We start from the raw sequence: 57,487 nt of genomic DNA, 5'->3' as shown, positions 1-57,487 counted from the left end.
GCGTTTCTTTGCCCGTCATATGGGTGGCATGGATCAGGCACCAACTGCTGTCGACCGGTGTATTTTCCAGCAGCCATTCAACCGGGCGCCCCCCGAGCCAATCCTGGATAGCGCGCACTTCAGCGGGTTGCTCGGCTATGTGGATGTGAAGGGGGGCGCCCTCTTGCAGCGAGATCGCCTTGATCAACTCTTCCGGGCAGGTTGCCCGCAGGGAGTGGGGCGCGAGGCCGACAACCGTATCAGCGGGCATGTTGCGTCGGGCGGCTGCGCGTGTGTTCTCCAGTAGGGCTACGAAACTATCCACGGAATTGCCGAACCGAAGCTGCCCGCCGGACAGTGGCTGTTGCCCTGCGCCGCCATAGGAGTAGAGCACCGGCAGATGGGTCAGGCCAATGCCGGTTTCCATGGCTGCCGCAAAGACACGTTGGCTCAACTCGGTAGGGTCCGCATAGCGTGCTCCCCCTGGTCGATGATGCAGGTAGTGGAATTCCCCCACCGAAGTAAAACCGGCCTCCAGCATCTCCATGAAGGTTAGGGCTGCAATCGCCTCGATATGGTCGGGGGTGAGTTTTTCGACAAAGCGATACATCAGATCACGCCAGGTCCAGAAGCTGTCTTTTCCTGGGGCGCGATGTTCGGTCATTCCGGCCATGGCGCGTTGAAAGCTGTGTGAATGCAGGTTTGCCATCCCCGGCAACAGCGTGTCGACCCGGGTATCGCCGTCCTGCGATGTGCTGTCCGGCTGCAGCGCCGCAATGGCGCCGTTCTCAATCCTCAGGCGTAGGTCTTGTACCCATCCGCCAGGAAGGCGGGCCTGCCGCGCAAAAATTGTTTGCATGATATCACCATATGTATAGACATAATATAGGTATGCGCATAGTAATTCGCCATCAAGCTGTTTCTGAGGGGCCAATGAGCGATCCAACCCAATATGTGCTGAGCGGCTGCAATGCCGCGATGATGCAAGGAAGGTCTGACCCATATGGGCTGATCCCGGACGCGACTGTTGCCGTTGAGAACGGACGGATCGCCTGGACCGGATGCGCGGCCGATCTGCCTTCGCATTTCCGCACGTGGGAGACTATTGACCTTGAGGGGCGCCTGCTGACGCCGGGTTTAATCGATTGTCACACACACTTGGTCTTTGGCGGCGACCGCGCGCATGAGTTTGAGCTGCGGTTGAACGGTGCGTCTTATGAAGAGGTTGCAAGGGCCGGGGGCGGGATTGCGTCTACCGTTGCTGCGACCCGCGCCGCCTCGGAAGGGGATCTTATTTCCAGTGCCCTGCCGCGGCTTGATGCTCTCATCCGCGAAGGCATCACCACGGTGGAGATCAAATCCGGCTATGGCCTGGATCGCGATACCGAGTTGACCATGCTGCGTGCGGCCCGGCAATTGGGTCATTTGCGCCCGGTGACCATTACTACCACCTTTCTCGGCGCCCACGCGGTGCCGCCGGAATACGATGGGCGGGCGGAGGCCTACCTGACTGAGATCTGCTTGCCTGCACTACGCGCGGCACATGCCGAGGGATTGGTCGACGCGGTGGATGGGTTCTGCGAAAACATCGCCTTTTCCGCCTCTCAAATCGACGAGGTGTTTCAATGCGCGTCTGAGCTGGGCCTGCCGGTTAAACTCCATGCTGAGCAGCTTAGCCATCAGGGCGGAACCGCCTTGGCTGCCACGCGCCGCGCCCTGTCTGTCGACCACCTGGAATACGCAACCGAAGCAGATGCCTTAGCCATGGCCAAGGCAGGCTCTGTTGCGGTGATCCTGCCGGGAGCTTTCTATACGCTTCGTGAAACCCAGGCGCCGCCGATAGATCTATTCCGCAAGCATGGCGTGCCCATGGCGCTCGCCACCGATTGCAATCCCGGCTCTTCTCCGATGACCTCGCTTTTGATGGCTATGAACATGGGCTGCACGCTGTTCCGCATGACCCCGCAGGAGGCTTTGGCCGGGGTGACCGCCCATGCGGCCCGTGCGCTGGGGCTGCGCGACCGGGGCCGGATCGCATCGGGGCTGCGGGCTGATCTGGCGATCTGGGATGTCACGCGCCCTGCCGAGCTGTCCTATCGCATCGGGTTCAACCCGCTTCACGAAACGATTGTTGAGGGCAAGAGATGCTCCAGATAACACCCGGTGCTGTAACGCTGCACACGCTCGAAACCATCTATCGCGGTACGGATCCCCTGTGCCTTGATCCATCTGCTCGCGCAGGGGTCGAAGAGGCGGCCCATATGGTCGCCGCCGCTGCCGCTGGTGATGAGCCAGTCTACGGCGTCAACACCGGCTTTGGAAAACTCGCCTCCACGCGGATCGCCCCTGCGGATACCGCACAACTGCAGCGCAACCTCATCCTCAGCCATTGCTGCGGGGTGGGAGAGCCGCTTGCGGCAGACAAGGTCCGGCTGATGATGGCGCTCAAACTGGTGTCGCTGGGGCGCGGTGCATCTGGCGTGCGCTGGACCGTCATAGAACAGATCGAGCGCATGCTCGCGCTTGGCGTGACGCCCGTTGTGCCCTCGCAAGGCTCTGTCGGTGCTTCGGGCGATCTGGCGCCGCTTGCTCATATGGCGGCTGTGATGATCGGAGAGGGGGAGGCGATTGTTGCAGGAGTGCGCATGTCCGGCGCCACGGCCCTGAAACAGTCTGGATTAGAGCCTATTGTCCTCGGGCCGAAAGAGGGGCTTGCCCTTATAAACGGAACCCAGTTTTCAACCGCCTGCGCCCTTGCCGGGCTGTTCGATGCCTGGCGGCTTGCCGAAGCCTCCATCGTGGTTGCGGCCCTCACCACGGATGCGATCATGGGCTCTACCGCGCCGCTATTGGCTGAGGTCCACGATCTGCGCGGCCACGCAGGGCAGATCGACGTGGCCGGTGAAATGCGTCACCTGATGCAGGGCAGCGAGATTCGTGACAGCCACCGTGAGGGAGACAGCCGGGTGCAGGATCCCTATTGCATCCGCTGCCAGCCGCAGGTTCTGGGCGCGGCGCTAGACGTTCTGCGCATGGCTGCCCGTACGCTTGAGGTGGAGGCAAACGCCGTCACAGACAATCCGTTGGTGCTGACTGAGGCTGGTCGCATCGTTTCGGGCGGGAATTTCCATGCCGAATATGTGGGATTTGCCGCCGATCAGATTGCGCTGGCCATCGCCGAAATCGGCGCCATCGCGCAGCGCCGCGTTGCACTGATGGTGGACCCGACCTTGTCCCATAACCTGCCGCCCTTCCTGACGCCCGATCCGGGGCTCAATTCTGGCTTCATGATCGCCGAGGTGACGACGGCCGCCCTGATGAGCGAGAACAAACACCTTGCAAACCCGTGTGTGACCGATTCAACGCCCACCTCAGCCAACCAGGAGGATCACGTCTCCATGGCGGCCCATGGCGCGCTGCGGCTGGGGCGAATGGGGAAGAACCTGTCGGTGATCCTCGGGGTCGAATTGCTTTGTGCTGCTCAAGGGGTCGAGGCGCGCGCGCCACTGGCGACCTCCTTGCGTTTGCAGGATGTAATGCGGAGTTTGCGTTCCGAGATCCCTCCGCTTGCCGAGGATCGCTACCTTGCGCCCGAAATCGAAACGGCCAGCGCCATGATCCGCCAAGGCCGCGTCGCGGCAGCGGCGGGCATCGAGGTTGCAAAATGATCGAGGTCACGCGCGGCGCATCGCCCCTTATGCTGGGGCTACCCCATACCGGCACCGATGTCCCGGTCGAGGTCTGGGACAGACTCAACGATACAGGCCGCGCGCTGGCGGATACGGATTGGCATGTGCACGATCTTTACACCGGTCTGGTCGATGGGGTCACCACGGTGCGCACCCCTATCCATCGCTACGTGATCGACGTGAACCGCGATCCCGAAGGGCAGAGCCTTTATCCCGGTCAGAACACGACAACACTTGTGCCGCTGACCGATTTTGACGGGCACCCGATCTGGCAGGAGGGGGCGGAACCGGACGCGGAGGAAATCGCGCGGCTTGGGGATCTTTATCATGCGCCCTATCACGCTGCGTTAGAGGTCGAGCTACGCCGGGTCCGCGATTTGCATGGCTTTGCCATCCTCTATGACTGCCATTCGATCCGTAGCCAGATCCCGTTTCTGTTCGATGGACGGCTGCCGGATTTCAACATTGGCACCAATCGCGGAGTAACCTGCGATCCCGATATCGAGGCGCAGGTGCAGCAGCGGTGCGAGGCTGCCAGGGGCTATTCCTCCATCCTCAATGGCCGCTTCCTTGGTGGCTGGACCACCCGCCACTATGGCCACCCCGCGCAAGGCGTTCACGCGATCCAGATGGAACTGGCGCAGGCCAGCTACTGCGAAGAGGTCCCGCCTTGGACCTATGACCGCATCCGCGCCGACCGGCTGCGCGAACATCTTCGCCACATCCTGACAGATCTTATTTCCTGGAGGCCGACATGACCGATCCCCGCAAGAACAACCGCGACATCTATCCGCCCACGGGACCCGAGATCAGCGCCAAGTCCTGGTTGACCGAGGCGCCCTTGCGGATGCTGATGAACAACCTGCACCCCGATGTGGCCGAGAACCCGCATGAATTGGTGGTCTATGGCGGCATCGGGCGGGCGGCGCGAACCTGGAAGGATTTTGACCTCATCGTCGACAGCCTGCGGAACCTGGAAGACGATCAGACCCTTCTGGTGCAATCGGGCAAACCCGTCGGCATCTTCCAAACCCACAGGGAGGCGCCGCGCGTGTTGATTGCCAATTCGAACCTGGTGCCGCGCTGGGCGACCTGGGACCATTTCAACGAACTCGATCGCAAGGGGCTCATGATGTACGGTCAAATGACCGCCGGGTCCTGGATCTACATCGGCACGCAAGGCATCGTGCAGGGCACCTATGAGACCTTTGCCGAGGCCGGGCGCCAGCACTATGGCGGAGACCTCGGCGGCAAATGGATCCTGACCGGTGGCCTCGGCGGCATGGGCGGCGCGCAGCCGCTTGCGGCGGTGATGGCCGGGGCCTGCTGTCTTGCGGTGGAATGCAACCCGGACAGCATCGATTTCCGCCTGCGCACGCGCTACCTCGATGAGCAGACCGACAGCCTGGACGAGGCGCTGGCGATGATCGCCCGCTGGACCGCTGCGGGAGAGGCGAAATCGGTGGGCCTCTTGGGCAATGCCGCCGAGGTCTTTCCCGAACTGGTGCGGCGTGGCATACGTCCCGATCTGGTCACGGATCAGACTTCGGCCCATGATCCGGTCAATGGCTACCTGCCGCTGGGCTGGACCATGGGGGAGTGGATCGAGAAACGCGAAACCGACCCTAAAGCGGTGGAAAAGGCCGCCCGCGCCAGCATGAAAGTGCAGGTCGAGGCCATGTGCCAGTTCCACGCGATGGGCATTCCCACCGTTGACTATGGCAACAACATCCGCCAGATGGCGTTGGAGGAAGGGCTCACGAACGCCTTCGATTTCCCCGGTTTCGTTCCTGCCTATATCCGCCCGCTGTTCTGCCGGGGCATTGGCCCCTTCCGCTGGTGTGCCCTGTCGGGCGATCCCGAGGATATCCGCAAGACCGACGCCAAGATGAAAGAGCTGTTCCCCGAAAACGAAGGTTTGCACCGCTGGCTGGATATGGCAGAGGAGCGGATCGCGTTTCAGGGTCTGCCCGCACGGATCTGCTGGATTGGGCTAGGCGATCGCCACCGGGCCGGGCTGGCCTTCAACGAGATGGTCCGCAATGGCGAGCTGTCCGCGCCGGTGGTCATTGGCCGCGACCATCTGGACAGTGGCTCTGTCGCCTCTCCCAATCGCGAGACAGAGGCTATGCTGGATGGCTCGGATGCGGTGTCGGATTGGCCGCTCTTGAATGCGCTGCTCAATACAGCCTCGGGTGCGACCTGGGTGTCGCTGCACCATGGAGGCGGGGTTGGTATGGGCTTTTCTCAGCACTCCGGCGTAGTGATCTGCTGTGATGGCAGTGAAGACGCCGACCGCCGCATCGAGCGGGTGCTTTGGAACGATCCGGCCACCGGGGTCATGCGACATGCGGATGCAGGATACGAGATCGCAAAGGACTGTGCGCGTCAGCATCAACTGACCCTTCCGGGGATCCTCTAACGAAAACGCGCCCCGGATTGGGGCGCGTTTCCATGGTTGCCAGTTAAGGCCGGGATCAGTCGCGCAGCAGCTCGTTGATGCCGGTCTTGGAGCGGGTCTGCGCATCCACGCGCTTCACGATCACCGCGCAGTAAAGGTTGATGCCGTTCTTCGACGGCATGGAACCGGAGACCACCACCGAATAGGGCGGCACTTCGCCGTACATGACCTCACCGGTTTCGCGGTCGACGATCTTGGTCGATTTGCCAATGTAAACGCCCATGCCCAGAACCGAGCCTTCGCGCACGATGCAGCCTTCGACCACTTCCGAACGCGCACCAATGAAGCAGTTGTCTTCGATGATGGTGGGGCCGGCCTGCATCGGTTCCAGCACGCCGCCAATGCCGACGCCGCCCGACAGGTGCACGTTCTTGCCGATCTGCGCACAAGAGCCGACGGTGGCCCAGGTATCGACCATGGTGCCTTCATCCACATAGGCGCCGAGGTTCACGAAGGAGGGCATCAGCACCACGCCCGGCGCGATAAAGGCGGATTTGCGCACGACGCAGTTCGGCACGGCCCGGAAACCGGCGGCCTTCCACTGGTTTTCGCCCCAGCCCTTGAACTTGCTGTCGACCTTGTCCCACCAGCCAGAGTCCTGCGGACCACCGGTCTGGATCTCCATGTCCTTGATGCGGAAGCCCAAGAGAACGGCTTTTTTTGCCCATTGGTTCACGTGCCAGTCGCCATTCTCCAGCTTTTCGGCGACGCGCAGGCTGCCGGAATCCAGAGCGTTCAGAGTATCCTCGATCGCTTCCCGCGTTTCGCCCGAAGTTGCGGGGGTGATGGTATCACGCGCCTCCCAGGCGGCTTCGATTGCGGCTTCCAGCTGTGCGTTGGACATGAGTGTATCTCCGGCAAGAATATGGTTTCGCGCCTACATAGCGGCATTTGCGGGCAAGGTCATGTGCCGATTGCGGTGTGTGGCGGCCTTTTGGTGGTCCCCGGACGATCTATCGCACCCGGCGCAGGTGGCGGCGCAGAATCTCGCATCCCGCCGCCGCATCCCGCCGCAGCATGGCCTGAACGATGGCGGCGTGATCCTTATCGGCGCGCGGGCGCCACTGGTGTTTCCAGTTCGCAAACAGATGCCGGGCCGAAGCGATGTGCAGATCGTCGATGGCCGCCAGAAGGCGCGGCATGCCGCATGGCGACAGGATGGTGCGATGAAACTGGCGGTTCAGCCGCTCCCAGGAGGCCATATCGGTTGCCTCATCGCAGGCGATGCGTGCGGCGTCTGCCGCTTTGGTGTCTGTATCGCTCAGCCGGGCAAAAGCGTGTGTGAGCGCCAGCACCTCAAGCGCCACGCGCATCTCTATCACTTCGCGGATCTCGGCCGGGTCAAGGGCGGTCACGCGGGTGCCACGGCGCGGCTGCGAATAGGCAAGACCGTGGGCTTCAAGCCGCAACAGGGCCTCGCGCACGGGCACATGACTGGTTTCGAACTCGCGCGCGATATGGTCCTGGCGCAGCTTTTCGCCCGCAGGCAGCTGCCCGGTGACGATACGCTCGCTGAGCTCCAGATAGATCCTGTCTGCAATCGTGGCGGTCATGACCCTGCGATAGGGTGCCTTTTGTGCTGTCGCAAGCCTTAGCCTTGCGATGCCAGCGGATCTGGGGCGATATTGCCACCACAGACCAACACAGCGACGCGCTCACCGGGTTCGGGCTTGTAGGCGCCAGACATCAGGGCCGCCAGCGTGGTGGCGCCTGCGGGTTCGGTCAGGATGCGCCGCTCGCGCCAGAGCGCTGATTGCGCCGCAGTGATAGCATCGTCCGATACTGTGACGGAGGTCACACCCTTTTCCTTTGCCTGATCAAAGCAGATCGAGCCGATGCGTTTGGCGCCAAGGGCATTGGCGGCAACGCCCGAAACTTCCACATCCACCGGAGCATCTGCTTGCAGCGCCGCATGGAGCGCGCAGGAGGTATGAGGTTCGACCGCAACTATCTTTTTCCTGCCGTCAAACCAGGCGAGCGCACCGGCAATCAGGCCGCCGCCGCCGACCGCGATCACCACGGTATCCGCTTCAAGCCCTTGCTCTTCCCATTCTGAAAAGCAGGTGCCCTGACCGGCGACGGTGCCGGGGGCATCATAGGCGTGGACCTGCATGGCGCCGGTCTCGGCCTCGTAGGCTTGTGCCAGCTCCAGGGCATTGGCATAGGCGCCGGGCACCACCTGCAGATCCGCACCTGCATCTCGGATCAGGGAAATCTTGGCGGGGCCGGCCATCTCGGGCACATAGATCCGCGCCTTGTGGCCCAGCTTGCTGGCCGCATAGGCGACGGCCGCTCCGTGGTTGCCCCCCGAAGCCGCGACGAGGCCCGCCTCGGGTACTTCGCTGCTCAGGAGGGTGTTGAAAGCACCGCGGGCCTTGAAGCTGCCAGTATGCTGCATGTGCTCCAGCTTCATCTCAATCGGGAAGGTCAGCCCAAATCCCTGTGTGAGCAGAACAGGCGTGATCTGCACATGGCCGTTGATACGCTCTGCTGCCTTGGTGATTTCGCCTGTCCAATTCATCCGGTCCGCCTGTTGCTTGCTTGTTCCGGGGGAGACTACGCCACTGCGCAGCGGGCGCAAGAGGCCAGGCGCCGCGTTGGACTGGCGCCTGCCGCATGGTGCGGATAGACAGGGTGGCAAGTGACCAAAATCCGCAGGCAGTCCCCATGAGTGATGATCGCAAAAGCCCCTTTCCCGACGCCCTGTCCGACCGCAGCCGCGCCGAGCATATTCCGCTGACACCGCAAACGCGTTCCCCGTCGTACAAGCTGGCCTTTGCCGATAACGATTTCATGCTGCGGGACGAGCTGCGCCCGGTGCGGTTGCAGTTGGAATTACTGAAACCTCAGCTTTTGCTGGATGAAAAGGGAATCGAAAGCACCATCGTCATGTTTGGTGGTGCGCGCATTCCGAGCCCGGAGAACAGAGACCAGGCGCGTACCCAGACTCTCGCGGATCTGTCGCATTTCTATGACGAGGCGCGCGAGTTCGCGCGGCTAATGACGGTGGAGTCTCTGAAATCTTCTGGTCATCACAACGTGGTGGTGACGGGTGGCGGTCCCGGCGTCATGGAGGCGGGCAACCTTGGCGCCGTGGATGCAGGTGGGCATTCCATCGGATTGGGGATCGTTCTGCCGCACGAACAGGCGCCAAACGAGTACGTGACGCCAGAGCTAAGTTTCAATTTCCACTATTTTGCAGTGCGCAAGATGCACTTCCTGATGCGCGCGCGGGCGATCACCGTGTTCCCGGGCGGTTTTGGGACGCTGGATGAGCTGTTCGAGAGCCTCACCCTCATTCAGACCGGGCGGATGGAGCGGGTGCCCTTCATCCTGTTTGGTCGTGCCTTCTGGGAGAAGATCATCAATTGGGAGGCCCTTGCCGATGCCGGGACCATCTCAGACCGTGATCTTGACCTGTTCCGGTTTGTCGAAACGGCTCAGGAGGCTGCGGACATCATCGAAAACTGGGAGCCGGCGCCAGCGCGAGACACGCTGCCAGACCGCAATCGCTGAACCTCGCCAGATCGCTCGACCTTGAAGTGGGCCGACCGTTTTCAGCAGAACTCTGGCGGCAGCACACCAATGGGGACGTTCTTGGGCAGTCTTGTCAGGACCTGTTCCCCTTCGACGGTCTTGATGCCATAGCCATAGCCGCGCAGGCGGAATTTCCATTCGCGCGGGCTGAGTGCCTTTTCGCGCTCATCGCGGATCATGGTCAGAACCCCGGGTTCGATCTCATTGATGTTGGCCGCTTCGCCGATGCTGTCTGGCATTTCGATTCCTTTCTGGACCTCATTGTCTCTGGATTCGAAACTGTTCTGCCTGAATGGCAAAATTTCACCCGAATAAGGGAAAGATTACGGCAGCGATGCGCAATCATGGCGAAAAGCGGCCACGCCAATATTGTCGGTACCAGGGTACGGCGACCGGAGCCGGGTGTCTGTGCGTCCGGTCAGATGATCAGGACGATAGTCCGGCCTCTGCTTCAATCTGCTTGCGGTTCTTTCTGGCGCGCTCGGTCGCGGACTTGAGCTGACCACAGGCGGCCAGGATATCCTCGCCGCGTGGCGTACGGATGGGCGACGCATAGCCGGCCTGATAGATGATGTTGGCAAAGGCGTGGATGCGGTTGTTCGACGAACGTTTGTAAGGTGCGCCAGGCCATTCGTTGAATGGAATGAGGTTCACCTTGGCCGGAATGCCCTTGATCAGTTCCACCAGCCGGTGGGCATCTTCGTCGCTGTCGTTCACGTCCTTCAGCATCACGTATTCAAAGGTGATACGTTCGGAGTTGGTCAGGCGCGGATAGTCGCGCAGCGCGTTAAGAAGCGCCTCAATGTTCCAGCGTTTGTTGATCGGCACCAGTTTGTTGCGCACCTCGTCCGTGGTAGCATGGAAGGATACCGCCAGAAGACAGCCGATTTCCTCGGCGGTGCGGGCTATTTCCGGCACTACGCCCGACGTGGACAGGGTGATGCGGCGGCGCGAGAGGGAAATCCCCTCGGGATCCATGGCGATTTTCATCGCATCGCGCACGTTGTCAAAGTTATAAAGCGGCTCGCCCATGCCCATCAGAACGATATTGGACAGAAGGCGGGTCTCGTCCTTGGGTTCGCCCGGAACCGGCCATTCCTCCAAATCGTCGCGCGCCATCATCACCTGGCCGACAATTTCGGCGGCTGTCAGGTTGCGTACCAGTTTCTGGGTGCCAGTGTGGCAGAAGGAGCAGGTCAGGGTGCACCCTACCTGGCTGGAGATACAGAGCGTGCCGCGCCCCTCTTCGGGGATGTAGACCACCTCGACCTCATGCCCGCCTGCAATGCGCACCAGATACTTGCGGGTGCCGTCGTTTGAGACCTGCTTGCTCACCACCTCGGGGATGGCGATCTCGAAGCGTTCGGCCAGCTGTGCGCGATAAGCCTTGGCGAGATTTGTCATCTCGGCAAAGTCGCGTTTGCCCCATTGATAGATCCATTGCCAGATCTGTCCGACCCGCATCTTGGCCTGCTTTTCTGGCGTGCCATTTTCGATGAGTACTGCGCGCATCTGCTCGCGGGTGAGGCCCACAAGGTTGATCTTGCCGCCCTCGGGCAGTTTGCGGGGCAGGGTCAGAACGTCTTGGGTGATCGGCGCATTGGCGGACATTGGGCGACTCAAGGTTTATGGGCTGGATGCGGCTCTATATAGGAGTTTGCCCAAAGATCAAAAGATTTCCTGTGAGATCTGTTGCGTTAGAGCGTGCGTGCCGCGAAAAGAAGGCCCCGATACCTTATGAAGGCGGGGCCGATTCTATCGCCTGATTGGGCTGTCCGACTTACTGCGTGCAGCGCTTTTCGGCGTCCTCGAATGCGGCGGTGAAGCCCAACAGCGAGAAGCGATCCTTGGTCTGGGTGCCTCGGGCCGAGCGCGCAGTCAGCACGGCATCGGCGCCCCGTTTCATCGCGGTGATGATCTTGGCGTCATCCGCAGGCGTTGCGGGCCAAGCCCATTCGCCCTCGGTGAAGAGTTCGAACTCAGAGTCGCCAATGACCATGTTCACAGTGGATCCCGGTGCAAAAGGATAGCCGCCGGTAAAGCTGACCTGACCCTTGTCGCTGTCATCGGGGCGGAACAGGACGAAAAGCTGGATGTCACTGCGACGCACTGCAACGACGCGGCCATCGCGTGTGTTGACCGTTTCCTTCGGGGCAGAAACGCCCCAGCATTCCTTGGGGTTGTCGGCCTGGAAGACGCTCCAATCCACGTTTGCGCCAACGCGGTTGTCTGTCGTTGCCTGCTGTGCTTGCGTGGTGGTGGCCATTGCGGCCATACACAGGCCCGCGGCCAAGCGGACGAGTTTCGATGCCATTTGTCCCGACTCCAAGACTGTCATAACCTCAATTTCCGGGGGCAGCTTTGGGTCTGGCAGCGTTAAACCGCCGTCTTTGCCCGCATTCCCCCGCTTGCCATACACAAGCACAGTAACGTAACAAGCACCACGGGCGAAAGTGCGTTTTGGCAGGAATTCGCCAAGAACCGAGGCTTATATCATGACAAATCCCGTTCCCATGGCCGAAGTCTGGCGCGGACCACTGCTGGAAAGCCTGCATCTGGGTCACGCGGTGGTCTGTGATGCGAGTGGCCAGATCGTGCGTAGCTGGGGAGATCCGGATGCGGTGATCTATCCGCGCAGTTCAGCAAAGATGATCCAGGCGTTGCCGCTGATGAGTTCGGGTGCGGCTGCCAAATATGGGCTGACGTCCGAGCAGCTGGCGCTTGCCTGCGCATCGCACAACGGCGCGCATATTCATACGGATCGGGTCAATGCCTGGCTTGCTCAACTTGGACTGTCGGACAGCGATTTCCGCTGTGGCCCGCAGGAGCCTGCCGATATCCCGGCCCGGAACGAGCTGATCAAGACGGATCAGTCTCCGTGTCAGGTGCATAACAACTGTTCGGGTAAGCATGCGGGTTTCCTGACGCTCAGTCAGCATCTGGGAACAGGGCCGGAATATGTCGAAATGGATCATCCCGTGCAGCAAGCCTGTCTTGCGGCTTTCGAAGAGGTAACGGGGATGGACAGTCCCGGCCATGGCATTGACGGTTGCTCGGCGCCGAACTTCGCCACCTCTGTGCATGGGCTGGCGCGGGCGATGGGGTGGTTTGCCTCTGCGCATACCCGCTCCGATCGAGCCTCGGAGGGCGCCGCGCATCTGGTCGCGGCGATGGCCAAGCACCCTGAGCTGGTTGCTGGCGAAACACGCGCCTGTACGAACCTGATGCGCGCCATGGGCGGGCGCGTTGCAATCAAGACCGGCGCCGAGGCGGTGTTTGTGGCGATCCTGCCCGAACAGCAGCTGGGCGTCGCGCTCAAGATCGTGGATGGTGCAACCCGCGCAAGCGAATGCGCCATCGCAACCATTCTTGTCGGTCTTGGCGTATTGGAAGCGGACCATCCCGAGACCCGCAAATACATGAACGCACCGCTCTTGAACCGCCGTAACATTGACTGCGGTGCAATCCGGCCATCTGCAGAACTCAGTTTCTGAAGCGTCAACGCGCAAACAGGGTGCTCACGCTCGGCGTGAGGGGGTGACGGCTTACAGGACCGGTAGCACCCGCAGGCGCGGGAGGCCGCTCCCTGCGTCTCAGCGGTTGCTACACCATGTCGAAAATGAGCTTTGCAGCCAGCGCGACAGAAGTAAGGACCAACAGCGGCTTGATCAGGCGGGCGCCGATTTTTTGCGCCATTATGGCGCCCAGTCTGGCTCCTGCTATCTGTGCCGCACCCATGGCGAGTCCCGTGATCCACCATGGCGTTGCGACGAAGGCAAAGGCGGCCAGTGCACCTGCGTTGGAGGCGAGGTTCAGCAGTTTTGTATGGGCGGTGGCCTTGAGGATTCCGTATCCGGCCAGTGAAACGAAGGCGAGCATGTAGAAACTTCCGGCGCCCGGTCCCAGAAGCCCGTCGTATGCAGCACAGAGCGGCACCATGGTGCCCGCAAAGAGTGCCGGAGACAGGCGACGCGCGCGGTCCAGATCTCCAAGCCCCTTCTTGAAAGCAAAAAACAGTGCAATGCCGATGAGCAAAACCGGCAGGATCATTCGGATCCATTCGACCGGCAGGATCGAGACCAGCAAAGCGCCCATGATAGAGGCGCCAAAGGCGATCAGCGCAGATCCCCACTGGCTGCGCAGGTCCACATGGCCGCCGCGTGCATAGGACAGCGCTGCTGTGGCGGCACCGAACAGTCCTTGAATCTTGTTGGTCGCAAGGGCGGTCACCGGATTGGCGCCCGCAATGAGCAGCACGGGCACGGTAATCAGCCCGCCGCCGCCCGCGATGGCATCAATGAAACCGGCGACAAATCCCGCAGCCATCAGGAGCAGCAGTATGTCCGGGGCAACCTCTGCCACGAGCAGGAATTCTGGCACTGAGGTTAGCCTTTGAAGTCGTCCTGGGCATAGCCCTGAATATAGAGCAGCGCGGTCAGATCGCCGTGGTTGATGCGGATGTCGCACTGGGCAGCGACCGACGGCTTGGCGTGAAGAGCAACGCCTGCGCCCGCACGCTTGAGCATGCCAAGGTCGTTCGCTCCATCGCCGACGGCGATCACATCAGCTTCGGAAATGCCCAGCTGTGCGGTGATCTCCTCCAGCGCGTTGACTTTTGCCTCGCGCCCCAGAATTGGGCGGGCCACGTCTCCGCTCAGCGATTTCCCTGTCGTCAGTAGCGTGTTGGCGCGGTTCTCATCAAAACCCAGTTCGGCGGCGACCTTGGCGGTGAAGGCGGTGAAGCCCCCAGAGACCAGCGCCGCATAGGCGCCGTTTGCCTTCATCGTCGCGACCAATTGCTTGCCGCCTGGCATCAAGGAGATGCGGGTGTTCAGCACCTCTGTGATCATGCTTTCCGGCAGGCCTTTAAGAAGAGCCACGCGTTCGGTGAGGGCGCCTTCAAAGTCCAACTCGCCGTTCATGGCGCGGGCTGTGATGTCCTTGACGCGCTCGCCAACACCTGCGACCTCGGCCAGCTCATCAATGCATTCCTGCTGGATCATGGTCGAGTCCATATCCGCAAGAAGCATTTTCTTTTGGCGAGCTTCGCAGGGTTGGATCACCAGATCGACTGAAATTTCTTGCAGATCTTCCCAGACCGTCCACTGGTTGTCAGGCACTGCTTCAATCGAGAACTCTGCCGCAACATCGGGGGACAGCCAGCGGGCTTCGCCGCCGCCCCATGCATTGCGCAGGGACTCGACCAGCGCCGACTCAAGGCAGCGTGCCGCAGGATTGCAAAGCAGGGTGACGGTGTGCATGGGCAGGCTCCAAGATGCGAGAGGGCGAGTTCGTCGCCTCTCATAGCGGCATGGCGGCAAAGGGACCAGTCCCCGCTGTAGCTGTCATCTTAAAACCGATACATTCAGATCTGACCGTTTTCCGACATCATGACCGCCAGCCAGCGCGTGTTGGGAATCTCTGCGAGGATAATCATGACCATGGCGGTGAGGGGCACGGCCAGGATCGCGCCGGTCATTCCCCAAAGCTCGGTCCAGAGTGCAAGGGCCAGAAGCACCGAAAAGGGGCTGAGGTTGACAGATTGGCCGAGATACTTTGGCTCAATGTAGTAGGCGATGATCATCTGCGGAGTCATCAGCGTTATCAGCGCCAGCGCCGCATGGCCAAAAGATCCGAACTGGATCAGGCTGATGGTGACCGGAAAGAACACCGCTATGATCGAGCCGATGTAAGGAATGTAATTAAGCAGTCCGATCAGGATCGCCCAGAAGGCCGGATGTGCGATCCCCAGCATCAGCAGGATGGCATAGGAGATGAGGCCCAAGACCACGTTCACCAGTGTCTTGGCTGCAAGATACCCGCCGATCTTGTCGTTGATCTTGCGCGCCAGCTCCAGGGTGCGCGCAGCGTCTTCGGGATCATTCATGGCTTTTAGGGTCTTTTCCGGCAGCCGGTCCAGCTCGGTCAGGATAAAAACCGCGTAGAGCGCGGCGCCCACGATCAGGGTGCCGCCATTGCTGATGGTGGCGAGCATGGCGGGCATCAGAGTGGTTGCGTCAATGAGGTCTAGCAGGCTCTCACCAATGTTGGCCCAGCTCGGAACCTCATCCACGCCAAGATAGGTCAACAACTCATGCTGAAGTTTGTCCAGGTTCGCCGCATATTGCGGCAGGGCCGCCGAAATCGCGGTGGCGCTCGCCGTAATGAAAGAGGCCAGCACCATGAAAGTGGCAAGGATTCCCAGAAGAACCAGAAGGCGCCGGATGGTGCGGGGAAGGCTGCCAACAATGGGCACTCGTTCCAGTACCTCAGCGGCGGTGGTCAAAATATAGACTGCTATAATGGCGATGAGGATCGGCAGGAGGATAGTCTGTCCGGCGGTCAACAACCAGCCCACCATCAGCAACAGGGCCAGGGAATAGGTGACGAGGGCCAGTCTGCTCATCTGAATTATCCGATTCGATTCTTGTCCTGAAACAGACAACAGCATTGCTCCCATGGCTGCAATGAAACAGCCGGTTCAGCAAGATTCTATTCACGAAGTTTCCGAAAGGCGTCAGGACAGGTCGCAATTGCGCGCCAGATCGCCGCAATCTGTCGCTTTTCATATTGCGCGACGCGATGGCAGGCCTTAGCTCCGTTGGTGGGACACCCCTCCCCAACGAGGGGCATTTATCTGGAAGGATAGCATAGATGGCTAACCAGCAACCGGCTACGCGGCCGGCCAATCCGCGTTTTTCCTCTGGCCCCTGCGCCAAACCCCCCACATTCGATCTGACCAAACTCGCAGACGCGCCTCTGGGCCGCTCGCACCGCGCCGCTGTCGGTAAGGACAAGCTGAAGGCCGCCATCGAAGGCACCCGCGAGGTTCTGGGGATCCCCGCTGACTACAAGATCGGCATCGTGCCCGCATCGGACACCGGTGCCATGGAAATGGCCATGTGGAGCCTTCTGGGCGCCCGCGGCGTTGAGATGCTGGCTTGGGAAAGCTTTGGCGCGGGCTGGGTCACCGATGTCGTAAAGCAGCTAAAACTGGATGCCGTTTCCAAGACGGCTGAATACGGCGAGATCGTTGATCTGGCTTCGGTCGATTTCAACAATGACGTTGTCTTCACTTGGAACGGAACCACCTCGGGCGTACGCGTCCCGAATGGCGATTGGATCCCGGCAGACCGCGAAGGTCTGACCCTCTGCGATGCCACCTCGGCGGCCTTCGCGCAGGATCTGCCCTGGGACAAGCTGGATGTGACCACCTTCTCCTGGCAAAAAGTGCTGGGCGGTGAAGCGGCTCACGGCATGCTGATCCTCTCGCCGCGCGCGGTGGAGCGTCTGGAAAGCTACACCCCCGCGTGGCCGCTGCCCAAGATCTTCCGTCTGACCAAGGGCGGCAAGCTGATCGACGGCATCTTCTCGGGTGCGACCATCAACACGCCGTCCATGCTGGCGGTTGAGGACTATCTGTTCGCGTTGGACTGGGCGCGCTCGGTAGGGGGCCTTGAAGGTTTGCAGGCCCGCGCCAACGCCAACGCCCAGGCAGTATTTGATTTCTGCGATGCCAACGACTGGATTGCCAACTTGGCGGTGGATGCGGCGACGCGGTCTAACACCTCGGTTTGCCTGAAGTTCACGGACGCGCGCATCAAGGACGGAGCAGCCTTTGCCAAGGCCGTGGCCCAGCGTCTTGAGGCAGAGAACATCGCGCTTGATATCGGTGCCTATCGCGATGCACCTGCCGGTCTGCGGATCTGGTGCGGCGGTACGGTCGAGACCTCGGACATCGAAGCAATGTTGCCGTGGCTCGCGTGGGCCTTTGAAGCCGAGATCGCCGCGCAAGGTTGATTGAGACGTGACCCCGCCCGGCGTGATTGCCGGGCGCCTTCCCCTTTCAAAAATGATGGCCTTTCCGAAGGCCCCCGCACAAAGGACCACCAGACATGGCCCCCAAAGTACTGATTTCAGACAAACTCTCCGAAGCCGCCGTTCAGATCTTTCGTGATCGTGGCATCGACGTCGACTTCCAGCCTGACCTTGGCAAGGACAAGGACAAGCTGGCCGAGGTGATTGGCAACTACGACGGTCTTGCCATCCGCTCTGCCACCAAGGTCACCGAAAAGATCCTAGAGAACGCGACCAACCTCAAGGTGATCGGTCGCGCTGGCATCGGCACCGACAACATCGACAAGGAAGCCGCGTCAAAAAAAGGCGTGATCGTGATGAACACGCCTTTTGGCAACATGATCACTACCGCAGAACACGCCATCGCGATGATGTTCGCCGTTGCTCGTCAGATCCCCGAGGCCTCTGCCTCGACCCATGCGGGCAAGTGGGAAAAATCCAAGTTCATGGGCGTTGAGCTGACCGGCAAGACCCTTGGCGTTATCGGCGCGGGTAACATTGGCGGCATTGTCTGCGACCGTGCCCGTGGCCTGAAGATGAAGGTCGTGGCCTATGACCCCTTCCTGGGTCAAGAAAAGGCCGACAAGATGGGCGTTGAAAAGGTCGAGCTGGACGAGCTTCTGTCCCGCGCCGACTTCATCACCCTGCACGTGCCGCTGACCGATCAGACCAAGAACATCCTGTCGGCAGAAAACCTCGCCAAAACCAAGAAGGGCGTGCGCATCATCAACTGTGCCCGCGGTGGTCTGGTCGATGAAGAGGCACTGGCCGAACTGTTGAAATCCGGCCATGTCGCCGGTGCGGCCTTTGACGTGTTCAAGGAAGAGCCCGCCAAGGAAAATGCGCTCTTTGGCCTGCCCAACGTGGTCTGCACCCCGCATCTGGGCGCCGCCACCACTGAAGCGCAGGAAAACGTTGCCCTGCAGGTGGCCGAGCAGATGGCCAACTACCTGCTGACCGGCGCTGTCGAGAACGCGCTGAACATGCCGTCGGTGACCGCCGAGGAAGCCAAGGTCATGGGCCCCTGGATCAAACTGTCCGAGCATCTGGGCGCCTTCATTGGCCAGATGACCGATGATGAGCCGATCAAGGCGATCAACATCCTCTATGATGGCTGCGCGGCCGAAATGAACCTCGAGGCGCTGAACTGCTCGCTGATCGCGGGGATCATGAAGTCGATCAACCCGGATGTGAACATGGTCTCGGCCCCGATGATCGCCAAGGAGCGCGGCATCAAGGTTTCGACCACCAATCAGGCGCAGTCCGGCGCCTTTGAGGGCTACGTGAAGGTGACCGTGGCGACCCCGACGCGCGAACGCTCCATCGCGGGTACCGTGTTCTCGGACGGCAAGCCGCGTTTCATCCAGATCAAGGGCATCAACATCGACGCTGAAGTGGGCGAGCACATGCTCTACACCACAAACAATGACGTGCCGGGCATCATCGGCACCCTGGGCAAGACCATGGGCGATCACGGCGTCAACATCGCCAACTTTACCCTTGGCCGCGCCGTTGCGGGCGGTGAGGCAATCGCGCTCTTGTATGTGGACGGTCTGGTCCCTGCCGAAGCCCGCGCCAAGCTGGCGGAAACCGGTCTGTTCAACCAGATCAAACCGCTTGAGTTCGACGTGAACTGATCTGCGTGATCAAGCCAAGACACAGAAAGCCGCCCTGGTTTTGGGGCGGCTTTTTACTTCAGGCCGTTTGGCGGCTGCGCAGGACCACCACGAGAAACACCAGCATACCCGCCAGTGTCAGGACCGAGCCGAGCTTGGCCAGTACATCGTCCTGATCCGAAATTGCCATTGCGATGCCGGGTACGATTACGCCCAGACCTGCAGCGGAAAGGCCAAAATGCAGCTTTGGCAGCAGGCCTTTGGCGGCACTTGGTACAAGGTGATAGTAGAAGCCAAATATGGCCATGCTTACCCATCCGATCAGGTTCAAATGCCCATGGGCCGGCGAAAGGCTGTGATCGCCCGATGCAGACATCTGGATCCCCCAGACCATGCCACCAATCGCCGAAATCACGGCAATCAAAAAGAATGCAGACGAAAGTCCCTTCATTGGTCAGTCCCTCTCTTGCTATTTGTCAATATTGGCTACCGTGCCGTTCTCTGACCCGCGTGAACCTAGGTGGAGTGAATGGCAGCTCATGGCACTTTGACTGGATGTCCGGGCTCGATCCAGTTTTTACTGACGCAGGGGCCTCTTGTGATGCGGACAGGCATGGGTCATCTATTCAGCATTGCAGCCAAGGAGATACCCCATGACAGCGCCAATTTACGCCATTGGTGACATCCACGGACAGCGCGAGATGTTGGAAGAGGCGCTGGAGTTGATCGCGGCGGATGGCGGCCCTGACGCGCAGGTGGTGTTCCTGGGCGACTATGTGGATCGTGGGCCGGATTGCCGGGGCGTTCTGGATCTTTTGATCGCGGGCCTGTCGGCAGGCAAGAACTGGACCTGTCTGATGGGCAACCATGACCGGATGTTCTCGATGTTCATGGAAGATTATCCGCGCAATGATGCTCGGCTGCTGGTTGGTTATCACTGGCTACACGAGAAGATCGGCGGGGTGGAGACCTTGGCTTCATATGGGGTCGAGGTAGAGAGCGGCGCGCGTATCTATGAGGTCCACGCCAAGGCCCGCGCCGCTGTGCCGGAACACCACCGAGCGTTTCTGGAAGGCCTGCCCAGTCATCACGAGGAAGAAGGGCTTCTCTTCGTTCACGCAGGGATCAGGCCTGGTCTTGCACTGGCGGAGCAAAGTGAGGACGACAAGATCTGGATCCGACAGGAGTTCCTGAACGACACCCGTCGGCATCCTTGGCTGGTGGTGCATGGCCATACGCATGTTCCGACCGCCGAACATCGCGGCAACCGCGTCAACCTCGATAGTGGCGCAGGCTTTGGCCGCTCGCTCACGGCTGCAGTTTTTGAGGGGGCGAGCTGCTGGCAAGTGACCTCAGATGGGCGCAAAAGGTTAAGGGTTGCCTAACCGAAAGAGTGTGCATTTTACGCACAAATCCACCAGTTTTCTTTCGCATCCCGCGAGAAGGTATGCTAACTTATGAATGTGGCTGGTCGTCATTTTGCCAGTTTTATTCTGTTTTTCTTCTCGGTTCTGGGATGATCGTGTTTCGGCGCCAGCCACGCCAAATACCCGTGTGAATGATGAGTAATGCCGCCCTGACGATGGGCGGCTTTTTCTTTTAATATCAATCCGTTCGTCCTGCTGTTCAACGGGGCATTTATCCATCAGTAAAGCGTGTTCCAATCTAGAATGACCTTACCGCAATGGCCGGATTTCATCGCGGAGAACCCGTCTTGGAATGTTTCTATTCCGAATCGATGCGTGATGACTTCATCGACTTTCAGCCCGTTCTGCAGCATGGCGATCATTTTGTACCAGGTTTCAAATATTTCCCGTCCGTAAACGCCTTTGAGGGTGATCGCCTTGAAGACAATGCGACTCCAATCCACTGGGGATTTTCCCGGAGGAATGCCCAGCAGCGCGATCTTTCCACCCATGACCAGCGCTTCGACCATCTGATCGAGCGCAGCCTGATTGCCGGACATTTCAAGCCCCACATCGAAGCCCTGTGTCATACCAAGCTCTGCGATCACATCCTTCAGGTCTTCTTCGGCCACGTTGACGGCGCGTACATCAGCTACCTTTTCCGCGAGGGCGAGCCGTTCCGGATTCACATCGGTAATTGCGACATGGCGTGCGCCCACGTGACGGGCGACAGCAGCGGCCATGATCCCGATGGGACCGGCGCCTGTGATCAGAACGTCTTCCCCGACCAGATCGAAGCTGAGCGCGGTGTGGACCGCGTTGCCAAGAGGATCCAGAATGGCGCCGATTTCGTCCGGAATTTCATCTGGCAAAGGCACCACGTTGAAAGCGGGCAGGCGCAGATACTGGGCAAAGGCGCCTTGTTCGTTCACGCCTATGCCACGGGTTTCCGGGTCGAGATGGAACTTCCCGGCCCGCCACTGACGTGAATGATGGCCAATGAGATGCCCTTCGCCCGAACAGCGCTGCCCGATCCTGAGATCGGTCACATTGCGGCCCAGTTCGACGATCTCGCCCGCGAATTCATGTCCGGTGATCAGGGGCACAGGCACCGTGCGCTGGGCCCAACCGTCCCAGTTCCAGATATGCAGATCGGTGCCGCAGATACCGGTCATGTTGATCTTGATGAGAACATCATCGGGGCCTATCTCCGGCACCGGAGCCTCAACCATCCACAGACCTTCTTCGGGTTTTGACTTCTCCAGCGCTTTCATGGTGTTCGGACGGCTCATGAGATCACCCCCAGCGATTTGCCTACCTTTCTGAATGCACCGAGTGCCCGTTCCAGGTCGTCCCGCGTCAGCGCTGCGTTCATCTGGGTGCGGATGCGCGCCTGCCCGCGCGGCACGACCGGGAAGAAGAAGCCCGATACATAGACCCCTTCGTCAAAGAGCTGCGCCGCCATGTCTTGCGCCAGCTGCGCCTCGCCCAGCATGATCGGTACGATGGGGTGTTGGCCGGGCAACAGGTCAAAACCCAGATCTTCCAGGCCCTTGCGCCAGAACCGGGTGTTTTCGAACAGCTGCGCGCGCAGGCCCGCGCCCTCTTCGACAAGGCGCAGCGCCTCGATCCCGGCAGCAACGATGGAGGGCGGCAGCGAATTGGAGAACAGATAGGGCCGCGCCCGCTGCCGCAGGAGGTCAATCACTGGCTGCGGCCCGGCGATATAACCGCCGATGGCCCCCCCAAGTGCTTTGCCCAATGTTCCCGTCAGGATGTCAACATCGACGCCGAAATGATCGGGCGTCCCAGCTCCGTTCGGCCCCATGAAACCCGTGGCGTGGCAATCGTCCACCATCACCACCGCATCGTATTTGTCCGCCAGTGCGCGGATCTCGGGCAATTTTGCCAGGTAGCCATCCATCGAGAACACGCCATCGGTGGCGATCATGATATGGCGCGCGCCATCCTCGCGTGCCTGTTTCAGCCAGGCCTCCAGATCGTTCATGTCGCTGTTGAGGTAGCGATAGCGTTTCGCCTTGCACAGGCGCACCCCGTCGATGATCGAGGCATGGTTGAGGCTGTCCGAGATGATCGCATCTTCTGGCCCTAGGAGCGGCTCAAACAGCCCGCCATTGGCATCAAAACAGGCAGCAAAGAGGATGGCATCATCCTTGCCCAGGAACTTCGCCAGCTTCTGCTCCAGCTCGCGGTGGATGTCCTGGGTGCCGCAGATGAAGCGGACCGAGGCCATGCCGAAACCCTTGTCATCCATCACGCCCCGTGCGGCTGCGATCAGATCGGGGTGATCCGCCAGTCCAAGGTAGTTGTTGGCACAAAGGTTGAACACCTCATGACCGCCCACCGTGATTTCGCCCCCCTGCGGGGAGGTGATCATTCGCTCTTTCTTGTAGAGACCGTCTGCTTTGATGCTGTCCAGAGTGTTGGAGATATCGGTCAAAAAGGCGGATGCCATGGGGAGATTCCTTCTACTATCAGATGCAATCTATCATAACGGAGGCATTTCCGAAATAGGGGAATTCACGATGATGGAAGAAAGTCCGTGAAAGTGGATTTTTTGCGGACTGGTGAGCTGTGATGATGGCAGGCTGTTTGAATGCCTGAAACGCCGAGAGAGACCCGACGCCGTTGCCGCGCGGTTTGTCAGAAGAATGGTCCCATGTCAGAAGGTCGAAATCTTCAGCCGTTCTTGACGATCAGGAATACTCGCGCGGCCCGGTCTGGTGCGGTGATCTTGTGAGGAATGTCTGCTGCGTAGCGCGCGGTATCCCCTGCATGCAGGCGCATATGGGCGCTGCCCGAGGAGACGCTAATATCGCCTTCCAACACGGTCACATGTTCTGCCGTACCGCGCCCATGGGGTTGACTGTCCAATGTACCACCTGCGTCGAATTCGATATCATAGACCTCATGCCCGCCTGCGTCCTCGGGCGGGGAGAGGATGCGGATCCGGCAGCCTTGGCCCATGTTGTCGATGGTGGGTACGTCTCCCGCGCGCAGGACTTCGATTCGGTTTTTCTTTTCCCCTGAATCCAAGAGGCCCGCAAAATCCACCTGCAGTGCGCGGGTCAGGTTCCAAAGGGTCGCAATGGTGGGGCTGCTTTCGCCACGCTCGATCTGGCTCACCATGGAGCGCGAAACGCCGGACAGATGCGATACGGCTTCAAGGCTAAGCCCCTTGGCGCGGCGGGCCTCTTTCAGGCGTGAGGGCAGCAGTGTCAGGATATCGTCTGATTTGTCCGGCATAACGGAAGCCTGCGCCTGATCCGTGAAATTGTCAATGACGGTACGTTTGACAAGACAGTCGATGCTGCATCTGCATAATGCGCGCAACTGACTCGTGAGGAGAGAGAAAATGACAGATATCGTGATCCTGGACGGTGCCCGGACGGCCATCGGCACCTTTGGCGGCGCGCTGGCCAATACCGCGCCCATCGATCTGGCCACCGTGGCCTCCAAGGCGGCGATGGAGCGTTCGGGCGTGGCGCCGGAACAGATCGGCCATGTGGTCTTTGGCCATGTGATCAACACCGAGCCGCGCGATATGTACCTGTCCCGCGTGGCAGCGATGCAGGCGGGCGTACCCAATGGCACCCCTGCGATGAACGTGAACCGGCTCTGTGGCTCGGGCGCGCAGGCGATCGTTTCTGGCATCCAGTCGCTGATGCTGGGCGATGCGGATTATGCGCTCACGGGGGGGGCCGAGAATATGTCGCGCAGCCCCTTCATCATGCAGCAGCAGCGCTGGGGCGCGAAGATGGGCGATGTGAAGTCGCTCGACATGATGCTGGGCGCGCTAAACTGCCCCTTTGGCACCGGCCACATGGGTGTGACGGCTGAAAACGTTGCGGATGAACACGACATCACCCGCGAACAGATGGATGAATTCGCGCTCGCCAGCCAGACCCGCGCGGCGGCGGCGATCAAGGCTGGTCATTTCGCCAGCCAGATCACGCCGGTCGAGGTCAAGGTCAAGCGCGATATGGTGCCCTTCGAAGTGGATGAGCACCCCAAGGCGACGTCGCTGGAGGCACTGGCAGGACTGCGCCCGGTGTTCCAGAAAGATGGCCGCGTGACGGCAGGCAACGCCTCGGGCATCAACGATGGCGCGGCGGCGATTGTCATGGCACGGGCCGAGGCAGCTGAAAAAGCGGGCCTCACGCCCAAGGCGCGGGTGGTTGGATACGCCCACGCCGGTGTGCGCCCCGAGGTGATGGGCATCGGCCCGGTCCCCGCGGTGCAGAACCTCTTGAAGAAAACCGGACTCAAGGCCAGCGATTTCGACGTGATTGAATCGAACGAGGCCTTTGCTGCACAGGCGTTGGCGGTGAACAAGGAGCTGGGTCTCGATCCCGCCAAGGTGAACCCGAACGGCGGCGCCATCGCGCTGGGCCACCCGGTGGGCGCAACCGGCGCCATCATTACCATCAAGACTCTGTACGAGCTGGAGCGCACCGGCGGCAAGCTGGGCCTCATCACCATGTGCATCGGCGGCGGTCAGGGCATTGCCCTGGCGATCGAACGCCTCTGATCTGTCAAAACCAGCGCGCGTGGCCCTCCCGCGCGCGCTCGGGATCCGGCGGCTATGCCGCCGGATCCAAGGGGATGGAGGCCTCCGAAATGAGGACAAATCCGCGCGGGAGTTTCCGTTCTCGTTGCAAGGGAGTGTCTGCAAATTATGTTGGTCCGGTCTGAACCTATACCCACAGAAAAAAATCGCTGCATGGAATTGTCTCTGGGGTATGTTCTCAGCCTAAAAAGGGATTTCCGTTTTGAAATTTCTGCTTTACATCGTCCCTACGTTCTTAGTCTCGATGCTTCTATTTTTGGTGTTCGGCTGGTTAGGTCTCTGTGGGATAAGCGATTGCCTGCGTTCGGGACAAGGCAGTTTGACCGATGCAATATTCGGTTCATCTTTAATCGCGGTAGCCTTTGTCCCGCTCACGATAACTTCATCTATTCTCTATCAAAGTCTCCGACGAAAGCCTCTTGGTAGATGGACGGCGATAATTGGCTGGATCGTTCTTGTAGCAATCGGTGCTCTAGGGATATTTCAAGTAGTCGTTGATCCTGGTGATGCGTTGTGGGCAGGCTTCCCGATGATAGTTTTCGCTTGTTTCCTTGCTATGTCGATTTTGAATTTCCCAGCCCCTGAAACCAATTCAAGTCACTAGAATAGCCGAACGATGCCCTTGGTTTGAACGGCAGCTTCGTCCCGCAAAGGGGATCAATGCGGTTTGCGGCACTGCCCGTTTTCAAAACTACTTCGGTTTTTGGCGCGGTGCGCCAGCGCAGGTCGGATTGTCAGGCCAATTCAAAGAAGAAGCGCCAGCAGACCCACACACAGTCCGCCTGCACCGGCTCCGATCATTGCCGGGGCAAGCCATTCCCATGATCCACGCTTCTGCGTCTCGCCGCCTTGCACCTGCGCGATCAGGGCGCGTTCAACCAGCGCGGGCAGGCGGGGGCCGAAGCGGGCCATGACCTGCGCGGTGCTGATCAGGTCCGAGGCCACGGCGCGCGGGCCGATGGACTTCTTGATGTAATCCTCGACCACCGGGCGGGCGGCTTCCCAGATGTTGATATGGGGATCAAGCGAGCGCGCGACGCCTTCGACCACCACCATGGTGCGCTGCAACAGGATCAGCTCGGTCCGGGTTTCCATGCCAAAGCGCTCGGTCACCTCGAACAGATAGTTCAGCAGCCGCCCCATCGAAATGTGGCTGGCGTCCATACCAAAGATCGGCTCCCCCACCGCGCGCAGGGCGCGGGCGAATTCATCCACGTCGCGATTGGCGGGCACATAGCCGGCCTCGAAATGTACCTCGGCCACGCGTTTGTAGTCGCGCTTGATGAAACCGAACAGGATCTCGGCGTAGACCCGGCGGGTGTATTCGTCGATATGGCCCATGATCCCGAAATCATAGGCGATGATGTCGCCGTTGGCGGCGACCTTGAGGTTGCCCTGATGCATGTCGGCGTGGAAGAAACCATCGCGCAGGGCGTGGCGCAGGAAGAGGGTGAGGACCCGTTCGCCCAGCTCCTGACGGTTGTGGCCTGCAGCATCCAGCGCGTCATTGTCGCCCAGCGGCAGCCCATCGGCCCAGCCCAGAGTCATCACCCGGCGCGCAGAGTGGTTCCATTGTATCTGCGGCAGGGTGAAACCTGCGTCCTGACCGGTGTTGGCTGCAAATTCCGAGGCCGCGGCGCTTTCGAGCCGCAGGTCCAGCTCGCCTTTTACCACACCGTCAAAGTGCTCGATCACATCCATCGGTCGCAGGCGCCTTGCACCGGGGGCAAAGAGGTCCACGATGCGCGCGGCGAAATAGAAGGCGTCCACATCCTTGTTGAAGGCGCGCTCAATACCGGGGCGCAGCACCTTTACGGCAACGTATTCGCCGGTATCCGCCAGCCGCGCGCGGTGCACCTGCGCGATTGAGGCAGCGGCGATCGGCTCGCTGAACTCGGAAAACACCTCGTCCAGCGGGCGACCCAACTCCTTTGCCACCTCTGCCATGGCGACTTCGCGTGGGAAGGGGGGCAACTTGTCCTGCAGGACGCGCAGTTGCTGGGCGAGATCCTCACCCACCACATCGGGGCGGGTGGATAGCACTTGGCCGAACTTGATGTAGGCCGGCCCCAGCGCGGTCAGGGCACGGGTCGCGGGCGGCATCTTGGGATCGCCCTTGTATCCCAGCCACTTGAACGGCCAGGCCAGGGTGCGGGCCAGAATCCGCAGGGGTTTGGGGGCCTCAAAGGCGTCCAGCACCACCTTCATGGCGCCGGTACGCTCCAGCGTGGCGCCGGTGCGGATCAGGCGGATGATGTTGTGAGGGCCGCGCATGGCTCAGATCTTCCAGCCGGAGTGAAGCGCGGCAATGCCCATGGACAGGTTGCGGTATTTGGCGTTCGCGAACCCGGCGTCCTTGACCATCTGTAGGAAGGTCTCCTGATCGGGGAATTTGCGGATCGATTCGACCAGATACTGGTAGCTGTCATAGTCATTGGCGATCAGCTTGCCCATACGGGGGATGACGTTGAAGCTGTAGAGGTCATAAAGCTTTTGCATGCCGTCATTCGGGAGCTGCGAGAACTCCAGCACCATCAGACGGCCACCGGGTTTCAGCACTCGGTAAGCTTCCTCCAGCGCTTTTTGGGGGCGGGTGACGTTCCGAATGCCAAAGGAGATCGTGTAGACGTCAAATGTGTTGTCCTTGAAGGGCAGCGCCATGGCATCCCCCGTGACCCAATCCAGGCTGTCGGCCATCTGGGCGGCTTCTGCGCGCATACGACCTTCCTCCAGCATGGGCTGAGTGAGGTCCAGCACGGTGGAATGTCCATGGCCTGCACGTTTCAGGAACCGGAACGAAATGTCACCGGTTCCGCCCGCCACATCCAGGAGCCGCTGACCGGGGCGCGGCGCCAGCCAGTCCATCATCGCATCTTTCCAGATACGGTGGATGCCGACGCTCATCACATCGTTCATCACGTCATACTTCGAGGCGACAGAGTTGAAAACGCCCTGCACGCGGCCCGCTTTTTCGCCTTCGGGGACGGTTTCAAAGCCGAAATGGGTGGTGGTGTCGTTCGTATCGCTCATGCGGCTTGCCGTTTTCCTTGCTTCGCCCCAGTTATAGGGCGCTTGCGGGCGGGCACAATGCGGCCCATGGATCTAACATGCGTCTATAGTGTCAGGAGCGATGTAATGCCAGAATTGCCAGAGGTCGAGACGGTGCGCCGCGGATTGGCGCCTGCGATGGAGGGGGCGGTGATCGCGCGGGCCGCGGTGAACCGCCCGGACCTGCGCTGGCCCTTCCCGGATCGCATGGCCGAACGGCTGACCGGCGCGCGGGTCAATGCCCTCCGGCGGCGGTCAAAGTACATACTGGCGGATCTCGATACGGGTGAGACGCTGCTGGTGCACCTGGGCATGTCGGGCCGCATGACGGTCTCGGGTGATCCCCTTGGGCAGTTCGTGCATGAACATCCACAGGCCCAGAAGCACGACCATGTGGTGCTCGACATGGACAATGGCGCCCGCATCACCTTCAACGATCCGCGCCGGTTCGGGGCGATGGACCTTCTGGAGACGGCGACGGCAGAACAGCACAAGCTGCTGTCGGTGCTGGGGCCGGAGCCACTGGGCAATGACTTTCACGAAGAGCACCTGATCGCGGCCTTCAAGGGGCGCAATACGCCGGTGAAATCTGCATTACTGGATCAGGGAATCATTGCGGGTCTGGGCAATATCTACGTCTGCGAAGCGCTGTTTCGCGCCGGCATCTCGCCCAAAAGAAAGGCAGGGCAGATTGCCGCGCCGCGCGTGGCCGCGCTGGTGCCGATCATTCGCACCGTACTGGAGGATGCCATCCGGGCAGGGGGATCCTCGCTCAAGGATTTTCGCCAAGCCAATGGAGAACTTGGATATTTCCAGCATGCTTTCGATGCCTACGGGCGCGAGGGCCAACCCTGCAGGCGCGAGGGGTGCGGCGGAACCATTGCGAGAATCACCCAATCGGGGCGATCGTCTTTCTACTGTGGCAAGTGCCAAAGATAGCTTGAACGAGATATGTCTCGTGATAATGACTCGGTCCTGAACGGAACAACTGAAAGCGATACCCATGGCCTATGAGACGATCAACGTCGAAGTGAAGGACCACGTTTGCCTCATCAAGCTGAACCGACCCGAAGCGTTGAACGCACTCAACAACGAGCTGCTGACGGAACTCTGCGCCGCCCTCGATGAGGCCGATGCCAGCGACAAGGTGCGCTGCATCGTTCTGACCGGATCCGAGAAAGCATTTGCTGCGGGTGCCGACATCAAGGAAATGTCGCAGATGAGCTTCACCGAGGTGTTCTCGAGCAATCTCTTTGCCTTTGTAAATGATCGCATCGAGGCGATCCGCAAGCCGATCATCGCGGCAGTGTCCGGCTATGCGCTTGGTGGTGGCTGCGAGCTGGCTATGCTCTGTGATTTCATCATTGCGGGCGACAACGCCAAGTTTGGCCAACCCGAGATCAATCTGGGCGTCATTGCCGGGATCGGCGGGACCCAGCGCCTGACGCGTTTTGTTGGCAAATCGAAATCCATGGACATGAACCTCACCGGCCGTTTCATGAATGCCGAGGAGGCCGAGCGTGCTGGATTGGTGTCACGCGTGGTACCTGCAAAGAAGCTGATGGAAGAGGCCATGGGCGCGGCGCAGAAGATCGCCGAGAAATCCCTGCTGACCGCGATGGCCGTCAAGGAAACCGTGAATCGTTCTTACGAGATGCCGCTCAGCGAAGGCATGTTGTTTGAGCGCCGGGTGTTCCATTCGATGTTTGCCACCGAAGACCAGAAGGAAGGCATGGCCGCTTTCCTCGAAAAGCGCGAAGCACAGTTTCGCGACAAGTAATCGTCGCGGGGTCATATCGAAGAGGGAAGGGCAGGCTGAACCTGCCCTTTTTGGTGGCAAAGGGGACGCCTTTTCCATTGGCCTTGCCAAGGAGGACCCATCTCTGTATAGACCGCCGACATACATGCGCGTGCAGCCCGCCTAGGCTAGAATCACACCGGTGATCTGATCCGGGTCCGGCTGGCATTGCGCCTATTGACAACACGAACCCGAGACAAAGGTCACACACCATGGCAAATTCGCCCCAGGCAAAAAAGCGCGCCCGTCAGAACGAGAAACGCTTTGCCGTCAACAAAGCCCGTCGTTCGCGCATCCGTACCTTCCTGCGTAAAGTTGAAGAAGCAATCGCATCCGGCGACAAGGAAGCCGCAACCGCAGCTCTGCGCGCCGCTCAGCCCGAACTGATGCGTGGCGTGACCAAGGGCGTTTATCACAAGAACACCGCTTCGCGCAAAATCTCGCGCCTGGCAGCCCGCGTCAAAGCACTGGGCTGATTCTTCAGTCTATCGGAGATTCCCCGATAGATTCCTCGATCTGGGTTTTCTTCAAAGGCGTCGCGTTTTGCGGCGCCTTTCTTTTGCTCTCAACTTGAGCCGGTGCTGCAAGTGCGAGAGATTCTTTGCGGCCAAAGCGTGAGTCAACATCATAGTTTCGTTGCCGCTTCCCCTCACAAATTGCTACCACTAATGCAGCGATTCACTCGCTGGGGGACAGGCTGCTCGCGCTGATCTTAACGGGCATTGAGATCACGCCGAAGTGTGCGGAGACGTAGGCCAATTGGCTCGCTGCTTCGCTACACATACTGTGCAGGCATCGACTGCACACAGTCCTGTTTTGATATTGGTGCATATCGACTCAACGCATTTTTTGCGGCGGTCGACGGGTTTTGTGTTGTACATGATCCCTGCCGCCCGCTTCGGGTTTTGCGGCCGGTTGTGCTGGCGCGCACCGGTAGCCCTGTGTGTGAACGCGCCTCCAGAAAAGGGGGCTTGATGAAACGATAGGTCGAACAAGGGCCGCTGCTATTGGGGACGCGTGAGGCGCAGCATGACGGAAGAAAAATGGGGACAGCTCAGAAAACGACTGCTCAAGACGGTCGGTCAGAACAACTTCACCACCTGGATCGAGCCGCTTGAATTCGATGCGCTCGAAGAAGGTGTGGCGGTATTCCATGTGCCGACAAACTTCATGGGAAATTATGTCAGCCAGAACTTTGCGGACCTCATTCTGCATGAGTTGACCCTGTCCGGTGAACCCGTGCAGCGTCTGGCTTTCAAGGTGCCTGCAAATTCACCCGTGCGCCCCGTGCGTCAGGTTGAGCATGCGGCTGAGCCATTTGTTGAGCTGTCTTCTGGTGCTCGCGTGGATGATGAGCAGCCCCAAGCCCTGTCCGATGCGGCTGCTGCTGCCGCACCGCGTGACGGGCTCGAGATGATTCCCGCTGCCCCGCTTGATCCGCGTTTTACCTTTGACAGCTTTGTCGTAGGCAAGCCGAACGAGCTGGCCCATGCCGCCGCGCGCCGTGTTGCCGAAGGCGGCCCGGTGACGTTTAATCCGCTGGTCCTTTATGGCGGTGTTGGGCTCGGTAAGACCCACCTGATGCACGCCATCGCCTGGGAGTTGAAAGAGCAGAACCCGCAGCTGAACGTGCTGTATCTCTCGGCTGAGCAGTTCATGTACCGCTTTGTTCAGGCCCTGCGCGAGCGCAAGATGATGGACTTCAAGCACCTGTTCCGTTCAGTCGATGTGCTGATGGTAGACGACGTGCAGTTCATTGCGGGCAAGGACTCCACTCAGGAAGAATTCTTCCATACGTTCAACGCCTTGGTTGATCAGAACAAGCAAATCATCATCTCGGCAGACCGTGCGCCGGGGGAGATCAAGGATCTTGAGGACCGTGTGAAGTCGCGCCTGCAATGTGGTCTCGTTGTCGATCTCCACCCCACCGATTACGAGCTGCGTCTCGGTATCCTGCAGACCAAGGTTCAGATGCACCGCCAAACCTATCCAGAGCTTGAGATCGCCGATGGCGTGCTGGAGTTCCTGGCGCACCGTATCTCGACGAACGTGCGTGTGCTTGAAGGGGCTTTGACGCGCCTCTTCGCCTTTGCCTCGCTCGTGGGGCGCGAGATCGACATGGATCTGACCCAAGATTGTCTGGCGGACGTGCTGCGCGCCTCCGAGCGCAAGATCACCGTCGAGGAAATCCAGCGCAAGGTATCAGAGTATTACAACATCCGCATGTCCGACATCATTGGTCCCAAGCGCTTGCGGTCTTACGCACGTCCGCGTCAGGTGGCGATGTACCTGTGCAAGCAGCTCACCAGCCGCTCCCTGCCGGAAATCGGCCGACGGTTCGGCGGTCGGGACCACACAACCGTAATGCATGGTGTCAAACGGATCGAAGAGCTGAAAACCACCGACGGGCAGATCGCCGAAGACGTGGAGATGCTGCGCCGCTCGCTTGAAGCGTAATCCGGCGCGACCATTGAACCAGCAACGGGCCTCGGGATGACCGGGGCCTTTTTTATCTGTATATCCAGGCATTCCGGGGTGCCCGCAGGCAACTTTGTGCGCTGTTCTGCGGCGCTTGAGCCACAGGTCCCTTGACGCTGCCCGCAAACCCTTGGAGAACTCGATAAAAAGCCTTGTATGGCAGGGGCAACACGCTAGTTTGCTGGTCCCGGCCAGTGCCTGAGGCAAGACAAAAAGGACAAGGGACATGAAGATCAGCATCGAACGTGGCACGCTTCTCAAGGCTGTTGCCCAGGCGCAGTCGGTGGTCGAGCGCCGCAACACCATTCCGATTCTGGCCAACGTTCTGATCGAGGCTGATGGCGACACCGCCCAGTTCCGCGCGACCGACCTTGATATCGAGGTGGTCGACAAGGCCCCCGCTCAGGTTGAACGCGCCGGTGCCACCACTGTCGCCGCCACGACTCTGCATGAAATCGTACGCAAGCTGCCCGATGGCGCGCTGGTCACGCTGACTGCCGATGCCGCAACGGGGCGCCTGACCGTCGAGGCAGGCCGGTCCAACTTCTCGCTGGCGACCCTGCCGCGGGAGGATTTCCCGGTCATGGCCTCCTCCGAGTATCACTCGAATTTCACCGCCAATGCGGCGATGCTGCGACGGCTGTTCGACAAGTCGAAATTCGCTATCTCTACCGAGGAAACGCGATACTATCTCAACGGTGTCTACATGCATGTGGCCGACAGCACTGAGGGTGGCAAGGCCCTGCGCTGCGTGGCGACCGATGGTCACCGCCTGGCGCGGATCGATGCACCGCTGCCGATGGGGGCCGAGGATATGCCCGGCGTTATCGTCCCGCGCAAAACCGTGGGCGAGCTGCGCAAGCTCTTGGACGATGACGAAATGGACATCGCGGTGTCGGTGTCGGAAACCAAGGTGCGCTTTGCCACGCCGAGCATCACCCTGACCTCCAAGGTGATCGACGGCACCTTCCCCGACTACACCCGCGTCATTCCCATGGGCAACACGCGCCGCCTTGAGGTGGATGCCGCCGAATTTGCCAAGGCGGTGGACCGGGTTGCGACAGTGTCCTCGGAACGCTCTCGTGCGGTCAAGCTGCAGCTCGAAGAAGATCGCCTGACCCTGTCGGTCAACGCCCCTGACAGCGGTGCCGCCGAGGAAGAACTGGCCGTGGCCTATAGCGATGAGCGGCTCGAGATTGGTTTCAACGCCAAGTATCTCCTGGAAATCGCCAGCCAGGTGGATCGAGAGAACGCCGTCTTCATGTTCAACTCTTCCGGCGATCCGACCTTGATGCGCGAAGGCAACGACGAAAGCGCGGTCTATGTCGTCATGCCGATGCGCGTCTGACCCATAGCCAACCGGCGCAGTCCACATAAGGAAAGGGGCGCCCTAAGTGCTTGCCCTGACAGAGTTGACCATGTCCCATTTCCGCTCGCATCTGCGGGCGGAAATGCATTTGGACGGGCGGCCCGTGGCGCTGTTTGGCCCCAATGGTGCGGGCAAGACCAACATTCTGGAGGCTGTGTCGCTGTTCTCTCCGGGTCGCGGCCTACGCCGGGCCAGCGCGGCCGAGATGACGCGCCGTCCCGAGGCGCTGGGATGGAAGCTGAGGGCGGTGCTGCAGGCGCCGGATCAGGCCTATGAAGTGGAAACCTGGTCCGAGGGCGGCAATGCGCGGCAGGTCAGGGTCGACAACAAGGCCTCCAACCAGATCGCGCTGGGGCAGATTTGCCGTGTCGTCTGGTTGATTCCGGCCATGGACCGGCTTTGGATCGAGGCGGCTGAGGGCCGCCGCCGGTTTCTGGATCGCATCGTACTGAGCTTTGAGCCCGACCATGCCGAGGCGACGCTGGCCTATGAAAAGGCGATGCGCGAGCGAAACCGGCTCTTGAAGGACCAGAACCGCGATCCAGCTTGGTACAAGGTGCTTGAGATGCAGATGGCCGATGCGGGTCATCGGATCAATGCCGCCCGCATTGCGGCGGTGTCCCTTTTGCAAGAGGCGCAAGCTCAGGCCGAAACCGCCTTTCCCGTGGCTGAGCTGGAGCTGATCCAGAGCGAAGGAAGCATGCCCGGCAGTGAGGAGGATCTGCGCGAGGCGCTGGCAGAAAGTCGCTTCCGTGATCTGGCGGCGGGGCGCACTTTGGTCGGGCCCCATCGCACCGATCTGATCGGCACCTATGCCGCCAAGGGTGTTCCGGCGCGCGATTGCTCCACCGGGGAACAGAAGGCGCTGCTCGTTTCGCTGATCCTGGCCAATGCCCGCGCGCTGGCAGCCCGCGAGGGGGCGCCGCCCATCGTGCTGCTGGATGAGGTCGCCGCCCATCTGGATGCAGCCCGTCGCGCGGCCCTTTATGACGAGATCTGCGCCCTTGGTGCGCAGGCCTGGATGACGGGCACCGAAGCGGAGCTTTTTGCAGAGATGGGTACCCGCGCTCAGATGTTTGAAATCACCGATACGGGCGATGGCTCGATCATTGGGCGCCGGTCATGAGCCTCACTGTTTGGGATCTTGTTCTTTATGCGGGAGCGCTCTTTGTGCTGTTCCTGACGCCGGGGCCGGTTTGGCTTGCGCTGGTGGCGCGGGCCATCTCCGGCGGCTTCCAGTCGGCATGGCCGCTGGCGTTGGGGGTAGCGTGCGGGGACATCCTGTGGCCGCTGGTGGCGGTGGCGGGGATGTCCTGGCTGGTCTCGGAGTTCGCAGGGATCATGACGGCCCTGCGCTGGATGGCCTGCCTGATGTTTCTGTTCATGGGAATCACCCTGATCCGTCATGCAGGCGTGCGCATTCAGGAAAACAGCGCGCTGCTGAGGCCCGGAACCTGGGCCGGGTTCATGGCCGGGATCGCGGTGATCCTGGGTAATCCCAAGGCGATCCTGTTTTACATGGGACTGCTGCCGGGTTTCTTTGACCTCACGGCGGTCACTTGGGCCGATGTGGTTGCGATCGTAACGCTGTCCTTCATGGTGCCGCTTTTGGGCAATCTGGTGCTGGCCGCGCTGGTGCATCGTGTGCGCGCGCTCTTGTCGTCGCCTCAGGCGCTCAAGCGCGTAAACACGGTCTCTGGCGCCTTGCTGATCTGCGTCGGGCTGATCATCCCTTTCTCATGACGGCGCGATCAGGCGGGCGGTGCCAGCCAGGCCTCAAGGAAGGGACGCAAAGCCTCAAGAGGTGTCGCGGTGTTCGGGCTGGACATGCAGAACCAGATGGCGATCACCTGGTTGAGGAAGGCCTGAATGCCTTCGGCGAGAAAATCTGGCGAGCAGTCGCTGCGCACCTCTCCGGTCTTTTGCAGCGCCTCGATCCATCCGGCCCAGATCCCGATCTGCCGGTAAAAGCTCTCGGTGATGACCTCGTCCGTTTCGGTGCCGGTCGAGCCTGAATAGCGCAGCAAAAGGTCAAAAATCACCCGGTCCCCAGCGATATAGTCAAGCAGTGGGGCAAGGCGCTGGAGCAGAGCCTCGCGGCTGTCCGGCGTGCCAGCCGCTTCCATTTCGTCGAGGAAGCGCATCACCTCGGCGCCGATCAGAACCGCCAAGAGGCCGTCTTTATCGCGGAAATGGGAAAACAGGGTCCCCTTGGCCACGCCCGCGCCCGTCACAACATCTTCTACCTTAAGGGCGCTGTAGCCTTGCGCGGCGACCAGCTTCGCCGTGACCTCGAGCAGTTTGGCACGGGTTTCGAGGCGCCGTTTCTGGGGTTGTCGTGACATCAGTCGTCCTTGTTAAAAATATTTGACCGCGGTCAATTTAAATATTGACCAGGGTCACTTTGTGAGTCATTAAACTGACCAAGGTCAATTTAGTTGTGGGAAGTGCGAAATGTCCACCAAGAAAATCATCATCCTGAACGGTCATCCCGGTGAAACCTCCCTGTCGAAATCCCTGTGCGATGCCTATTCGGCCTCGGCCAAGGCCAAGGGGCACGAGGTGCGCTATCACGATATCTCCGCCATGGAATTCGACATGGATTACGGGCAGGGCGGCTACAGCAACCCAAAGCCGCTGGAACCGGATCTGGAAGCTTTTCTGAAGGATCTCGAATGGTCCGATCACGTTGTGGTGGCAACGCCGCTGTGGTGGGGCGCGATCCCGGCCAAGTTGAAAGGCGTCTTTGATCGCGCACTTTTGCCTGGACGCACCTTTGACACCCGAAATCCGAATATGTTTGGCGTTCCGGCACCGATGCTGACCGGCAAAACGGCGCGGGTCTTGTTGACGTCGGATACGCCCCCCATGCTTTTGAGCCTTATGTACAGCAATGCGATCAAAAAGATCATCAGCCGACAAATCCTTGGTTTTGTTGGTGTGAAACCCACTCGGTTTTCCTCATTTGCACCAGCAACAGATGCGGGGGGCAAAAAGGTCGAAGGCTGGCTGCAAAAAGTCGCCGGTCTGGGCGCCAAAGCGGCCTGATGCGTCAAAGAAAAAGGGGGGTGTGCGCGTGACATTCCCCCCCGGACTGCGTATAAAATCCCAAAGTAAAAACAGGAACGCGCGAATGTCCGGAAACGAGCACGCCCCCGCCGAATACGGTGCGGATTCCATCAAGGTTCTCAAAGGCTTGGAGGCGGTCCGCAAGCGCCCCGGCATGTACATCGGGGATACCGACGATGGATCGGGCCTACACCACATGGTGTACGAGGTTGTCGACAACGGCATCGATGAGGCTTTGGCGGGGCACGCTGACGCCGTGACGGTGAAAATCCATCCCGACTCCAGCGTCTCGGTCAGCGACAACGGGCGCGGAATCCCGGTCGATATCCACGCCGAAGAAGGCGTCTCTGCGGCCGAGGTCATCATGACCCAGCTGCATGCGGGCGGCAAATTCGACAGCAACTCCTACAAGGTGTCCGGCGGTCTGCACGGCGTTGGTGTTTCCGTTGTGAACGCCCTGTCCGATTGGCTCGAGCTGCGCATCTGGCGTAATGGCAAGGAACATATCGCCCGCTTCGAACGTGGCGATACGGTCAAGCACCTTGAGGTCGTGGGCGACTGCGGCGACCAGACCGGGACCGAGGTAAGGTTCCTTGCTTCGACCGACACCTTCTCGAACCTCGAATACTCTTTCGAGACACTGGAAAAACGTCTGCGAGAATTGGCTTTCCTGAACTCAGGGGTGCGGATCATCCTGATTGACGAACGGCCTGCAGAACGGCTTGAGACCGAGCTTTTCTACGAGGGGGGCGTCAAGGAGTTCGTGAAATACCTCGACCGTTCCAAAAGCCCTGTTATGGATGCGCCGATCTATATCACCGGCGAAAAGGACGACATCGGGGTAGAGGTCGCGATGTGGTGGAACGACAGCTACCACGAAACCGTGCTGCCGTTTACCAACAACATCCCCCAGCGCGATGGCGGCACCCATGTGGCGGGCTTCCGCGGTGCGCTGACGCGGACCATCAACAGCTATGCGCAGTCCTCGGGGATCGCCAAGAAAGAAAAGGTCTCCTTCACCGGCGACGATGCGCGCGAAGGTCTGACCTGTGTGCTTTCGGTCAAGGTGCCGGACCCCAAATTCTCTTCCCAGACCAAGGACAAGCTGGTCTCCTCTGAGGTGCGCCCGGTGGTGGAAAGCCTCGTAAACGAGAAACTGGCCGAATGGTTCGAGGAAAACCCCAACGAGGCCAAGCAGATCGTTGGCAAGATCATCGAGGCCGCCCTGGCCCGCGAAGCTGCCCGCAAGGCGCGCGAGCTGACCCGGCGCAAGACGGCGATGGATGTGAACTTCCTGGCCGGCAAGCTGAAAGACTGCTCCGAGAAAGATCCCTCCAAGACCGAAGTCTTCCTGGTGGAGGGTGACTCGGCGGGTGGTTCTGCGCAGACTGGGCGCGACCGTCAAACTCAGGCGATCCTGCCCCTGCGTGGTAAAATTCTGAACGTGGAGCGGGCGCGCTTTGACCGGATGCTGTCGTCTCAGGAGATCGGCAACCTTGTCATGGCGCTTGGCACCGGTATTGGCCGGGACGAGTTCGACATCTCGAAGCTGCGCTACCACAAGATTGTCATAATGACCGATGCGGACGTGGATGGCGCGCACATCCGCACGCTTCTGCTGACCTTCTTCTATCGCCAGATGCCAGAGCTGATCGAGGGTGGGTACCTCTACATTGCCCAGCCGCCGCTTTTCAAAGTGGCTCGTGGCAAGTCCGAAGTGTACCTGAAGGATCAGGCGGCGCTTGATGATTATCTGATCCATCAGGGCGTAGAGGGAGCTGTCCTGAAACTGGGAACAGGTGAGGAAATCAACGGCCAGGATTTGACCCGAGTGGTTGATGAGGCACGGCAGCTCAAGCGTGTGCTTGACGCGTTCCCGACCCATTACCCCCGTCATATTCTGGAGCAGGCCGCTGTTGCCGGAGCCTTCGTCCCAGGTGCGGTGGATGCTGACCTTCAGGGAGTTGCGGACCGGGTTGCCGCGCGGCTTGATCTGATCGCGCTTGAGTATGAGCGCGGCTGGCAGGGTCGTATCACACAGGATCACGGCATCCGTCTGGCGCGCATTCTGCGCGGTGTCGAAGAAGTGCGCACCTTGGATGGCCCGATGCTGCGCTCGGGTGAGGCACGCAAGACCGGCAGCTTCACCAAGAGCCTGCAAGAGATCTACGGACAGACCGCGACCCTTGTGCGCAAGGACCGCGTGCAATTGATTCATGGGCCGCTGGGTCTGTTGAAAGCGATCCTCGAAGAAGGTGAAAAGGGCCTGACGCTGCAACGCTACAAGGGGCTTGGCGAAATGAACCCGGATCAGCTCTGGGAAACCACCCTGGATCCGGATGCCCGCACCCTGTTGCAGGTTCGTGTGGACGACATGGTCGAAGCAGATGATCTGTTTACCAAACTGATGGGTGATGTGGTCGAACCGCGCCGTGAATTCATCCAGAAAAATGCGCTCAGCGTCGAAAACCTGGATTTCTGAGCTTTGGTCTGAATTGATCGCCCTTGGTGGCGATCAATTCAAGAACGTTAGGCGGTTCAACTCTTTTTCGATGCTTAGCTGTTGCGCGATCCAGGCAGCGAACATCTTGATCAGTTCAAGGTCACCCGCTTCGAACGGCGCGCGCGGTTCGGGTGACGTGAAGTTCACGGTTCCGAACAGCTCTCCGTCCACGATCAGCGGAACACCGATGTAGGTTTCCAGCACAAACAGGCTATAGCAGGGATGCGGTGCGCAGCCGCTGTCTTTGGAGGAGTTGCAGGCCACAGGGCCGTTTTCGGCCAGCACTTTTGCACAACAGCAGTCATCGATCTGGAACGTGCTGCCGCGGTCGATTTCTGCAATGTCTGAATAGCTATAGAGAACGGTGTAGTCGTCCTCCCGCACCCAGCTGACCAGGCCGGAGTCGGTCTGAAAGTGTTCACAGCCCAACTTGAGGATCGCCCGGATTTTTTCATCGGTGCCACGGCTCTGGTCTGATGATACCTTGTAGAGACTGTTCAGCAGCTGCTCGACTGCGCGTGTTTTTGAAATATCGCGGGTTATGCCGAAGTAACCCAATACGGTGCCGTGTGCGTCTCGCATCGGGCCGCCGGTAGTCTCTCCCAGGAACACCTTGCCGCTGGAGCGAACATATTCGCATTCATAGTTATGCTCGGTCGCGGTGCCGGTATTACTGAAATGCGCTTCACCGGCTTCCACAAAATCGCTCTTGCTTGGATAGAGGAGGGCTGTGCTCTGACCAATCAGCTGATCGATCGTGTACCCAAACATCATCAGCGCCGCATTGTTGGCCCACACAATATGTCTGTTCTCATCCGCCACGATCACGGCTTCGGGGAGGTCGCGAAACAGGCTCGGAATGGAGACTTTCCCCAGCTTGATGTCGGCGGCTTCGTCCGGGCGATTCTGAAGCTCGGTCGCAGTGTCGACCATGGATGCTACCTCTTACCCAAGGTTTTGAAAATTCAACAGCGAGACACGCGCTTATGCCGGGACACGTGTACAATAGATGCACAGGCCCTCAAGATTTGCCAGCTGTTCCCTTTACCAAAATGAAAAAGAAGAGGGCCGAATGCAAGTCAAAATTCTACCTATGGTGGTTTTCTGTGGCCGAGTTTTGGAATCTGAGCACTCAAACGGCAGGGGTGCACGCGGCCGGATCAAAGGGCGATTGTTCCGAGATGTTCCTCACCGCGCGCACGGGCCAGTTGCATCTGTTTCTGGCGCTCACGAAAGCGGGCCTTGTCGTCCTCTGTAGTCTCATTGATGCATTGATGGCAGGACACCCCCGCTTCATATTCGGGACGGTCTGTGTCTTGCGGTAGAAGCGGGCGTCTGCAGCCGTGGCACAGCTTGTGCGGGCCCTCTTTCAAGCCGTGGCCGACCGACACACGATTGTCGAAAACAAAGCACTCTCCGTTCCAGGTGCTGCGATCTTCGGGGATCTCTTCGAGGTATCGTAGGATGCCGCCCTTGAGGTGGTAGACTTCAGGCACCCCCTGTCCCAAAAGGTAATTTGTTGATTTTTCACAGCGAATACCGCCGGTGCAGAACATTGCGACGCGCTTGTTGTGAAAGCGGTCCTTGTTTTCTTCCCACCATGCAGGAAACTCGCGAAAGCTTGTCGTCTTTGGATCGATTGCTCCCTCAAAGGTGCCGATCTCAACCTCATAGTCATTGCGGGTATCAATCACCACAACGTCATCTGACTGGATCAGAGCGTTCCACTCTGCCGGCTCGACGTAGTGGCCGACGCGCGCCTTTGGGTCCACATCTGGCTGGCCCATTGTCACGATCTCTTTCTTCAGGCGCACCTTCATGCGCCCGAAAGGTGCGTCATTGCTGGTGGCCTCTTTCCATTCGAGGTCGCCGCAGCCGGGCATGCCGCGAATGTGGGCGAGAACCGCATCAATGCCTGCGCGTGGCCCTGCAATCGTGCCATTGATGCCTTCCCGGGCCAGCAGCAGAGAGCCTTTGATGTCCTTCGTCTTGCATAGATCCAGAAGAGGCTCTTTCAGAGCGGCCGGATCAGCGAAGCGGGTGAAATGGTAGAGGGCAGCGATCGTGTACATGTCCTGCCTTTACACCAGAGTATCAATTTGCCGCAAGGCGGGGGAAGCGGTTCGCCATAACTTGCTGCGGAAACTTCCCGGATGCACCGGCACAGGCGCTCTGGCAAGGCTTTGAGCGATGGGGCGGTCCCGCGCATTGACCCGCCTGACGCCTCAGCTTACCCGTTATGAGGCAGCACAGGAGGGATACATGCCGCAGGTTGTTCAATCCGAGGCGTTGATTGTGATTGATGTGCAGAATGATTTCTGCCCGGGAGGGGCGCTTGCCGTGCCGAAGGGTGACGAGGTCGTCGCGCCCATCAATGCAATGATGGATGGCTTTGAAACCGTGATCCTGACTCAGGACTGGCATCCGGCAGGACACTCGTCTTTTGCATCAAGCCATGATGGCAAAGACCCCTTAGAGATGGTGGACATGCCCTATGGTCCGCAGGTGCTCTGGCCGGATCACTGTGTGCAGGGAACATCAGGCGCTTGTTTTCACAAGGATCTGCGACAGGATGGAGATCTGATCATCCGTAAGGGATTTCGTTCAGCAGTCGACAGCTACTCGGCCTTTTTTGAGAATGACAAAACCACTCCGACCGGACTTGAGGGGTATCTTCGCAACCGTGGCATTACAAAGCTGGCGCTTGTGGGGCTGGCCACGGATTTCTGCGTGGCCTACTCCGCAATGGATGCGGCACGGCTTGGATTTGATGTGCGCGTTCACCTTGCCGCCTGTCGGGGAATTGATCTTCAAGGGTCGTTGGAGGCTGCATTGACTGCGATGAAAGATGCGGGAGTGTCGCTTCAGTGATTCATGTAAGTTTGGGTCAAGGGTTAGGGGTTCTTAAAGAGAGACGGGTTTATCAAAGAAGCTGTTTTAAATACGCAGGTTATACAGATGAACGAGCAGCGCATGTCTGGAGACGGGCCGCTGACCAACCACTACCGGCGCTACAGTTCCGCAGGTTTGCTGGAGCGCTATTGCAAAGGGCGGGTCAACGGCTTGTTGCCCCGTACCCTCTTTTCTGTGGCTGTCTGCGTGACGCTGGCTTTCCTAATATCGCCGACCGTGGCGCTTCTCAGCTTTCTCGTCGCCACGCTTCCCGATCTTACTGACTGCCTGTATCTGAGCCGCGCGAGACGGAAACTGCGCCACGATGCTGCGACAGAGCGTCAGGTACGTTACGTCAGTGTCGGAACGGCGCTGCTGCATGCGCTGGGGATCGCAATCGGAGCCACGGCGCCAATCTGGTCCTTCCTAATTCCCTACAGCGGTGTTGATAGCTTTTACCAGTATGATCAGCTGTTCTCGATCGGACTGCTGACCAGCGCGGCGCTGAATGCCGGGCTTATGTTTCCACTTAATCGCTTTGCGGCTGTCGGAAGGCTGGCAGTTTTTTTGGTCACCCCGATCCTTGTCATTGTATTGCGCGGGCCGGTACTTGGGGCCAGTGCGGATGATACCAAGCTGCATTTACTGGCGCTCTGCATCTTCTTTGGCTCACTGCTTTGGCTGCTGTCCTTTGCAACTCGGAACTTTCATCGCACCCGCAGTAGCCTTCTGGCGCAGGCTCTTCAGCGTCAGGAATTGGAAACGGCCTACCAAAGGCTCTATGCCCAACAGCTGGAAACGCAGCGGTTGGCGCTGGTGGCGCGACATGCCAATGACAGCGTCATTCTCATGGACAGCGTCGGCAATATCAAATGGGTCAATGATGCGTTTACCAAAATCACAGGCTGGAGCGCGGAAGAAGCGATTGGCCGTAATCCGGGTGAGTTGCTGAACCACCCGGAAACCGATCCCGCCACCATTCAAGTCATCGAAGAAGGGCGGGCCAGAAAGGCTCCGTTCCGAGTCCAGGTCCTGAACCGGCGCAAGGATGGCAAGAATATCTGGCTGGAAACCAACCAGGTGCCGATGTTCGATGACAACGGTGAGGTCACAACATACATTGCCGTCGAGCGCGATATCACAGAGGCAAAGGAATATGCGGCAACGCTAGAGCAGGCTCGGCGCGCCGCAGAAGATGGTGCCCGCGCGAAGTCTGAATTCCTTGCCACGATGAGCCACGAGATACGCACCCCGATGAACGGTGTCATCGGGATGGCTCAACTGCTTGAAGATACCGAATTGGATGCCGATCAGAAACTGTATGCCGATACGATTCTCAGTTCGGCCCGCACGTTGCTGGACCTCATAAATGATGTGCTTGACCTGTCGAAACTGAACGCGGGCGAAGTTTCACTCGACGTAGAGGATTTCAATCCCCGCCAGTGCTTTGAAAATACGATTCGTCTGTTGCAGCCTCAGGCTGATGCGAAATCCCTGGAACTGGTTTTTAGCTGTGACCGAAGCGTTCCTGAAGTTCTGAATGGTGATGATCGCAAACTGGGTCAGATCCTGACCAACCTCGTGGGTAATGCCATCAAATTCACAGAGACCGGCCAGGTCGAGGTTGCTTTGCGCGCCGAGCCTCATGGAGATGGAAGTGCATTGATCTTCGAGGTAAGGGACACAGGCATTGGGATTCATGCCGACACGTTGCCCAAGATATTTGAACGCTTCTCGCAGGCTGACGCGGCCATTAGTCGTCGATTTGGTGGAACCGGTCTGGGCCTCGCCATCTGCCGCCGCCTGGCGGCCGCCATGAATGGGGATATCACCGTTGCCTCGGAACTCGGCAAGGGTTCATGTTTCACGGTGCGCTTGCCATTTGAGCCGCCTCTCTGCCTGGATGGTTCAAACCGCATCAGGACAGGAGTGGATTTGAGCGATTCAACCACTGCAGTTGCCCTGAAGGGTATGCGGCTTTTGGTGGCGGAGGATAACCGCGTAAACCAAATCCTGGTTCAGAAGTTCCTCAAGGATTACGACATCGAAATCGAAATTGCGTCTGATGGTACCGAGGCGGTACAGGGCGCTCAGTCGTTCTTGCCTGACATCATTCTGATGGACATGAGCATGCCCGTGATGGATGGCATTGAAGCCACTCGATCCATCCGATCCCTCCAGATTCGCCAACCGGTGATCATTGCTCTGACAGCCAACGCTTTTGATACCGACAAGGCGCATTGCCTTCAGGCTGGCATGGATGAATTCTTGACCAAGCCCATAAGTCGTCCTCAGTTGATCGAAGCGTTGGTGTCCCATGGCCGACGCGCGCACAGGTTACGCGTGGGTTGATTTCCTTTGCGCCCCGCGTGGCCCTGTCCTATCACGTTGAGAACCCAACTGAACGAGGCTGCCGGTGGATATTGCAACCCGCGTCTATAACCACAAGTGGAAGATTGATCCGATCGTCCGCTCTTTGATCGATACAGATTTTTACAAGCTCTTGATGTGCCAGTCAGTGTTTCGCACCAAACCGGACACAAGCGTTACCTTCTCCTTGATCAACCGCTCCACCCATGTACCGCTTGCACGTCTTATTGATGAGGGTGAGCTGCGCGAACAGCTTGATCATATCCGCTCCCTTTCGCTGTCACGGGGCGAAAGCACCTTTCTGCGCGGCAATACCTTTTACGGCAAACGCCAGATGTTCCGTCCGGATTTCATGGAGTGGTTCGAGGGGATGCGCCTGCCGCCCTATCACCTGGAGCGTAAGGGCGATCAATACGAGCTGACCTTCGAGGGTAAGTGGCATGAAGTCATGCTTTGGGAGATTCCGGCGCTGGCCGTTCTGATGGAGCTGCGCAGCCGCGCTGTCCTGAATGACATGGGCCGGTTCGAGTTGCAGGTGCTTTACGCTCGCGCGATGACCCGGGTCTGGGAGAAGATCGAGGCCCTGCGCGATATCGAGGGGCTATCCATTGCCGATTTTGGCACCCGGAGGCGACACGGTTTCCTGTGGCAGGACTGGTGCGTTCAGGCGATGATCGAAGGGCTGGGGTCCAAGTTCACGGGCACCTCGAACTGTCTCATCGCCATGCGGCGTGAGGTGGAGGCGATCGGCACCAATGCGCATGAATTGCCCATGGTCTATTCCGCATTGGCCGAAACTGATGACGCGCTGGCCCGCGCGCCCTATGATGTGCTCTCGGATTGGCACGAGGAGCACGAAGGCAACCTGCGCATCATCCTGCCTGATACCTATGGCACCAAAGGGTTCCTGGAGCATGCGCCGGATTGGCTTGCGGGCTGGACCGGCATTCGCATCGACAGCGGCGATCCGGCGGCCGGGGCCGAGGTTGCGATCAAATGGTGGCAGGAGCGCGGCGAGGATCCGACACAGAAACGGGTGATCTTTTCCGATGGTCTTGATGTGGACAAGATCGCTGAGTTGCACGCTCAGTTTTCCGGGCGGGTAAAGGTTTCCTTCGGTTGGGGCACACTGCTGACCAACGATTTTCGTGGGCTTGTACCGGGTGACAGGCTGGCGCCGTTCTCGCTGGTGTGTAAGGCGGTCAGCGCCAATGGTCGGCCGACCGTCAAACTGTCGGACAACCCGGAAAAGGCCATGGGCCCAGCAGATGAGGTTGCGCGCTACAAACGTGTTTTTGGTGTGGGCGCGCAGGAGCGGATCGAAGTCATCGTGTAGGCGCAGGGCCGGGGGCTCCCGCGCGGATCGCTTGCATGAAACATGCAAGCTCTCCCCTTGGGCCCGGCAGGCCGCGCCGAAGGCGCGGCCTGCCCCCTCGCGATGCGCAGGGCGCAGCGCAAAACCTCATGACTTGGCAGCCATTGGCAGATCAGCCGTGATAGGCCGCAACGGTCTTAAGCTGGGAAAACCCATAAAGAGCCTCGAAGCCTTTTTCGCGGCCATGGCCGGATTTGCCGACCCCGCCAAACGGCAGTTCGACACCGCCACCTGCACCATAGTTGTTGAGGAAGACCTGCCCGGCGCGCAGCTTTTTGGCCAGCCGCATCTGGCGTGCGCCATCGCTACTCCAGACGCTGGCGACCAGCCCGTATTCGGTGGAGTTTGCGATTTCGACGGCCTCTTCTTCGGTGTCGAAGGGGATCAGCACCTGCACCGGGCCAAAGATCTCATCGCGTGCCAGCGCATGGGCAGGTGGCACATCGGCGAACAGCGTGGGCCGCACATAGGCGCCGGCATCCGGCGCGCCTTCCACGATCTGGCCTTGCGCTGCGACGGTGAGATCCGCGCCCTTGGCAAGGAAGCCCTCGACGATCTCTTTCTGACGGGTGGAGATCAACGGACCAAGTCGTAGGTCGTCTGCGGCCGGCCCCACTGTCAGATCCCGGTAGGCGGCGGACATTCGCGCCTTCACGTTCTCATACACCCCGCGCTGGACCAGAATGCGTGAGGAGGCAGAACAGGTCTGGCCTGCGTTCTGGATGCCTGCATTGACGAGGAACGGCAGTGCCGCGTCCAGATCGGCATCATCAAACACCAGCTGTGGTGATTTGCCGCCCAGCTCGAGCGTCACTGGCACCACGTTCTTACCCGCAGCCTGCTGCACCAGCGCGCCAGTGGCAACCGAGCCGGTGAAAGAGATGTGATGGACTCCCGGATGCGCGGTCAGAGCCGCACCCGCCTCGGCGCCAAGGCCCGGCACCACGTTCAGCGCGCCATCCGGCAGGCCCGCATCCCGCGCAAGCTGGGCAAAGGTCAGTGCCGTGAGGCAGGCCTCTTCGGCAGGCTTCAAAACACAGGCGTTGCCCATGGCCAGCGCTGCCCCAACCGAGCGGCCAATGATCTGCATCGGATAGTTCCAGGGCACGATATGTCCCGTTACACCGTGCGGTTCGCGCAGAGTGTAGACCGTGTAGCCATCAAGGTAGGGGATCGTTTCCCCGTGCACCTTGTCCGCCGCGCCACCGTAGAATTCACAGTAACGCGCCAGCGCCACGGCATCGGCGCGAGCTTGTGTCAGCGGCTTGCCAACATCCATCGCTTCCAGCGTTGCGAGCTCTTCTACGCAATCGAGCACCAGCTGACCAAGACGGGTCAGGATACGGCCCCTCTCAAGAGCACTCATGCTGCCCCACTCACCATCTAGAGCAGTCTCGGCCGCCTTGACCGCCGCATCGATGTCCTCCTCGCCGCCCCGTGCGATCTGGCAGATCTCAGCGCCGGTCGATGGGTTGATCAAGGGCAGAGTGGCGCCGCTTGCACTTGGTTTCCAGCTGTCACCAATAAGGCAAAGGCTGGGATCGAAGCGGGCTGAAGTTTTTTCGGTCATGTTATGATCCTGTGGTCTGTCAGGAGGCCGGGTCGGCAATCCGGAAAGAGTAGCTTTTGCTTTGAAGTTCAGTGAAAGGCGCGCCCTCGCGCAGGTCCATGATCCCAGGCAGGATGCTAAGACAGGTGCCCCAAAACGCAAGGGCTGACTGCGATTGCGATGAAATACCCATGCGCCAGTAACCGGGAAATTCCTGCAAGAGGAGCCGGGCCGCGTCCTGGCCATATCCCTGTCGCCGATAGGGGGCGAAGATGGAAAATTCGGACAGCTCACGCCGATCCTCCGGCAGGTTCAGCACCAGGGCGAAACCAATCCTCTTGCCGTCCCTCACGATCCAGAACGCCGTTACATCCTTGCGGTGTAGCATCTGCCTTGCCCGGCTGCCCGGGTCGATGCGGGCCTTGGTGGCGGTTTCCTCGAAATAGGCGGCCAGTACGCTGGTCAGAACCGCATGCTCCTTGGGCAATATGAGCGAGAGCGTCAGGCTCATGCAGCCCCCGGGTTGAGGTCGGGCAGCACAGGTGCCGCTGCGATCAGGGATTGGGTGTAGGCGTGCTGCGGCGTTGCAAGAACGTCTTCGGTGACGCCTTCTTCGACGATCTGCCCCTTTTGCATGACAAGGCAGCGGTCGGTGATGGTGCGCACAACGGACAGATCGTGGCTGATGAAGAGGTAGGTGAGTGAATAGGCCTCGCACAGTTCGACCAGCAGATCGAGGATCTGCGCCCGCACAGAAACATCCAGTGCCGAGACCGCCTCGTCAAACAGGATCAGTTCGGGCCGTGTGATCAGGGCGCGGGCGATGGCGATGCGCTGGCGCTGCCCGCCCGAGAACTGGTGGATATATTTTTGGGCGTCATCCGGGGTCAGCCCCACGGCGGTCAGGGTTTCGGCAATCAGATCCGAACGGGCGCGACCGCTGGGTGAGTCGGGCAGGCTGTAGAACGGCTCGGTGATCAGCCGTTCGACCCTGTGGCGCGGGTTGAAGCTGCCATAGGGATCCTGAAACACCACCTGCATCTTGCGGCGTTGATCCGGGGTACGATCGGCTGTGACCACCTCTCCATCCAGCAGGATCTGCCCGCCCTGGAGCGGCTCCAGCCCCAGAATGGCCCGCGTCAGGGTCGACTTTCCGCATCCCGACTCGCCGACCAGACCCAGCCGTTCGCCGCGGTTCAGGGTGAAGGATACGTCATTCACCGCGCGATAGTGGTCCTGCGCGCCAAAGAGCGAGGTGCGCGGGAGCTTATAGTCACGCACCGCACCTTTGACCTCAAGCAGCGGTTCGACCGCCGGAACCTCGGGCAGGGTGACCTCATGGGCGGAGGCGGCAAAGAGCATTTTTGTATAGGGGTGGCTCATGTTTCTGAGCAGCCAGTCCGTGGCACCAGTCTCTACCACTTCGCCATGGCGCATGACGACGATCCGGTCCGCGAGATCGGCCACCACCGCCAGATCGTGGGTGATGATCAAAAGACCCATGCCGAATTCCTGCACCAGATCCTTTAGCAGATCCAGAATTTGCGCCTGTGTGGTCACATCCAGCGCGGTGGTTGGCTCATCCGCGATCAACAGCTTGGGGCGCAGGGCGATGGCCATGGCGATCACCACGCGCTGACGCTGGCCACCCGACAATTCATGTGGAAAGCGGCTAAGCGGGAAGCGGTCGGCTGGCAATCCCACACGGGCCAGCATTTCTGCAGCGCGGGCTTCGGCCTCGGGCCTTGTCATGGCGTTGTGGATCAGGATGGTCTCCATCACCTGATCGCCGATTGTCTTGACCGGGTTGAGTGCGGTCATCGGTTCTTGAAACACCATGCCGATGGACTGGCCGCGCAGGGCGCACATCTGCGCCTCTGACTGGTTCAGCAGGTCAGTGCCTTCGAGCAGGATTTGACCTGTTGTTGCGGTGCGCTCCGGTAAGAGCTGCATCACCGAAAAGGCGGTCATAGACTTGCCCGATCCGCTTTCGCCGGTGACAGCGACGATTTCTCCGGGCGCGACCGAAAGGGAGACGCCTTTCAGGATCGAATGGTTCCCGATGGAGAGGGTGAGGTTGTTGATCTCAAGAAGGCTCATGTGCGGGCCTCCCGCAGCTTGGGATCAAGCCAGTCGCGCAGCCCATCTCCCATCAGGTTGAGGCCAAGCACGGTCAGCACGATGGCAGAGCCGGGAATGATCGCCAGATGTGGCGCGAGGCTCACCATGGTCTGCGCATCCGCCAGCATCCGCCCCCAGCTGGGCGTAGGAGGCTGCGCGCCAAGTCCCACGTAGCTGAGACCGGCTTCAGCCAGAATGCCGAGGCTGAACTGGATGGTGCCCTGCACAATCAACAGATTCGCCACATTGGGCAGGATATGCTCTGCCGAGATGCGCGCCGCGCCCTTGCCAGCCACCTGCGCCGCCAGAATGAACTCCCGCTGCCACAGGGGCAGGGCGGCACCACGGGTGACACGGGCAAAAACCGGGATGTTGAAAATGCCGATGGCGATGATCGCATTGATGGCACCGGGGCCAAGGATGGCGGTGATCAGGATTGCGATCACCAGTGACGGGAAGGCAAAGACCAGATCGTTGCCGCGCATGATCAGCTCATCGAGCCAGGATCCTTTGCGGGCGGCGGCGGTCAGGCCCAGCGGGATGCCGATGGCCATGCCGATGCCCACGGCGACAAGTGCAACCGCCAATGAGGTGCGCGCGCCAACCATGATCATGGAGAAGATATCGCGCCCGAAATGATCCGTACCCAGCCAATGCACGGCGCCGGGACGTTGCAGTTTCTCGGGAATGTTCATCGCGGTGTGGTCAAAGGGCGTCCAGATGTAGGAGACCAGCGCCGCCAGGATCACCAGCGAGGACAGGATAGCGCCAAGAAGCAGATTGCGGCTCACGTGCGGCTCCTCAGGCGGGGATCGACCAGCGCATAGGCCAGATCGACAAGGAAATTCACCGTGATCACCGCAAACACCAGGAGCATCACCACCGATTCCACCACGATCAGATCACGTGAGGATATGGCCTGAAAAACAAGCCGCCCCAGACCGGGCAGATAGAATACCTGCTCGATGATGATGGCGCCAGCCAGCAGGAATGAGAATTGCAGGCCTATGATGGTCAGCACTGGGATCAGCGCATTGCGGAGCCCGTGCCGCCATAGGGCCTGCCTGCGGCTCAGCCCCTTGGCGCGGGCGGTGCGCATGAAATCTTCACCCAGGATATCGAGCAGCGCCGAGCGCATGACCCGCGCCAGAATGGCGGCTTGCGGCAGGGCCAGGGCAATCGCTGGCAGGGTCAGGGATTTAAGACCTTCGCCAAGGCCGTCGTCCCAGCCTGCAAAGCCGCCGGCGCTGAACCAGCGCAGGTTGATGGCAAAGACCAGAACCAGCAGCATGGCAAACCAGAAATTCGGGATCGCAACGCCCAGCTGCGTGGCTCCCATCACGGCCATATCTCCGGGTTTGCCCCGGCGCGCCGCCGCATAAATCCCGGCAGGAAAGGCAATCAGCGTCGACAGCGCCAGCGCATAAAGCGCCAGCGGCAGGGACACCCACAGCCGGTCCGCGATCATCTCGGACACTGGCGTACGGTAAGTATAGGAGGTGCCGAAATCTCCGGTCAGCATGCCGCCAACCCAGGTCAGGTATCTTTGCAGTTTCGATTGATCGAGCCCCAACTCGCTGCGCAGCGCGGCCACGGTATCGGGCTGGGCGTTGATCCCGAGCATGAACTCGGCAGGGTCTCCTGGAGCTATTTCGATGATGGCAAAAATCACGACCGAGGCCACAGCAAGACTGAGGCACAGGGACAAGAGGCGTTTCAGAGAATAACGTATCATTGTGAGGCACGCTAGAATCGCGGGGCGTCATGGTCCAGCCATAGACGTGGATCTTTTGGAGTTGGACATAGATTTTTTGACATCTGGCTTGCGGACAATCAGCCTGGACACTGCATTCGTGCGGCAATCGCGCAAGGGTGTTTGGTTTGCTCGAAAAATGGGCTAACTCACCGGGATGAAAGCAGATCCTCAGTTCATCGGGCACGAGATCTACCGCCATTCCAGCTATGGCGGGTGGCATCCCTTAAGGGTGCCTCGGGTCTCAACCGTGATGGATCTGACGCGGGCGATGGGGTGGCTTTCGGATGCCTCCTATGTGACCTCGCCCCGTGCCCGGCCTGCGGCGCTGGCGGCCTGGCATTCGCCCGATTACATCGCCGCCTTGCAGGAGGCTGAGCGCGCGCAAGAGGTCGCAGCCCATATCAAGGCGCGGCATCATCTCGGTACGGTGTCAAACCCTGTCTTCCCCGAGATGTTCCGCAGGCCCGCAACTTCTGCCGGGGGATCGATTCTCGCCGGGGAATTGCTTGCGCAGGGCGGGGTGATCTACCACCCGGCAGGTGGCACCCATCATGGACTGCCGGATCGCGCCAACGGGTTTTGCTACCTGAACGATCCGGTTCTGGCGATCCTGTCGCTGCGCCATCACGGAGCTGCACATGGGCTACGGCGCATCGCCTATGTAGATATCGACGCCCATCACCCCGACGGCGTGGAGCATGGGTTTACGGGCGATCCGGATATCCTGATGGTCTCGGTTCATGAAGAAAACCTCTGGCCCAAAACAGGGCTGCTGGAAGAGGGGGCAGGCGGTTCGGCACTAAATCTGCCGGTTCCACGCGGTTTCAACGACAGTGAAATGGATCTGGTGCGCGAAGAGCTGATTCTGCCAGTCCTGACGCAATTCAAACCCGATGCCATCGTCCTGCAATGCGGCGCCGATGCGGTGCGCGAAGACCCGCAGGCGCATCTGGATCTGACGAACAACGCCCATTGGGCCGTGGTGAAATCGCTGATGGGGATGGCGCCCCGCTTCCTTGTGCTGGGCGGCGGGGGGTATAACCCCTGGTCGGTCGGGCGACTGTGGAGCGGGGTCTGGGCTACGTTGTGTGGAGCCGAGGTCCCGGAGCGTTTGCCGCATGAGGCACAGGAGGTCTTGCACGCCCTTGAGTTCAAGGGCCACAGGCTGGGGCGCAATCCGCCAGAACACTGGTTCACAACACTGCGTGATGCGTCACGCGGCGGTGAGATACGCGAGGTGATCCGCCAGAGGGTGGCGTATTTGCGCGGTCGGCGTGGTATCGGCCAATAGAAAAGGGCGCACCTAGGTGCGCCCGTCTCACGCGGTTCAAGTGGTGTCTTAGTTCGCCCAGCTGACGGCTGTCAGGTCTGTGGCTTGTGTGGGAGCGTTGGCCCAAAGCCCTTGAAGATCTGCCTTCGCAACGCTCAGTGCAGCGAGCTGGAACAGGTAACCGTTCACATAGTCATCAGCGATGATCTTTTGCGCCTCTTGCAGCATGGCGGTCCGCTTGTCCGGGTCCGTGGTGCCGTTGAGATCCGTCATCAACTGCTGGAACGCGGAGTTGTCATACTGGAAATAATATTCGGGGCGGGCATAGATGCCGATGTCCATTGGCTCCGTATGGCTGACGATGGTCAGGCCGAAATTCTTGCCCCGGAACACGGTCTCCAGCCACTGGGCCCATTCCACGTTGATGATCTCGGCCTTGATGCCGACGTTCGCCAACTGGGCCGCGATGATCTCACCACCGCGGCGCGCATAAGAGGGCGGCGGCAGATGCAGCGTGGTCTCGAACCCGTCCGGCAGACCGGCCTCGGCCAGCAGCGCCTTGGCCTTTTCGGGATCAAAGGCGGACTGGCCGGTCAGATCCACATAGGCTGGGTTGTGCGGTGCAAAATGCGTACCAATCGGCGTGCCGTAGCCGAACATGGCGCCATCGATGATCGCCTGGCGGTCGATGGCATGGGCCAGCGCCTCGCGCACTTTTACATTATCGAAGGGCGCCTGCTTGTTGTTGGTGGAGAGGATGGTTTCCCCTTCGGTTGATCCCACCAGCACCTGGAAACGCGGGTCGGCTTCGAACTGCGGAAGGTTTTCGGGCGCCGGGAAGCCCGCAAAAGCATCCACATCCTCGGCCATCACGGCGGCAAAGGCGGCGGTGGGGTCGGAGATGAACTTGAAGGTCGCCTTTTCCAAGTTGGCAGGGGTGCCCCAGTAGTCAGCGTTCTTTTCCAGATCGATGCGATCACCCTGCACCCAGCCTGCGAACTTGAAGGCGCCGGTGCCTACGGGGGCCGTCTTGATGTCATCGATGCTCTCGGGAGCGACGATGACCGCATCGCCCCAGGCAAGGTTGAACAGCATGTTGCCGTTTGGCTTGCTAAGGGTAAGCTTGACGGTCATCGGATCAACCACCGTGACATCGGCGATATCGGCAAACAGCGCTTTTTGCGCGTTTGTGCTGTCCTCGGCGCGGGCGCGGTCGAGGCTGAACTTCACGTCCTCCGCGTCCATGGTCGTGCCGTCGTGGAAGGTGACGCCTTCGTTGAGCATGAAGGTGTATGTCAGCCCGTCATCGGAGATTTCCCAGCTTTTGGCGAGGCCTGGCACAACGGATCCATCGCCCATGAAACGGGTCAGACCCTCGAAAACATTGGAATAAAGCACTTGGTCGATGGCGCCGGCTGCGGCGCTTGTCGGGTCCAGATGCGGCGGCTCAAGCTGCAGGCCAACGGTGATGCTGTCTTTGGCCCAGGCGGCTGAGGTGCTCAGCGCAAGGGCTGATCCGGCGGCGAAGAGAATGGATTTGAATGTCACTTTGAAACTCCCTGAGTTGGAAAGATGCCCTTTGGTTCGGGCTTTTCCTCAACTCTGTCCCGTTTTTGCGGAAGTAATCAAGGGGGTAAGTCCCTGAAATAACGGCAGAGAGCACAAGATCTCCGCCAAGGGGACATTTCGCGCACTGGATGCTGCCACTGCGAAATGATACCCGTGCGCAACCCGAACGGAGCATGGGAATAAGATGAGCGCCAACATCCAGACCAAGGCCATCACGGCCGAAGATATCCGAGCCCAGAAAGGCAAGGAACCGATCGTCAGCCTGACCGCCTATACTACGCCGATGGCGGCACTGATGGACGATACTTGCGACTTTGTGCTGGTGGGCGATAGCGTCGGCATGGTGCTGCACGGGCTGCCCTCGACGCTTGGGGTCACCTTGGAGATGATGATCCTGCACGGTCAGGCGGTGGCGCGGGGACTGTCGCGCGCGCTTATGGTGATCGACATGCCGTTCGGCTCTTACGAAGAGGGGCCACAGCAGGCCTTTGGCAATGCCGCGCGGCTGATGCGTGAAACCGGCGCAGGCGCGGTCAAGCTGGAAGGTGGCGTTGAGATGGCCGAGACCATCCGCTTTTTGGTGAAGCGCGGCATACCTGTGATGGCTCATATCGGTCTCACGCCGCAGTCGGTGAACACGCTGGGCGGTTACAAGGTGCAGGGGCGCGATGCGCAGGCGGATGCGGTGATCGCAGATGCCCGCGCCGTGGCGGAGGCAGGCGCCTTTGCAGTGGTGCTGGAGAAGGTGCCGCAGGCTCTGGCGGATCGGATCACGGCTGATATCGCCATTCCCACCATTGGAATCGGAGCTTCGGCAGGCTGCGATGGTCAGGTGCTGGTGGTGGACGACATGCTGGGCATGTTCACGGCCTTCAAGCCAAAATTTGTCAAACGCTACGCCGATCTTGGCCCTAGTGCCAAAACCGCAATCGAAGCCTATGCCGCAGAGGTACGCGCGCGCAGCTTCCCGGCGCCCGAACATGTCTTTGCAGACGTCACCCCAAAAAAGGACTGAGCTGAGACATGACCGCTCCTATTCTGCGCCGTCTGGCTGACCTGCGCGCAAATTATGCCACATGGATCCGCGCTGGTGAGGTGGTTGGCGTCGTGCCAACCATGGGCGCCCTTCATGCCGGTCACCTCTCCCTGGTGGAGGCGGCCAAGGCTGCTTGCGACCGGGTGATCGTGACCATCTTTGTCAACCCCCGGCAATTCAACAGCGCCGAGGACCTGGCCAAATACCCGCGCACCGAACAGGCAGATGCCGCGAAACTGGCGCCCTACGGCGTGGACGTGGTCTATGTACCCGACCCTGATCAGATTTACCCTGAAGGCTATGCCACCTCTGTCTCGGTCGAAGGGATCACCGACGTGCTGGAGGGCACCTTTCGCCCCGGTCATTTCGATGGGGTTGCCACGGTGGTGGCCAAGCTGTTCCTGCAGACCGGAGCGCATAAGGCGTTTTTTGGAGAGAAGGACTTCCAACAGTTGATGGTGGTGCGCCGCATGGCGCGGGATCTCGATATCCCGATTGAAGTCATAGGCTGCCCCACGGTGCGTGAAGCTTCTGGTTTGGCGATGTCATCCCGCAATATGCGTCTGTCGGTGGATGCGCTTGAAAAGGCGGGCCAGCTTTACCCGATCATGACCGATTGTGCCGCGCGCCTGACAGCCGGAGAAGCATTCGAGAAGATCGAACCGGACGCCCGTGCGGCCCTTGATGCAGCAGGCTTTGGAGAGATCGAGTATCTCGATCTGCGCTGCGCCGACACACTTGCGCCGCTCCAGACGCCTACCCGGCCTGCACGGCTTTTGGCGGCGGCCTGGCTGGATGGGGTGCGGCTCATCGACAATATTCCGGTTCCGCAACTAGGTGATTAGTAGGGGCTGGTCGCGCTAACAGGTTTGCGTCTAAAGTCTGCCCCCAGAACGACAGGAGAGAGGGCAGGACATGAGTTATATTCTGGCGATCGACCAGGGCACCACCTCGACACGGGCGATCTTGTTTGATGACAAGATGCAGGTTGCAGGCAGCGCCCAGCAGGAGTTTCCACAGTATTTCCCGCAGGCGGGCTGGGTAGAGCACGACCCGGAGGAGATCTGGTCTTCGACACTTGAGGTCTGCCGAAGGGTGATCGCACAGCAGGGCGTGACGGTCGCGCAGATTGCTGCGATCGGGATCACCAACCAGCGCGAGACCACAGTCGTTTGGGACCGAGAGACCGGGCAGGCGATCCACAAGGCGATTGTCTGGCAGGACAGGCGCACGTCGGCCATCTGCGAGGACCTGCGTGCTGCCGGTCACAGCGATCTGGTGCACCAGACCAGCGGCTTGCTGCTTGATCCCTACTTCTCGGGTACAAAGGTCAAATGGATCCTCGATACCGTGCCGGGGGCCCGCGCGCGGGCTGCGGATGGCAAGCTGATGTTCGGCACCATCGACAGCTTCCTGATCTGGCGCCTGACGGGCGGTGCGTCTCATGTGACCGATGCGACCAACGCGTCACGCACTCTGATGTATGATATCCGCAAGGGCGGTTGGAGCGCCGAGATCTGCGAGATCCTTGATGTGCCAATGGAAATGCTGCCCGAGGTCAAGGACTGCGCCGCTGACTTTGGTACGGTTGAGGCTGCGCATTTTGGGGGTGAAATCCCGATCCTCGGCGTGGCGGGGGACCAGCAGGCGGCCACAATCGGTCAGGCCTGTTTCGAGCCAGGTATGATGAAATCCACCTATGGGACCGGGTGCTTTGCTCTACTCAACACCGGGGAAACGCCGGTCGAGTCGCGCAATCGGATGCTGACTACAATCGCCTACCGACTGGACGGAAAGCCGACCTACGCGCTGGAAGGGTCGATCTTTATCGCCGGCGCTGCGGTGCAATGGTTGCGTGACGGACTTGGTATCATCGGGTCAGCCCAGGAAAGCGGCGGGCTTGCCGCCTCGGCGGATCCGGGGCAGGACGTGATATTGGTACCGGCCTTCACGGGCCTTGGCGCCCCCTATTGGGAGCCGGACTGTCGCGGTGGCATGTTTGGCCTTACCCGCAGCTCGGGGCCTGCAGAAATCGCGCGTGCCGCCCTTCAAAGCGTCGCCTATCAGACCCGTGATCTTTGGGAAGCAATGCGGGCCGATTGGGAAGGCGCTGCGGGTGGCGGAGCCGAAAGCAGTGTAACTCTGCGT

At 60.0% G+C, this 57,487-nt stretch carries 51 protein-coding genes (2 of these 51 only partly in view); 26 read left to right on the top strand and 25 right to left on the bottom strand.

Annotated features, from left to right (window positions below; genetic code table 11):
* Positions 1–838, bottom strand: partial view of a formimidoylglutamate deiminase gene (locus INS80_RS05410; RefSeq protein ID WP_192964656.1) — the 5' portion only. Its footprint begins 530 nt before the window's first position; 838 of the gene's 1,368 nt are visible here — the first part of the coding sequence; the start codon lies at positions 836–838; its stop codon lies off the left edge, out of view.
* A 119-nt stretch (positions 839–957) separates the two neighbouring features.
* Between INS80_RS05410 and hutI the strand changes: the two genes are divergently transcribed.
* From hutI to hutU, 4 genes are read left to right on the top strand one after another with little or no spacing between them, the layout of a single operon-like run.
* Positions 958–2,136, top strand: a complete 1,179-nt coding sequence (hutI, locus tag INS80_RS05405) for an imidazolonepropionase (protein ID WP_439650955.1) — start codon at positions 958–960, stop codon at positions 2,134–2,136.
* On the top strand, positions 2,124–3,647 hold the full coding sequence (gene hutH / locus INS80_RS05400) for a histidine ammonia-lyase (RefSeq protein WP_192964655.1): 1,524 nt from the start codon (positions 2,124–2,126) through the stop codon (positions 3,645–3,647). The genes hutI and hutH overlap by 13 nt, the downstream gene beginning before the upstream one ends.
* A complete protein-coding gene (hutG, locus tag INS80_RS05395; RefSeq protein WP_192964654.1) occupies positions 3,644–4,426 on the top strand; it encodes an N-formylglutamate deformylase in 783 nt (260 codons plus the stop codon). Before hutH ends, hutG begins: the two co-directional genes overlap by 4 nt.
* Positions 4,423–6,090 carry a urocanate hydratase gene (gene hutU, locus INS80_RS05390; protein WP_192964653.1) on the top strand — a complete coding sequence of 556 codons (1,668 nt, stop codon included), beginning with the start codon at positions 4,423–4,425 and terminating at the stop codon, positions 6,088–6,090. The genes hutG and hutU overlap by 4 nt, the downstream gene beginning before the upstream one ends.
* 55 nt (positions 6,091–6,145) lie before the next feature.
* On the opposite strand, the gene dapD is transcribed toward hutU, so the two are convergent.
* The 3 genes from dapD to INS80_RS05375 form a co-directional block, all read right to left on the bottom strand.
* Positions 6,146–6,973, bottom strand: coding sequence for a 2,3,4,5-tetrahydropyridine-2,6-dicarboxylate N-succinyltransferase (gene dapD, locus INS80_RS05385; protein WP_192964652.1), 828 nt, complete (start codon positions 6,971–6,973; stop codon positions 6,146–6,148).
* Positions 6,974–7,082: 109 nt separating this feature from the next.
* Positions 7,083–7,682 (bottom strand): GntR family transcriptional regulator, encoded by a 600-nt coding sequence (locus INS80_RS05380; protein ID WP_192964651.1) that lies wholly within the window; start codon positions 7,680–7,682, stop codon positions 7,083–7,085.
* A gap of 38 nt (positions 7,683–7,720) precedes the next feature.
* Positions 7,721–8,650, bottom strand: coding sequence for a threonine/serine dehydratase (locus tag INS80_RS05375; RefSeq protein ID WP_192964650.1), 930 nt, complete (start codon positions 8,648–8,650; stop codon positions 7,721–7,723).
* A gap of 146 nt (positions 8,651–8,796) precedes the next feature.
* Between INS80_RS05375 and INS80_RS05370 the strand changes: the two genes are divergently transcribed.
* Complete coding sequence (locus tag INS80_RS05370) at positions 8,797–9,645, top strand: LOG family protein (protein WP_192964649.1); 849 nt, start codon at positions 8,797–8,799, stop codon at positions 9,643–9,645.
* A 41-nt stretch (positions 9,646–9,686) separates the two neighbouring features.
* Here INS80_RS05370 and INS80_RS05365 read toward each other — a convergent pair whose 3' ends face one another.
* From INS80_RS05365 to INS80_RS05355, 3 genes are all read right to left on the bottom strand, one after another.
* On the bottom strand, positions 9,687–9,905 hold the full coding sequence (locus INS80_RS05365) for a hypothetical protein (protein WP_192964648.1): 219 nt from the start codon (positions 9,903–9,905) through the stop codon (positions 9,687–9,689).
* A 187-nt stretch (positions 9,906–10,092) separates the two neighbouring features.
* Positions 10,093–11,277, bottom strand: coding sequence for a dual-specificity RNA methyltransferase RlmN (gene rlmN, locus INS80_RS05360; RefSeq protein ID WP_192964647.1), 1,185 nt, complete (start codon positions 11,275–11,277; stop codon positions 10,093–10,095).
* A 169-nt stretch (positions 11,278–11,446) separates the two neighbouring features.
* Entirely contained in the window at positions 11,447–11,980 is a 534-nt protein-coding gene (locus INS80_RS05355) for an invasion associated locus B family protein (RefSeq protein WP_192964646.1), read from the bottom strand.
* Positions 11,981–12,161: 181 nt separating this feature from the next.
* On the opposite strand from INS80_RS05355, the gene INS80_RS05350 reads away from it, so the two are divergent.
* Entirely contained in the window at positions 12,162–13,160 is a 999-nt protein-coding gene (locus tag INS80_RS05350) for an asparaginase (RefSeq protein WP_192964645.1), read from the top strand.
* Positions 13,161–13,269: 109 nt separating this feature from the next.
* Here the strand turns inward: INS80_RS05350 and INS80_RS05345 are convergent, their stop codons facing one another.
* The 3 genes from INS80_RS05345 to INS80_RS05335 all read right to left on the bottom strand — a co-directional run bounded on the left by INS80_RS05345 (position 13,270) and on the right by INS80_RS05335 (position 16,072).
* Complete coding sequence (locus tag INS80_RS05345) at positions 13,270–13,992, bottom strand: TSUP family transporter (protein WP_226892718.1); 723 nt, start codon at positions 13,990–13,992, stop codon at positions 13,270–13,272.
* Between the two features lie 59 nt (positions 13,993–14,051).
* A complete protein-coding gene (gene serB / locus INS80_RS05340; RefSeq protein WP_192964644.1) occupies positions 14,052–14,927 on the bottom strand; it encodes a phosphoserine phosphatase SerB in 876 nt (291 codons plus the stop codon).
* A gap of 104 nt (positions 14,928–15,031) precedes the next feature.
* Positions 15,032–16,072 (bottom strand): AI-2E family transporter, encoded by a 1,041-nt coding sequence (locus INS80_RS05335; protein WP_192964643.1) that lies wholly within the window; start codon positions 16,070–16,072, stop codon positions 15,032–15,034.
* A gap of 248 nt (positions 16,073–16,320) precedes the next feature.
* On the opposite strand from INS80_RS05335, the gene INS80_RS05330 reads away from it, so the two are divergent.
* A complete protein-coding gene (locus INS80_RS05330; RefSeq protein WP_192964642.1) occupies positions 16,321–17,466 on the top strand; it encodes a phosphoserine transaminase in 1,146 nt (381 codons plus the stop codon).
* Between the two features lie 95 nt (positions 17,467–17,561).
* Complete coding sequence (serA, locus tag INS80_RS05325; RefSeq protein ID WP_192964641.1) at positions 17,562–19,160, top strand: phosphoglycerate dehydrogenase; 1,599 nt, start codon at positions 17,562–17,564, stop codon at positions 19,158–19,160.
* Positions 19,161–19,218: 58 nt separating this feature from the next.
* On the opposite strand, the gene INS80_RS05320 is transcribed toward serA, so the two are convergent.
* Positions 19,219–19,590, bottom strand: coding sequence for a hypothetical protein (locus tag INS80_RS05320; RefSeq protein WP_192964640.1), 372 nt, complete (start codon positions 19,588–19,590; stop codon positions 19,219–19,221).
* 202 nt (positions 19,591–19,792) lie between these two features.
* Here INS80_RS05320 and INS80_RS05315 point away from each other — a divergent pair, with 202 nt between their 5' ends.
* A complete protein-coding gene (locus INS80_RS05315; protein ID WP_192964639.1) occupies positions 19,793–20,524 on the top strand; it encodes a metallophosphoesterase family protein in 732 nt (243 codons plus the stop codon).
* Between the two features lie 260 nt (positions 20,525–20,784).
* Here the strand turns inward: INS80_RS05315 and tdh are convergent, their stop codons facing one another.
* The 3 genes from tdh to INS80_RS05300 all read right to left on the bottom strand — a co-directional run bounded on the left by tdh (position 20,785) and on the right by INS80_RS05300 (position 23,812).
* Positions 20,785–21,819 (bottom strand): L-threonine 3-dehydrogenase, encoded by a 1,035-nt coding sequence (gene tdh / locus INS80_RS05310; RefSeq protein ID WP_192967193.1) that lies wholly within the window; start codon positions 21,817–21,819, stop codon positions 20,785–20,787.
* A gap of 14 nt (positions 21,820–21,833) precedes the next feature.
* Positions 21,834–23,021, bottom strand: a complete 1,188-nt coding sequence (locus INS80_RS05305; protein ID WP_192964638.1) for a glycine C-acetyltransferase — start codon at positions 23,019–23,021, stop codon at positions 21,834–21,836.
* Between the two features lie 224 nt (positions 23,022–23,245).
* Positions 23,246–23,812, bottom strand: a complete 567-nt coding sequence (locus tag INS80_RS05300; RefSeq protein ID WP_192964637.1) for a helix-turn-helix domain-containing protein — start codon at positions 23,810–23,812, stop codon at positions 23,246–23,248.
* A 109-nt stretch (positions 23,813–23,921) separates the two neighbouring features.
* Between INS80_RS05300 and INS80_RS05295 the strand changes: the two genes are divergently transcribed.
* Positions 23,922–25,097: an acetyl-CoA C-acyltransferase family protein gene (locus INS80_RS05295; protein ID WP_192964636.1), complete on the top strand. Its 1,176-nt coding sequence runs from the start codon at positions 23,922–23,924 to the stop codon at positions 25,095–25,097.
* Positions 25,098–25,880: 783 nt separating this feature from the next.
* On the opposite strand, the gene ubiB is transcribed toward INS80_RS05295, so the two are convergent.
* Both ubiB and ubiE read right to left on the bottom strand, forming a co-directional pair.
* Positions 25,881–27,410 (bottom strand): 2-polyprenylphenol 6-hydroxylase, encoded by a 1,530-nt coding sequence (gene ubiB, locus INS80_RS05290; RefSeq protein ID WP_192964635.1) that lies wholly within the window; start codon positions 27,408–27,410, stop codon positions 25,881–25,883.
* Positions 27,411–27,413: 3 nt separating this feature from the next.
* Positions 27,414–28,166, bottom strand: a complete 753-nt coding sequence (gene ubiE / locus INS80_RS05285; RefSeq protein WP_192964634.1) for a bifunctional demethylmenaquinone methyltransferase/2-methoxy-6-polyprenyl-1,4-benzoquinol methylase UbiE — start codon at positions 28,164–28,166, stop codon at positions 27,414–27,416.
* 105 nt (positions 28,167–28,271) lie between these two features.
* On the opposite strand from ubiE, the gene mutM reads away from it, so the two are divergent.
* The 7 genes from mutM (at position 28,272) to INS80_RS05250 (ending at position 35,572) form a co-directional block, all read left to right on the top strand.
* The gene (gene mutM, locus INS80_RS05280) at positions 28,272–29,123 is read left to right on the top strand and encodes a bifunctional DNA-formamidopyrimidine glycosylase/DNA-(apurinic or apyrimidinic site) lyase (protein WP_192964633.1); all 852 of its coding nucleotides are present in this window, start codon (positions 28,272–28,274) and stop codon (positions 29,121–29,123) included.
* Between the two features lie 64 nt (positions 29,124–29,187).
* Positions 29,188–29,964, top strand: a complete 777-nt coding sequence (acuK, locus tag INS80_RS05275) for an acryloyl-CoA hydratase (protein ID WP_192964632.1) — start codon at positions 29,188–29,190, stop codon at positions 29,962–29,964.
* A gap of 230 nt (positions 29,965–30,194) precedes the next feature.
* Positions 30,195–30,458: a 30S ribosomal protein S20 gene (gene rpsT / locus INS80_RS05270; protein WP_192964631.1), complete on the top strand. Its 264-nt coding sequence runs from the start codon at positions 30,195–30,197 to the stop codon at positions 30,456–30,458.
* Between the two features lie 553 nt (positions 30,459–31,011).
* Positions 31,012–32,439: a chromosomal replication initiator protein DnaA gene (dnaA, locus tag INS80_RS05265; RefSeq protein ID WP_192964630.1), complete on the top strand. Its 1,428-nt coding sequence runs from the start codon at positions 31,012–31,014 to the stop codon at positions 32,437–32,439.
* Between the two features lie 247 nt (positions 32,440–32,686).
* Positions 32,687–33,808: a DNA polymerase III subunit beta gene (dnaN, locus tag INS80_RS05260; RefSeq protein ID WP_192964629.1), complete on the top strand. Its 1,122-nt coding sequence runs from the start codon at positions 32,687–32,689 to the stop codon at positions 33,806–33,808.
* Positions 33,809–33,854: 46 nt separating this feature from the next.
* Positions 33,855–34,955, top strand: a complete 1,101-nt coding sequence (gene recF / locus INS80_RS05255) for a DNA replication/repair protein RecF (protein WP_192964628.1) — start codon at positions 33,855–33,857, stop codon at positions 34,953–34,955.
* Positions 34,952–35,572: a LysE family translocator gene (locus INS80_RS05250; RefSeq protein ID WP_192964627.1), complete on the top strand. Its 621-nt coding sequence runs from the start codon at positions 34,952–34,954 to the stop codon at positions 35,570–35,572. The genes recF and INS80_RS05250 overlap by 4 nt, the downstream gene beginning before the upstream one ends.
* A gap of 8 nt (positions 35,573–35,580) precedes the next feature.
* Here the strand turns inward: INS80_RS05250 and INS80_RS05245 are convergent, their stop codons facing one another.
* The gene (locus INS80_RS05245; protein ID WP_192964626.1) at positions 35,581–36,174 is read right to left on the bottom strand and encodes a TetR/AcrR family transcriptional regulator; all 594 of its coding nucleotides are present in this window, start codon (positions 36,172–36,174) and stop codon (positions 35,581–35,583) included.
* A gap of 109 nt (positions 36,175–36,283) precedes the next feature.
* On the opposite strand from INS80_RS05245, the gene INS80_RS05240 reads away from it, so the two are divergent.
* Positions 36,284–36,877 (top strand): NAD(P)H-dependent oxidoreductase, encoded by a 594-nt coding sequence (locus INS80_RS05240; protein ID WP_192964625.1) that lies wholly within the window; start codon positions 36,284–36,286, stop codon positions 36,875–36,877.
* An 85-nt stretch (positions 36,878–36,962) separates the two neighbouring features.
* Complete coding sequence (gene gyrB, locus INS80_RS05235) at positions 36,963–39,380, top strand: DNA topoisomerase (ATP-hydrolyzing) subunit B (RefSeq protein ID WP_192964624.1); 2,418 nt, start codon at positions 36,963–36,965, stop codon at positions 39,378–39,380.
* 33 nt (positions 39,381–39,413) lie between these two features.
* Here gyrB and INS80_RS05230 read toward each other — a convergent pair whose 3' ends face one another.
* On the bottom strand, positions 39,414–40,334 hold the full coding sequence (locus INS80_RS05230; protein WP_226892565.1) for a PAS domain S-box protein: 921 nt from the start codon (positions 40,332–40,334) through the stop codon (positions 39,414–39,416).
* 227 nt (positions 40,335–40,561) lie between these two features.
* On the bottom strand, positions 40,562–41,473 hold the full coding sequence (trhO, locus tag INS80_RS05225; RefSeq protein ID WP_192964623.1) for an oxygen-dependent tRNA uridine(34) hydroxylase TrhO: 912 nt from the start codon (positions 41,471–41,473) through the stop codon (positions 40,562–40,564).
* Between the two features lie 190 nt (positions 41,474–41,663).
* On the opposite strand from trhO, the gene pncA reads away from it, so the two are divergent.
* The 3 genes from pncA to pncB all read left to right on the top strand — a co-directional run bounded on the left by pncA (position 41,664) and on the right by pncB (position 45,999).
* Complete coding sequence (gene pncA / locus INS80_RS05220) at positions 41,664–42,272, top strand: bifunctional nicotinamidase/pyrazinamidase (RefSeq protein WP_192964622.1); 609 nt, start codon at positions 41,664–41,666, stop codon at positions 42,270–42,272.
* Between the two features lie 87 nt (positions 42,273–42,359).
* Entirely contained in the window at positions 42,360–44,645 is a 2,286-nt protein-coding gene (locus INS80_RS05215) for an ATP-binding protein (protein WP_192964621.1), read from the top strand.
* A gap of 64 nt (positions 44,646–44,709) precedes the next feature.
* Positions 44,710–45,999: a nicotinate phosphoribosyltransferase gene (gene pncB / locus INS80_RS05210; RefSeq protein WP_192964620.1), complete on the top strand. Its 1,290-nt coding sequence runs from the start codon at positions 44,710–44,712 to the stop codon at positions 45,997–45,999.
* 151 nt (positions 46,000–46,150) lie between these two features.
* Here the strand turns inward: pncB and INS80_RS05205 are convergent, their stop codons facing one another.
* From INS80_RS05205 to INS80_RS05185, 5 genes are read right to left on the bottom strand one after another with little or no spacing between them, the layout of a single operon-like run.
* Positions 46,151–47,608 (bottom strand): aldehyde dehydrogenase family protein, encoded by a 1,458-nt coding sequence (locus INS80_RS05205; RefSeq protein WP_192964619.1) that lies wholly within the window; start codon positions 47,606–47,608, stop codon positions 46,151–46,153.
* Between the two features lie 19 nt (positions 47,609–47,627).
* A complete protein-coding gene (locus INS80_RS05200) occupies positions 47,628–48,098 on the bottom strand; it encodes a GNAT family N-acetyltransferase (RefSeq protein ID WP_192964618.1) in 471 nt (156 codons plus the stop codon).
* Positions 48,095–49,687 (bottom strand): ABC transporter ATP-binding protein, encoded by a 1,593-nt coding sequence (locus INS80_RS05195; protein ID WP_192964617.1) that lies wholly within the window; start codon positions 49,685–49,687, stop codon positions 48,095–48,097. Before INS80_RS05195 ends, INS80_RS05200 begins: the two co-directional genes overlap by 4 nt.
* A complete protein-coding gene (locus INS80_RS05190; RefSeq protein WP_192964616.1) occupies positions 49,684–50,499 on the bottom strand; it encodes an ABC transporter permease in 816 nt (271 codons plus the stop codon). Before INS80_RS05190 ends, INS80_RS05195 begins: the two co-directional genes overlap by 4 nt.
* The gene (locus INS80_RS05185) at positions 50,496–51,443 is read right to left on the bottom strand and encodes an ABC transporter permease (protein ID WP_192964614.1); all 948 of its coding nucleotides are present in this window, start codon (positions 51,441–51,443) and stop codon (positions 50,496–50,498) included. Before INS80_RS05185 ends, INS80_RS05190 begins: the two co-directional genes overlap by 4 nt.
* Positions 51,444–51,618: 175 nt before the next feature.
* Between INS80_RS05185 and INS80_RS05180 the strand changes: the two genes are divergently transcribed.
* Positions 51,619–52,755 carry an acetoin utilization protein AcuC gene (locus INS80_RS05180; protein WP_192964612.1) on the top strand — a complete coding sequence of 379 codons (1,137 nt, stop codon included), beginning with the start codon at positions 51,619–51,621 and terminating at the stop codon, positions 52,753–52,755.
* A 48-nt stretch (positions 52,756–52,803) separates the two neighbouring features.
* Here INS80_RS05180 and INS80_RS05175 read toward each other — a convergent pair whose 3' ends face one another.
* Positions 52,804–54,282: an ABC transporter substrate-binding protein gene (locus INS80_RS05175; RefSeq protein WP_192964610.1), complete on the bottom strand. Its 1,479-nt coding sequence runs from the start codon at positions 54,280–54,282 to the stop codon at positions 52,804–52,806.
* Positions 54,283–54,487: 205 nt separating this feature from the next.
* Here INS80_RS05175 and panB point away from each other — a divergent pair, with 205 nt between their 5' ends.
* The 3 genes from panB to glpK form a co-directional block, all read left to right on the top strand.
* Entirely contained in the window at positions 54,488–55,318 is an 831-nt protein-coding gene (panB, locus tag INS80_RS05170; protein WP_192964609.1) for a 3-methyl-2-oxobutanoate hydroxymethyltransferase, read from the top strand.
* An 8-nt stretch (positions 55,319–55,326) separates the two neighbouring features.
* Entirely contained in the window at positions 55,327–56,184 is an 858-nt protein-coding gene (panC, locus tag INS80_RS05165; RefSeq protein WP_192964608.1) for a pantoate--beta-alanine ligase, read from the top strand.
* 70 nt (positions 56,185–56,254) lie between these two features.
* Positions 56,255–57,487: the 5' portion of a glycerol kinase GlpK gene (gene glpK, locus INS80_RS05160; RefSeq protein WP_192964607.1), read on the top strand. The gene runs 270 nt beyond the window's last position; only the first 1,233 of its 1,503 coding nucleotides appear in the window; its start codon is at positions 56,255–56,257; its stop codon lies off the right edge, out of view.

This window comes from Phycobacter azelaicus, assembly GCF_014884385.1.
Taxonomy (GTDB): Bacteria; Pseudomonadota; Alphaproteobacteria; order Rhodobacterales; family Rhodobacteraceae; genus Phycobacter; species Phycobacter azelaicus.
Note: the sequence above shows the minus strand (reverse complement) of the source record. Positions and strands in the feature narration are given on the sequence as shown.

Coding starts and splice junctions, on each gene's coding strand:
- INS80_RS05305 (WP_192964638.1), bottom strand. CDS start 23,021: ATGGCATCCGCCTTTTTGACCGATATCTCCAACACTCTGGACAGCATC.
- INS80_RS05240 (WP_192964625.1), top strand. CDS start 36,284: ATGTCCACCAAGAAAATCATCATCCTGAACGGTCATCCCGGTGAAACC.
- pncA (WP_192964622.1), top strand. CDS start 41,664: ATGCCGCAGGTTGTTCAATCCGAGGCGTTGATTGTGATTGATGTGCAG.
- INS80_RS05330 (WP_192964642.1), top strand. CDS start 16,321: ATGGCTAACCAGCAACCGGCTACGCGGCCGGCCAATCCGCGTTTTTCC.
- INS80_RS05250 (WP_192964627.1), top strand. CDS start 34,952: ATGAGCCTCACTGTTTGGGATCTTGTTCTTTATGCGGGAGCGCTCTTT.
- INS80_RS05245 (WP_192964626.1), bottom strand. CDS start 36,174: ATGTCACGACAACCCCAGAAACGGCGCCTCGAAACCCGTGCCAAACTG.
- hutH (WP_192964655.1), top strand. CDS start 2,124: ATGCTCCAGATAACACCCGGTGCTGTAACGCTGCACACGCTCGAAACC.
- INS80_RS05180 (WP_192964612.1), top strand. CDS start 51,619: ATGAAAGCAGATCCTCAGTTCATCGGGCACGAGATCTACCGCCATTCC.
- INS80_RS05365 (WP_192964648.1), bottom strand. CDS start 9,905: ATGCCAGACAGCATCGGCGAAGCGGCCAACATCAATGAGATCGAACCC.
- INS80_RS05335 (WP_192964643.1), bottom strand. CDS start 16,072: ATGAGCAGACTGGCCCTCGTCACCTATTCCCTGGCCCTGTTGCTGATG.
- panC (WP_192964608.1), top strand. CDS start 55,327: ATGACCGCTCCTATTCTGCGCCGTCTGGCTGACCTGCGCGCAAATTAT.
- dapD (WP_192964652.1), bottom strand. CDS start 6,973: ATGTCCAACGCACAGCTGGAAGCCGCAATCGAAGCCGCCTGGGAGGCG.
- INS80_RS05185 (WP_192964614.1), bottom strand. CDS start 51,443: ATGATACGTTATTCTCTGAAACGCCTCTTGTCCCTGTGCCTCAGTCTT.
- INS80_RS05350 (WP_192964645.1), top strand. CDS start 12,162: ATGACAAATCCCGTTCCCATGGCCGAAGTCTGGCGCGGACCACTGCTG.
- INS80_RS05315 (WP_192964639.1), top strand. CDS start 19,793: ATGACAGCGCCAATTTACGCCATTGGTGACATCCACGGACAGCGCGAG.
- mutM (WP_192964633.1), top strand. CDS start 28,272: ATGCCAGAATTGCCAGAGGTCGAGACGGTGCGCCGCGGATTGGCGCCT.
- INS80_RS05380 (WP_192964651.1), bottom strand. CDS start 7,682: ATGACCGCCACGATTGCAGACAGGATCTATCTGGAGCTCAGCGAGCGT.
- panB (WP_192964609.1), top strand. CDS start 54,488: ATGAGCGCCAACATCCAGACCAAGGCCATCACGGCCGAAGATATCCGA.
- INS80_RS05195 (WP_192964617.1), bottom strand. CDS start 49,687: ATGAGCCTTCTTGAGATCAACAACCTCACCCTCTCCATCGGGAACCAT.
- acuK (WP_192964632.1), top strand. CDS start 29,188: ATGGCCTATGAGACGATCAACGTCGAAGTGAAGGACCACGTTTGCCTC.
- trhO (WP_192964623.1), bottom strand. CDS start 41,473: ATGTACACGATCGCTGCCCTCTACCATTTCACCCGCTTCGCTGATCCG.
- INS80_RS05215 (WP_192964621.1), top strand. CDS start 42,360: ATGAACGAGCAGCGCATGTCTGGAGACGGGCCGCTGACCAACCACTAC.
- gyrB (WP_192964624.1), top strand. CDS start 36,963: ATGTCCGGAAACGAGCACGCCCCCGCCGAATACGGTGCGGATTCCATC.
- hutI (WP_439650955.1), top strand. CDS start 958: ATGATGCAAGGAAGGTCTGACCCATATGGGCTGATCCCGGACGCGACT.
- INS80_RS05300 (WP_192964637.1), bottom strand. CDS start 23,812: ATGCCGGACAAATCAGACGATATCCTGACACTGCTGCCCTCACGCCTG.
- INS80_RS05295 (WP_192964636.1), top strand. CDS start 23,922: ATGACAGATATCGTGATCCTGGACGGTGCCCGGACGGCCATCGGCACC.
- ubiE (WP_192964634.1), bottom strand. CDS start 28,166: ATGAGCGATACGAACGACACCACCACCCATTTCGGCTTTGAAACCGTC.
- hutU (WP_192964653.1), top strand. CDS start 4,423: ATGACCGATCCCCGCAAGAACAACCGCGACATCTATCCGCCCACGGGA.
- serA (WP_192964641.1), top strand. CDS start 17,562: ATGGCCCCCAAAGTACTGATTTCAGACAAACTCTCCGAAGCCGCCGTT.
- serB (WP_192964644.1), bottom strand. CDS start 14,927: ATGCACACCGTCACCCTGCTTTGCAATCCTGCGGCACGCTGCCTTGAG.
- dnaN (WP_192964629.1), top strand. CDS start 32,687: ATGAAGATCAGCATCGAACGTGGCACGCTTCTCAAGGCTGTTGCCCAG.
- INS80_RS05205 (WP_192964619.1), bottom strand. CDS start 47,608: ATGACCGAAAAAACTTCAGCCCGCTTCGATCCCAGCCTTTGCCTTATT.
- INS80_RS05345 (WP_226892718.1), bottom strand. CDS start 13,992: ATGGCTGCGGGATTTGTCGCCGGTTTCATTGATGCCATCGCGGGCGGC.
- ubiB (WP_192964635.1), bottom strand. CDS start 27,410: ATGCGCGGCCCTCACAACATCATCCGCCTGATCCGCACCGGCGCCACG.
- dnaA (WP_192964630.1), top strand. CDS start 31,012: ATGACGGAAGAAAAATGGGGACAGCTCAGAAAACGACTGCTCAAGACG.
- hutG (WP_192964654.1), top strand. CDS start 3,644: ATGATCGAGGTCACGCGCGGCGCATCGCCCCTTATGCTGGGGCTACCC.
- INS80_RS05375 (WP_192964650.1), bottom strand. CDS start 8,650: ATGAATTGGACAGGCGAAATCACCAAGGCAGCAGAGCGTATCAACGGC.
- INS80_RS05320 (WP_192964640.1), bottom strand. CDS start 19,590: ATGAAGGGACTTTCGTCTGCATTCTTTTTGATTGCCGTGATTTCGGCG.
- INS80_RS05370 (WP_192964649.1), top strand. CDS start 8,797: ATGAGTGATGATCGCAAAAGCCCCTTTCCCGACGCCCTGTCCGACCGC.
- tdh (WP_192967193.1), bottom strand. CDS start 21,819: ATGAAAGCGCTGGAGAAGTCAAAACCCGAAGAAGGTCTGTGGATGGTT.
- INS80_RS05200 (WP_192964618.1), bottom strand. CDS start 48,098: ATGAGCCTGACGCTCTCGCTCATATTGCCCAAGGAGCATGCGGTTCTG.
- INS80_RS05230 (WP_226892565.1), bottom strand. CDS start 40,334: ATGGTCGACACTGCGACCGAGCTTCAGAATCGCCCGGACGAAGCCGCC.
- rpsT (WP_192964631.1), top strand. CDS start 30,195: ATGGCAAATTCGCCCCAGGCAAAAAAGCGCGCCCGTCAGAACGAGAAA.
- rlmN (WP_192964647.1), bottom strand. CDS start 11,277: ATGTCCGCCAATGCGCCGATCACCCAAGACGTTCTGACCCTGCCCCGC.
- INS80_RS05355 (WP_192964646.1), bottom strand. CDS start 11,980: ATGGCATCGAAACTCGTCCGCTTGGCCGCGGGCCTGTGTATGGCCGCA.